The organism is Pseudomonas sp. PAMC 26793 (assembly GCF_000313235.1).
GTDB lineage: Bacteria > Pseudomonadota > Gammaproteobacteria > Pseudomonadales > Pseudomonadaceae > Aquipseudomonas > Aquipseudomonas yamanorum.
On sequence record NZ_AMXG01000054.1, the window covers coordinates 169,314 to 225,432 of the forward strand.

A 56,119-nucleotide genomic window follows, 5' to 3' on the forward strand; every position below is an offset into this window, starting at 1 on the left:
GCAGTAGGTGTAGTCCACATCATCGCGGGGCTGGCGATTGTGGTAACTCACCTCCATGCCGAAACCCAGGGCCGCGCGCTTGGCGATCTCCAGACCGACGGCCCCCAGGCCAAGAATGCCCAGCTGTTTGCCGGCCAGGGAAGGGCGCATGATCTTGGGCCATTCGCTGCGCCGTATTGCCGCGTCCGCTCGAGGAGTGTCCCGCACCAGGGACAGCAGCAGGGCCATGGCATGGTCCGCCACCGACGGTGCATTCACCCCGGCGCCATTGGTGACCACGATTCCACGGTTGCTGGCGGCTTGCAGGTCCACGTGTTCATACCCGGCGCCGATCACGCAGATGATCTCCAGCAGCGGCAGCGCGGCGATTTCCTCGGCGTACAGGCCCAGCGGGCCACGGGTCAGCACGGCCTGGATCTGCCCGCCATGGGTCTTGATGGCCTTGGTGCGTTCGGCCGGGGTCGGCGCAAGGATCACGTGAAAGCCATTGCCTTCGATGATCGGCAGGTAGTCGTTGATGGTTTCAACCAGGACCAGAACGGTAACGGGCATGCGAGGGCTCTTCCTGAAGGGTTTGATGGCTTCAGTATGCGACATTTTTTCCGAATGAATCCCGCGTCAGGCGAAGAAAAATCCGACGCCCGCCGGGCATTGGTACTCCGGCGGGCGTTCCAAGTGGGCGGTTAAAAGCCGATATCTTCCGCCTTCACGCGCCGCACAAATGCCCCGGCCAACGTCGTGTTGTGGTGCTCGATAATCGATGCGGCCGATAACGCCGGAGTGTCCATGCAAGTATGGGCATCCTCCGGCAGCAGCACCGAGAACCCCAGTTCGACGGCCACCCGGCAGGTTGTGTCGATGCAGTACTGGGTTTTCATCCCGACGATCACCAGCTCATTCACCTGCGCCGCCGCCAGTTGCTGCGCCAGCTCGGTGTCGAGAAAACAGCTGGGCCGGGTTTTATTGAAAACCGTATCCCGGGCTGGATCAACCTCCAACGCTGGCCATAGTTGCCAAAACGGGCTGCCCACCTCGATGGGCGAGCCCGCAGGGCCGGTGTGACGTGCAGCGAAGATCGGCACGCCAGCGTGCCTGGCGCGCTGAATCAACTGGTTGATGATGTCGAGTACGCGCTCGCGCTCGTAGGGTTTTTCCGGGCCGTCGTACAGACCGGTCTGCATGTCGATGACCAGCAGGGCGGGGCGCTTGATGTCAGGCATGGTACTGCTCCTTGTAGTTGCCGAATGGGCGGAGCAATAAAAAGGCCCCGTCCATTACTGGCGGGGCCTTGGGTAAAACCGGGTGGCTTAGTTTGCGCGCCACTCACCGCTACCACACGACCCGCCGGGAGCGGTCGTGGTGGTGGTGCGGGTGAGGGCCAGCTGAAAAATGTTCATGGGTCGATCATGCTGGCGGTGGCGTTTGGCTGTCAACGCGTCAGCCGAGGTTTTTTTCCGGGATCAGCAGATTTCTGGCAGCTTCCAGGAATTCATCAGACAGGCCGCTGCCTTTAGTCGCACGGGCCAGGGTGATGGCACCGACCATCATTGCGTACTGGGCCATGGCAGCCTGCCGGTCACCTTCGGGTGTTCCGGTGGCCTGGGTAGCGGCCAGGATCCCCATCGACGCTTCGAGACCACGGATGAAAGTGCGCTGCAACGCGCTGTCGGCAGCTTCGTGGCACATTTCCCCGGCGAAGGCCGCCACCGGGCAACTGTCTCCGGGGTTATCACGATTGGCTGCCGTGAGGTAGGGATCGATCAATGCCAGGCGCGCGGCCTCGGCATCAGGGCTTTGCTCGACCCTGGCCTGCCAGCGCAGGCTCGATTGTTCGAACGCCCGGTTGCAGGCTTCGGTGGCCAGCGCCTCGCGGGACTCGAAGTGCCCGTAGAAACCGCCATGGGTCAGCCCGGCAGCCGCCATCACGTCCGACACGCTGATGCCATGGATGCCCCGCTCACGAAACAGCCGCGTGGCGGCCTCGACGATGATTTCGCGATTGAGTTCGGCTTGTTTGCGGGACACGCGTGGCATCGAGGGCTCTCTGAATCAGGTGGTGGCAGGGGTGGTTGGCATCATAAAACGTTTAGGTGGCGTACTGCGCAATCCCGTTGCCGAACGACCAGTTTTCCTTCTTGACCTCAACCAGGCTGATAAACACGTCTTCCAGGCGCACCGCCAGTTCACGGTTCAAGCTCTCGGCGATGGTCTTGTACAACAGCTTTTTCTGCTCGGTGCTGCGGCCTTCGTTCAGGGTGATCTGGATAATCACCAGGTTGTCGCTGCGCTGGATGCCCAGGTACTCGGGGTCATAGATGAAGTGGTGTTCATCGTGCTCGGTGAGGATCTGGAAGTTGTCGTGTTCAGGCACGCCGATGGCCGTGTGCATGGCGTTGTAGATCAGTACGCCGACGCGCTTGGCGTAGGTGGCGTCGGGGTTTTTCCGAAGGTCGATGCGCACGATGGGCATGGCGGTGATTCCAGTGAGGGGCGTGGCATTGAAAATACATGACAGCCGGAATTTATAAAATAGATTTTTAACGAAATCTAAAAAACCTGCTCATCAAACCTCTCCAATCATCTGCTGCGCACAACCATTCCTCAGCTAAGTCTTTGCTTCTTCAGGCGAATCCCGGACAATCGCGCCCCTGTTTCGGTCGTGGCGCTGCCTGTCAGGTTTTTCTGACTCGTCCCGACTGAGTGAATGCGGAGATCCGAACGGATGAATGATCAGGCCAATAGCGTCGACGAACGCTACGCAACGACACCTGCAACCCTCACAAGCTGGAGCCGCCAGGACACCACCTGGATGCTCGGCCTGTTCGGTACGGCCATCGGCGCCGGCACCTTGTTCCTGCCGATCAATGCGGGCCTTGGCGGTTTCTGGCCGTTGGTGATTCTCGCGCTGCTGGCGTTTCCGATGACGTTTTTCGCTCACCGTGGCCTGACCCGCTTTGTACTCTCGGGCCGTGAAGGCTCGGACATCACCGACGTGGTCGAGGAACACTTCGGCCTCAAGGCCGGTGCCGCGATCACCTTGCTGTACTTCTTCGCGATCTTCCCGATCCTGCTGATCTACAGCGTGGCGCTGACCAACACCGTCGGCAGCTTCATGGAGCATCAACTGCACATCGCGCCGCCGCCGCGGGCGATCCTGTCGCTGGTGCTGATCCTCGGCCTGCTGGCCGTGGTGCGTTGCGGCGAGCAGGTGATCGTCAAGGCCATGAGCCTGATGGTGTATCCGTTTATCGTTGCCTTGCTGTTCCTCGCCGTGTACCTGGTGCCGCACTGGAACGGTGGCATCCTCAGCACCGCCAGTACCGTGCCGGCCCCGTCGGCGCTGCTGCACACCCTGTGGCTGGCGATTCCGGTGATGGTGTTCTCGTTCAACCACTCGCCGATCATCTCGGCCTTTGCGGTGGACCAGAAGCGCCAGTACGGTGAACACGCCGAGGAACGCAGCTCGCAGATCCTGTCGCGGGCGCACATCCTGATGGTGGTGATGGTGCTGTTCTTCGTGTTCAGCTGCGTCCTGACCCTGTCGCCGGCCCAACTGGCCGAAGCCAAGGCGCAGAACCTGTCGATCCTGTCGTACCTGGCCAACCACTTCAGCAACCCGACCATCGCGTTCGCCGCGCCGCTGATCGCGTTTGTGGCGATTGCCAAGTCGTTCCTGGGCCACTACATCGGCGCCAGCGAAGGCCTCAAGGGCCTGGTGCTCAAAAGTGGCCGTCGCCCGGCTGCCAAGACCCTGGACCGCATGACAGCCGCCTTCATGCTGGTGGTGTGCTGGATCGTCGCCACCCTCAACCCGAGCATCCTCGGCATGATCGAGACCCTGGGCGGGCCGATCATTGCGTCGATCCTGTTCCTGATGCCGATGTACGCGATCCGCAAGGTGCCGGCGATGGCCAAGTACCGTGGCCAGGCGTCCAACGTGTTTGTGACGGCGGTCGGCCTGGTGGCGATCACCGCGTTGATTTACTCGCTGATGGCCTGATACGCAGGTCGTTGTGAGCAAGGCCGACTCGCCCATCAGGCGAGTCGGCCTTTTTTGTGCCTGCAAACCCTCAGGGGCTGATAAGTATCAACGCCAGGTGGGCAATCACGGCTAAGCTTGTCGCGGGTGTCTGACAGGGCACGTCGAATTCTTACCTGGAGGTTGTTCATGGCTCGCGCCCGCCCGCAGTTGATCACCGGCAAGTGGAAAAACTGCACCCCACCCAATTGACGGTGGGCCTCGCCGAGGTCGCGACCAAGCGCGAGGCCTGGAAAAAGCTCAAGCGCAAGGAGCGCGCGGCTGCACTCGACCAGCACTGGTTTCCCTGTGTGCTGGGGCCGGACGAACGTTACTACATCACCGACCATCATCACTTCGGCCTGGCGTTGTTGCAGGAGGAAGTCAAGAGCGTGTCGTTGCTGGTGCTCAAGGACCTGTCGTTTGTCGAGCGCACTACGTTCTGGAACGTCATGACCTTCAACCAATGGGTGCATCCCTATGATGCGCGGGGTATTCGTCGCTCTTACGACGCGATTCCCCGACGGATTACCGAACTGCAGGACGATCCCTACCGCAGTCTCGCGGGCCTGCTGCGTACCGCCGGTGGCTATGCCAAGGACGCTGCGCCCTTCAGCGAGTTTCTCTGGGCCGACTTTTTCCGCAGCCGCATTGGCAGCGACCTGATCGGCGACCTGAGCCCCAAGTTGATGGGCAAGGCCATGACCCTGGCCCGCAGCCAGCAAGCCCGTTACTTGCCAGGATGGGTAGGCCCGATTGACAACTGAGACCCGACAGAACCGCATCCAGGACTTATTGGCCGGGCTGTCCATCGCCGGCTTGTTGCTGCCCGAAGCCGTGGCCTATTCCAGCATCGCCGCATTGCCGCCCCAGGCGGGGGTGATCGCCTTGTTTGCCGGCTTGTTGTGCTACGGCCTGTTTGGCACCAGCCGCTTCGCGATTGTCTCCGCCACGTCATCCTCGGCGGCGGTGCTGGCGGCGGCCACGGCGACGTTGGCCGGGAACGATCCGGCACTCAGGCTGAGCCTGGCAATGGGCCTGGTATTGGTGACCGGGGCGTTTTTCCTGTTGGCCGGGTTGCTCAAGCTGGGCGGGCTGACCTCGTTTATCGCCAAGCCCGTGTTGCGCGGCTTTGCCTTTGGCCTGGCGCTGACCATCATCCTCAAGCAGTTGGCCAGCGTGGTGGGCGTGCACCTGACCGATAACAACCTGATTCGCTTCCTGCCTCAACTCCTGGAGCAACTGCCGCGTTGGAACTGGGCCGCCGCTGCCGTAGCGGGTGTCGCGTTGCTGCTGCTCTGGCTGTGCGCGCGAGTCAAGCGCCTGCCGGGCGGGTTACTGGTGGTGATCCTCGGGATTGCCGCCGGCCAGTGGCTGGATCTGCAGGCCCATGGCGTGGCATTGATCGGTGTGATCGACCTGCGCCTGGAGTTCGCGCACCTTCCGGTGTTGCCGTTCGCCGACTGGTTGCGCCTGGGGGAATTGGCGTTTGCCATGGTGATGATTCTTTACGCCGAGTCCTACGGCTCCATCAGCTCGTTCGCCCTCAAGCATGGTGATCGCGTGTCATCCAACCGTGACTTGCTGGCGCTGGGGGCGGCCAACCTGTTGTCCGGGCTGTTCCAGGGCATGCCCACGGGCGCTGGTTATTCCGCGACGTCGGCCAATGAGGCGGCGGGAGCCAACTCCCGGCTGGCGGGCGCCGTGGCGGCATTGGTGGTGTTGGCGATCGTACTGACAGTGCTGCCCCTGGTTGCATTGACGCCGGAGCCGGTACTGGCCGCCATCGTCATTTATGCCTTGGGTCGTGGCTTGAGCCTGCAGCCCTTGGGCCGCTATTTCTCCTGGCGGCGCGACCGGTTGCTAGTGATTTGCGCGGTGGCGGCGGTGTTGGTGCTCGGCGTGCTGGACGGCCTGCTGGTGGCGGTCGGCATCAGCGTGGTGTTGATGCTGCGCCAGATGTCGTCGGCGGACGTGCGTGAGCTGGGGCGCATTGACGGTGGGCATGATTTTGTCGACTTGCTGCATCACCCGAGCGCCGAACGGATCCCCGGTGTGCTGATCGTACGGCCCAGTGAGGCGCTGTTCTTCGCGAATGCCGAGCGGGTGTTGGGGGCGGTGTTGAGCCTGATGCGGCACGCTACGTTACCGGTGCACACGGTGGTGCTCAGTCTGGAAGAATCCCCCGACCTGGACGGCACCAGCATCGAGGCATTGCAGGCGTTTTTCGTACAAGTGCAAGGGGAGGGCAAGTGCCTGGTGCTGGCCAGGGTGCGGCATGAGGCGCAGGAGGTGTTGCAGACGTTGCCTGAGGCGTGCGCGCCGCAGGTGCTGATCAGCGGGTTGAGTGTCGATGGCGCGGTGCAACTCGCATTGCAGCCCACCGTCTGAATGCAAAAAGCCCCGACGGGTCGGGGCTTTTTATTGACAGCGAGGCTTACCGGCGGCGGAACAACGGCAACGGTTCATCCGTCGCGGCCTGGTACGTCACCGAGAAATCCTTGAGGCTTTCCAGCGCTTCATAAGGGTCTTTGTCTGCGCGCAAGGCGAAGGCATCGAACCCGCAGCGGCGCAGGTAGAACAACTGGTCGCGCAGCACATCGCCAATCGCCCGCAGCTCGCCCTTGTAACCATAACGGTCACGCAGCAGGCGGGCGTTGGAGTAGTTGCGACCGTCGGTGAAGGCCGGGAAGTTCAGGGCGATGACCTGGAAGTGCTCCACGTCATCACCGATCTCTTCGGCTTCTTCATCGGCGTCCAGCCACACACCCAGGCCGCCGTCGCGGGCCTTGAGGGCGTGAGCGTGTTCGCGCCACAGGGCCAGCGGCACGATCAGGTCGTCGCAGTTGGAGATGCCATCGAAGCTCGCGTCCTTGGGCAGCAGGTGCCAGGTTTCGTCGACGACTTCGTTGTTCTTAATGATTCGCTGCATAGACGCGCTCCTTGAACAGGTCAATGCCGATGCGCTGGTAGGTGTCGATGAAACGCTCATCTTCGGTGCGCTGTTCAACGTACACGTCGATCAGCTTGCCGATCACGTCAGGCATGGCTTCCTGGGCGAAGGACGGGCCGAGGATCTTGCCCAGGCTCGCATCGCGGCTGGCGCTGCCACCCAGGGACACTTGGTAGAATTCTTCGCCTTTCTTGTCCACGCCCAGGATGCCGATGTGGCCGACGTGGTGGTGACCACAGGCGTTCATGCAACCGGAAATGTTCAGGTCCAGCTCGCCGATGTCGAACAGGTAGTCCAGGTCGTCGAAGCGGCGCTGGATCGATTCGGCAATCGGGATCGACTTGGCGTTGGCCAGGGAGCAGAAGTCGCCGCCCGGGCAGCAGATGATGTCGGTCAGCAGGCCAATGTTCGGCGTGGCAAAACCCTGCTCGCGCAGCTCGCCCCACAGGGTGAACAGTTGGGACTGCTCGACGTCGGCGAGGATGATGTTCTGCTCGTGGGAGGTGCGCAGTTGGCCGAAGCTGTAGCGCTCGGCCAGGTCGGCGACGCCGTCCAGTTGCTTGTCGGTGATGTCACCCGGTGCAACACCGGTAGGTTTCAGCGACAGGGTCACGGCCACATAGCCCGGCTTTTTGTGGGCCAGGGTGTTGCGGGTGCGCCAGCGGGCGAAACCCGGGTGCTGCTGGTCGAGCGCGGCCAACTCGGCGTCCTGATTGCTCAGGGCCTTGTAGTCCGGGTCGACGAAGTGTTTCGCAACGCGGTGCACTTCGGCTTCGGTCAGGGTGGTCTGGCCGCCGCGCAGGTGTTCCATCTCGGCGTCGACCTTCTGGGCAAACACCTCAGGGGTCAGCGCTTTTACCAGGATCTTGATCCGGGCCTTGTACTTGTTGTCACGACGGCCATAACGGTTGTAGACCCGCAGGATCGCGTCGAGGTAGCTCAACAGGTCCTGCCATGGCAGGAATTCGTTGATGAAGGCACCCACCACCGGCGTACGGCCGAGGCCGCCGCCGACGAGCACACGGAAGCCCAACTCGCCCGCGGCGTTATGCACCGGCTCCAGGCCGATATCGTGCACTTCGATGGCGGCGCGGTCCGAGGTCGAGCCATTGATGGCGATCTTGAACTTGCGCGGCAGGTAGGCGAATTCCGGGTGGAAGGTGGTCCATTGACGGACGATCTCACACCACGGGCGCGGGTCGATCAGCTCGTCAGCGGCAACGCCGGCGAATTGGTCGGTGGTCACGTTGCGCAGGCAGTTACCGCTGGTCTGAATGGCGTGCATCTGCACGGTGGCCAATTCAGCCAGGATGTCCGGCACGTCTTCCAGGGCCGGCCAGTTGAACTGCACGTTCTGGCGGGTACTGATGTGGGCGTAGCCCTTGTCGAAGTCGCGGGCAATCTTGGCCATCATGCGCGTCTGACGGGAAGTCAGTTGGCCATAAGGCACGGCAACCCGCAGCATCGGCGCAAAGCGCTGAACATAAAGGCCATTTTGCAGGCGCAGAGGGCGGAACTCTTCTTCGCTCAGTTCGCCTGCCAGATAGCGTCGGGTCTGATCACGGAACTGCTTGACGCGGTCCTCGATGATGCGCTGATCGTATTCGTCGTATACGTACATATAGGTCCTGTTCTCGGCAAATCTGCGCGCACGGCCGCGCACTCCCAACGGAGCCGGCGCACGATACCAGTTTGCGTTTATGCGCAAAAGTGATGTTTGAGTATATGCAAATAACCAAATCGCCTAATGAGAACGGTTATCGTGATACCCACATTTGTCATGCGGGCAATCATGATCTTTACTGTGCTCGTGTCTTTGTGCAATCACCTATAAAACCGACAAGAGGCGATGCTATGAGCAATCCGACCAAAGCCCGCAAAAGTGACAGCAGTGTCGATGCCTGGGCCATTCTGTTCTTGATTATCCTGGTGGTTTCCACTGCAGTGTTCTGGGTCAGCCATCAATAAAGGGTGTTACCCGAGCTGAATTGTCCGACAATCGGCAATTAACCGAGATTGACCGGCCCGATGTCATTATCATGGGCGGTCATTCCGAAGGGCTCAGGCAACGATGTTGAAGGTTCTCTGCAAGTGCTTGCTGGTGCTGAGCATGCCGTTCTGGGCGGTTGCCCAAGCGACGTCGGTGGTGTTTCTCAACCCTGGCAATTCGACCGAGACCTTCTGGGTCAGCTACGCGCAATTCATGCAGGCCGCCGCCAGGGACCTCGGCCTGGATTTGCGTGTGCGCTATTCCGAGCGCAATCCCGAGACCACGCTGTTGCAGGCCCGTGAAGCCCTGCAAGGCAGCGCGCGTCCGGACTACCTGGTGCTGGTCAACGAACAGTACATCGCCCCGCAGATCTTGCGCCTGTCCCAAGGCAGCGGGGTCAAGCTGCTGATCGTCAACAACGCGCTGACCGCGGACCAGACTCAACTGTTGGACGCGGGCAAATACCCCAACTGGATTGGCAGCCTGGTGGCCAATGACGAGGAGGCCGGCTATCTGATGCTCAAGGAACTGTTGCGCCTGCACGGGCCGGTTTCTCCGGGGCATACCCTTGACCTGCTGGCGTTCTCCGGCGTCAAGACCACCCCGGCGGCACAGCTGCGTGAACAGGGCTTGCGCCGCGCACTGAACGACTACCCGCAGGTGCGCCTGCGCCAGTTGGTGTATGGCGAGTGGAGCCGCCAGCGGGCGTTCGAACAGGCCACGCAGCTGTTCAAGCGCTACCCGCAGACGGCACTGGTGTGGTCAGCCAATGATGAGATGGCGCTGGGCGCGATGGACGCGCTGCAAGACGACGGGCGCACGCCGGGCAAGGACGTGCTGTTCAGCGCGGTCAACAGTTCGCCCGAAATCCTCCAGGCACGGCTCGATGGCCGCGTGAGTGCCTTGGTGGCCGGGCACTTTACCGTCGGCGGCTGGGCGATGGTGTTGCTGCATGACGATGCCCTGGGGCTGGACATCACCCGGTATGGCGGGCGAGAGCGCAGGGAAGTGCTGTTCCAGTTGATCGACCCGGCAGCGGCTGCCCGCCTGCTGCAGATCAACGCGAGCCAGGACTACCGCGTCGACTTTCGCGCCTTGTCGGCCGAGGGCAAGCCGGCTTCCTATCGCTACCCATTCAGCCTGCAACTGCTGATGCACTGAGCCGGTTCACACCCCGGCCAGGAGCAACACCAGCTTGACGATGCCAAACAGGGTCAAGGCAAAAAACACCGTGAACAGAATGCCCAGCGCCACAAAGTGGCTGGGCTTGCCGTGGGTGAAGTCCCGAGCGCGGTTTTTGCCGCTCTGCACGCCAAACGCCGCAGCCATGACGCTGTGGAGCATTTGCCAGAACGTTGGTGGTTTGTTGTTGGACTCGTCCATGGTGCCTCCGGTCAGGGGATCAGCCTTAAGGATAGTCAAGTTCGCGGGAAAGCCCCGTGGCATCTATGTAGCCCCCGTTGAAGCGCTGCGCACGTCGCATCAGGCGTTGGCCGGCACCCTACCTAAAAGGGCTCAACAGCATCACCGAGTTCGCCAGGCCGTTGCTGGTCCAGGCGTTGAGCCCAGGCCATGCGGGTGCGAGTGACGTGCGCAGACGGCTGGATCCTGTTGTTCGGCGACCTGGAAGTCAGTGTGTATGAGTTCAAGGCGCTCCAGGCGGTGGCACCGGAGCAGCAGGGTGCAGGCTTGTTTAAGCTGGCAACCGGCATGATCCGTCTCGAAGCAGTGGAGGGCGTGGCCAACACGGCGATTGCGCGTCGGCCGGATATCAACCCGCAGTACCTCAAGGAAATCGCCGCACTGGATACGCAAAACCGCAACGAGCAGCAGACCCTGGCCATTGCGCTATCCGCGCGCGAACGCACGCGGCTGGCTCAGTTGTCGTAACCCAGGTTCGGCGCCAGCCACCGCTCGGTCACGGCCAGGTCCTGGCCTTTGCGAGCGGTGTAGCGGGTGACCTGATCCTTGTCGACTTTACCCACCGCAAAGTACTGCGCCTGCGGGTGAGCGAAGTACCAGCCGCTGACGGCCGCGGCCGGGAACATCGCGTAGTGCTCTGTCAGGAACACACCGCTGCGGCCGGCGTGCATTTCGCGGGCTTCAGGGTCCAGCAGTTGGAACAACTGGGCCTTCTCGGTGTGATCCGGGCACGCCGGGTAGCCCGGGGCAGGGCGGATGCCGCTGTACTGCTCTTTGATCAGCGCTTCGTTGTCCAGTTGCTCGTCCTTGGCGTAGCCCCAGTGTTCTTTACGCACTTGCTGGTGCAGCCACTCGGCGCAGGCTTCGGCCAGGCGGTCGGCCAACGCTTTAACCATGATCGAGTTGTAGTCGTCGCCAGCGTCCTGGTAGGCCTTGGCGACTTCCTCGGCACCGATGCCGGCGGTGGTGATAAAGCCACCGATGTAGTCGGTCACGCCGCTGTCTTTGGGCGCGACGAAGTCGGCCAGGGAGAAGTTCGGCTTGCCGTCGGTCTTGATGATCTGCTGGCGCAAATGGTGCAGCTTGGCAATCGGCTGGCCATCGTCGCCGTAGACTTCCAGGTCATCGTCCTGCACCTGGTTGGTCGGCCAGAAACCGAATACCGCGCGGGCGCTGATGAGTTTTTCATCGATCAGCTTCTTGAGCATTTCCTGTGCGTCGGCGTACAGCGCCGTTGCCGCTTCACCCACCACTTCATCCGTGAGGATGCGCGGGAACTTGCCGGCCAGGTCCCAGGAGATGAAGAACGGTGTCCAGTCGATGTACTCGGCCAGGACGTTGAGGTCGATATTGTCCAGCACCTTCGAGCCGGTAAATGTCGGCTTGACCGGCGTGTAGCTGCTCCAGTCGAACTGCGGCTTCTTGGCGATGGCGGCCGGGTAGCTCAGGCGCTCGGTGCGGGCGCTGCGGTTGGAGGTGCGCTCGCGTACGTCGATGTATTCCAGGCGGGTTTTTTCAACGAACGCTGGCTTCAATTCCTTGGACAGCAATTGCGTCGCCACGCCCACGGCGCGGGAGGCGTCGGTGACGTAGATCACCGCGTCGTTGCTGTATTTAGGCTCTATCTTCACCGCCGTGTGGGCCTTGGAAGTGGTGGCGCCACCGATCATCAGCGGCAGGTGGAAATCCTGGCGCTGCATCTCGCGGGCGACGTGCACCATCTCGTCCAGGGACGGGGTGATCAGCCCCGACAGGCCGATGATGTCGCACTTCTGTTCCTTGGCCACTTGCAGGATTTTCTCGGCCGGGACCATCACGCCCAGGTCGACGATGTCATAGCCGTTGCAACCCAGCACCACGCCGACAATGTTCTTGCCAATGTCGTGCACGTCGCCCTTCACCGTGGCCATCAGGATCTTGCCCTTGGCTTCCGGCTTGTCGCCTTTTTCCAGCTCGATGAACGGGATCAAGTGGGCCACGGCCTGCTTCATCACCCGGGCGGATTTCACCACCTGGGGCAGGAACATTTTGCCGGCGCCGAACAGGTCGCCGACGATGTTCATGCCGGACATCAGCGGCCCTTCGATCACCTCGATCGGGCGCGCGAACGACTGTCGGGATTCCTCGGTGTCTTCGACGATGTGGGTGGTGATGCCCTTGACCAGCGCGTGTTCCAGGCGCTTGTTCACCGGCCAGCCGCGCCACTCTTCAGTCTCGGCTTCCTTGACGCTGCCGTCGCCCTTGTACTTGTCGGCAATGGCGAGGAGGGCGTCGGTGCCTTCCGGGGTTCGGTTGAGTACTACGTCTTCTACCGCGTCACGCAGCTCGGCTGGGATCTGGTCGTAGATCTCCAGCTGGCCGGCGTTGACGATACCCATCGTCAGGCCGTTGCGGATCGCGTAGAGCAGGAACACCGAGTGAATCGCTTCACGCACCGGGTTGTTGCCACGGAACGAGAACGACACGTTGGACACGCCACCCGAAGTCAGCGCATACGGCAGCTCGTCGCGGATATAGGCACAGGCGTTGATAAAGTCGACGGCGTAGTTGTTGTGCTCTTCGATACCGGTGGCGACCGCGAAGATGTTCGGGTCGAAGATGATGTCTTCCGGCGGGAAGCCGACTTCATTCACCAGGATGTCGTAGGAGCGTTTGCAGATTTCTTTCTTGCGCGCTTCGGTGTCGGCCTGGCCGGCTTCGTCGAACGCCATCACTACCACTGCCGCGCCGTAGCGCTTGCACAGCTTGGCGTGGTGAATGAACTGCTCCACGCCTTCCTTCATGCTGATGGAGTTGACGATGCCCTTGCCCTGGATGCATTTCAGGCCGGCCTCGATCACTTCCCACTTGGAGGAGTCGATCATGATCGGTACGCGGGAGATGTCCGGCTCGCCGGCAATCAGGTTGAGGAAGGTCACCATGGCCTTCTTCGAATCCAGCATGCCTTCGTCCATGTTGATGTCGATCACCTGGGCACCGGCTTCCACCTGCTGCAGGGCGACTTCCAGGGCTTCGGTGTAGTTGTCTTCACGGATCAAACGGGCGAAGCGCGCGGAACCGGTGATGTTGGTGCGCTCGCCGACGTTGACGAACAACGAGCTGCGATCAATGGTGAACGGTTCCAGGCCCGACAGGCGGCAGGCCTTCGGAATGTCCGGGATCGGGCGCGGTGCGTAGCCGGCCACGGCCTTGGCGATGGCTTCAATGTGGCCCGGCGTGGTGCCGCAGCAACCGCCGACGATGTTCAGGAAGCCGCTCTGGGCGAATTCTTCGATGACCTTCGCGGTTTGCGACGGCAGTTCATCGTACTCGCCGAATTCGTTGGGCAGGCCGGCGTTCGGGTGCGCCGACACGTGGGTGTTGGCCTTGTTCGACAGCTCTTCCAGGTACGGACGCAGCTCGCTCGCGCCCAGTGCGCAGTTCAGGCCCACAGACAGCGGCTTGGCGTGGCTGACCGAGTTCCAGAACGCTTCGGTGGTCTGGCCCGACAGGGTACGGCCGGAGGCGTCGGTGATGGTGCCGGAGATCATGATCGGCAGTTCGACGTTCAGTTCCTCGAACACGCCCTGTACGGCGAAGATCGCAGCCTTGGCGTTGAGGGTGTCGAAAATGGTTTCGATCAGGATCAGGTCGGCGCCGCCCTCGATCAGGCCCTTGGTGGCTTCGGTGTAGTTTTCCACCAGCTCATCGAAGGTCACGTTGCGGTAGCCGGGGTTGTTCACATCGGGCGACAGCGAGCAGGTACGGCTGGTCGGGCCCAGCACGCCGGCGACGAAGCGCGGCTTGGTCGGGTTTTCCAGGGTCTTGGCGTCGGCGATCTTGCGCGCCAGGCGCGCGCCTTCTACGTTTAATTCGTAGGCCAGGTCTTCCATGCCGTAATCGGCCATGGAAATGCGCGTGGCGTTGAAGGTATTGGTTTCCAGGATGTCGGCGCCGGCATCCAGGTAGGCTTTTTCGATGCCGCCGATCACGTCCGGACGGGTGATCACCAGCAGGTCGTTATTGCCCTTGACGTCGCTCGGCCAGTCGGCGAAGCGTTTGCCACGGTAGTCTTGCTCTTCCAGCTTGTAGCTCTGGATCATCGTGCCCATGCCGCCGTCGAGGATCAGGATGCGTTCCTTGAGGGCTTGGTGGAGGGCTTGCAGACGAGCGCTACGATCGGGCATGGGACTACTCTGGTCAGGTATTACGGAGGGCGAAGATCATAACAAACCTGTGCGCTTTTAGAGCATGTGCCGGGTTTACATGAATATCGCTCATGTTGGCGAGGGTGTTACATCGGTAGAATCGACTGCTTTTTCACTGCACGCATTGAATCGGGACCGGGAACATGTCACTTCGCCTCATCGTCAGCGCCGCGTTTGCGCTGTTCGCCCTCACCGCACAGGCAGAAGGTCCCGCCCCGGCGATCTCTTATACCCGTGACATCCAGCCGATCCTCACCGAGAAATGCGTGGCCTGCCACGCCTGCTATGACTCGGCCTGCCAGCTCAACCTCGGCAGTGCCGAAGGTGCCGCACGTGGCGCGACCAAAGTACCGGTGTATGACGGCGACCGCAGCCAGGCCAGCCAGCCCACCCGTTTGTTCTATGACGCCTTCGGCAAGGCCGCCTGGCAGCAAAAGGATTTCTACTCGGTACTCGACGCCCAGGGCAGCCAGGCTGCACTGATGGCGCGCATGCTGGAGCTGGGGCATAACGCGCCGCTCGCGCCCAACGCCAAACTGCCCGACGACATCGTGTTGGGCCTGAACCGCGAAAATACCTGCCCGATGCCGGGGGAATTCAACGCCTACGCAGGTAACCACCCGAAGGAAGGCATGCCGCTGGCCGTCACCGGCCTGACCGACCAGCAGTACCAGACCCTGCAACGCTGGCTGGCCTCCGGTGCACCGATCGACGAACAAGGCCTGGCCCCCAGTGCCCAGGAAGCCTTGCAAGTGCAGCAATGGGAAAACCTGTTCAACCAGCCCGGCGCCCGGGAAAGCCTGGTGGCGCGCTGGTTGTTCGAGCACCTGTTCCTCGCCCACATCTACTTTGAAGGCGGCGAGCCGGGGCATTTCTTCCAGTGGGTACGCTCGCGCACCCCGAGCGGGCAGCCGATCGACCTGATCAACACCCGCCGCCCCAACGACGACCCGGGCACCCAGGTGTACTACCGCTTGTGGCCGGTGCAGGGGGTGATCGTGCACAAGACCCACATCACCTATCCGTTCAGCGCCGAGAAAATGGCCCGGATCAAGTCGCTGTTCTACACCCATGACTGGCAGGTGAACGCCTTGCCGGGCTACGGGCCGGGCCGGCGGGCCAACCCGTTCGAGACCTTCGAGGCGATTCCGGCCAAGGCGCGCTATCAGTTCATGCTGGATAACGCCGAATACTTCGTGCGTACCTTTATTCGCGGGCCGGTATGCCGTGGGCAAATCGCCACGGACGTGATCCGCGACAACTTCTGGACCCTGTTCCAGGACCCCGACCACGACCTGTACATCACCGATGCCCGCTACCGCGGCCAGGCCACGCCGTTGCTGGCGATGCCGGGGCAGATTGATGATGTGGGCAGCGTGCTCAGCCTCTGGCTCAAATACCGCGACAAGCGCAACGAGTACGAAGCGTTGCGCCGGGACAGCTATGCCAACCTGCCGCCGCCGAGCTGGGCTTCCCTGTGGGCGGGCAACGATAACGCCTTGCTGAGCATCTTCCGCCACTTCGACAGCGCCTCGGTGACCAAGGGCTTGATTGGCGAAGTGCCGCAAACCCTGTGGTTGTTCGACTATCCGCTGCTGGAGCGCACCTACTACCAGTTGGCAGTGAATTTCGATGTGTTCGGCAACGTTTCCCATCAGGCCCAGACGCGCCTGTATTTCGACCTGATCCGCAACGGCGCCGAGCAGAACTTCCTGCGCTTGATGCCGGCGGACTCGCGGGATGATTTCCTCGACGATTGGTACCAGAACAGCGGCAAGGTCAAGCTGTGGATGGACTATGAAGCCATCGACGATGACAAACCCACGGGCCTGAAACTTGATGAAAAAGATCCCAAGCGCGACTTCGCCAACCAGTTGCTGGCCCGTTACGGCGACCTGAACGCGAGCCCGGACCCGATCAACCGTTGCATCAGCGCCTATTGCTCGCGCCCCGGCATCGACCCGGCGCTGCAGGACGCCGAACAGGCCCTGAGCCGCCTGACCAATCGCCCGGCGGCGGGGCTCAAGGTGATCGACCTGTTGCCGGAAGCGACCATGCTGCGCATCGAAACCCGCAGCGGCAAACGTGAGATGTACAGCCTGTTGCGCAACCGCGCCCATAGCAACGTGGCCTTCATGCTCGGTGAGGCTTATCGCTATCAGCCGGGCCTGGACACCGTGACCATCTACCCGGGGGTGCTGAGCAGCTACCCGAACTTCATGTTCAACATACCTGCGGAGCAAGTACCGGAGTTTGTCGCTGCCATGGAGAATGCCAAGGACGCCAATCGCTTCGAGAAAATTGTCGACCGCTGGGGCATCCGCCGCAGCCATCCGCAGTTCTGGCAGTACTTCCACGACCTGTCGCAGTACATCCGCGAAACCACGCCGCTGGAAGAGGGCGTGCTGGACATGAACCGCTACGAGAATCTTTGATCGACCTTTGACCGTCGACGACTGTCCCAAGCCATAGGCACCGGAATAACCGGTGTTGATGGTTGGGAGAGCGGGTCGACGATGTTGATTTCAGTACAGGCACTGCGCGCCCTGGCGGCCTGGACCGTGGTGGGTCATCACTTCATGCAGATTTTCTTTGGTTTCCAGGCTGATTCGGCGCTGGGCCATCTGTTTGTCGACAAGGGCGCGGCGGGCGTGGATGTGTTTTTCGTCATCAGTGGTCTGGTGATCTTCCTTTCCACCGAGAACAAACAGCTGCCGCCCTGGCGATTCCTGGTGTATCGCCTGCTGCGGATCGTCCCGGCTTACTGGTTCTACACGGTGTTGATGGCGCTGCTGGTGGTGTTTGCCCGGCCGGTGTTGCCGGACCAGAGCGTCGATGCGGCCCATGTGTTGATGTCCTTGCTGTTCATACCTTCCGAAAATCCCGGTGGTTATGGGGTGTACCCGACACTGAATGTCGGCTGGACCCTGAATTACGAAATGCTCTTCTACGTGCTGTTTGCCTGGGCGCTGCTGTTTCGCCGGCAGTGGCGGGTGCTGGTGGTGGGCGCGTTACTGTTCGCGGTGTGCCAGGCGTGGACGTCGTTTGGCTGGATCAGCGATTTCTATCGTTCGGACATCGTGTATGAGTTCTTGCTGGGGATTGGCATCGGCATGCTGTACCGCAAGGGCTGGATTCGCCCCGGCCTGTGGCTGCCGCTGGTGGGTATTGCCGGTGCGCTGCTGGCGATCTATCACTGGCCGGCATCGCCGCGGGCCCTGACCTGGGGCTTGCCGAGTGCGGTGCTGGTGGTGGCCTGTATCTCGATGGAACGCTATTTCGAGCGCAGCCGCCTGCTCAAGGTGATGGGGGACTGTTCCTATTCGGTCTATCTGATGCACGTGCTGGTGCTGTCAGCCGGCGGTTTTGTCGCCCAGCGTTATGGGGTGAATGCCTACGTGATGCTCGGCGTGTGCGTGGTGCTGATCGCCCTTGGGTCGCTGGCCAGCTATCACTGGCTGGAAAAGGGTAGCTATCGTCGGCTCAAAGGCTGGTTCGATGGCGACGAACGGTTTGTTCTTTCCCGACAAAAATACTAGGACTTTGTACCTCGGTAATAATTTGGCGTAAACTGCCGGCAAGCCTGCGAGGAGTTTCCATGACCGCTATTACCATTACCGACGCCGCCCACGATTACCTGGCTGATTTGCTGTCGAAGCAGAACACCCCGGGCATCGGGATCCGCGTCTTTATCACCCAGCCCGGCACCCAGTACGCGGAGACGTGCATTGCCTACTGCAAGCCGGGAGAAGAAAAACCTGAAGATACGGCGCTGGGGCTGAAAAGCTTCACGGCGTATATCGATGCGTTCAGCGAAGCGTTCCTTGACGATGCAGTGGTTGATTACGCCACTGATCGTATGGGGGGCCAACTGACCATCAAGGCGCCGAACGCCAAGGTGCCGAACGTTAATGCGGATAGCCCGATTAACGAGCGTATCAACTATTACCTGCAGACCGAGATCAATCCCGGGCTGGCCAGCCACGGTGGTCAGGTGAGCCTGATTGATGTGGTCGATGATGGTATTGCTGTGTTGAAGTTTGGTGGCGGTTGCCAGGGCTGTGGCCAGGCGGACGTGACCTTGCGTGAGGGGATTGAGCGTACGCTGCTTGAGCGGGTTCCGGAGCTCAAGGGTGTGCGGGATGTGACTGACCATACGCAGAAAGAAAACGCCTACTACTGAGGGTGTTCGTTGCGGATGTGGAGAAAACGGCGCCCCGTGAGCGCCGTTTTTTTATGGTTTGGGTTAGGTATGTTGTGTACATATCCGTTGCTGCGGTAACGGCTACTTAGGGTTCCGCTCTTACAGCGGGTCACTTTTGGCAAACGCCCCAAAAGTAACCAAAAGGTCTTTGCCCCACCACTCGGTGCCTCGCCTAGGCTCGGCATGCCCGCACTCCGGCCCGGTTCCGCGGGCCGCCGCGACGGGCCATCCATGGCCCGGCGCGGCTAAATCGGCATCCCTGCCGATTTACCCGCTCCACCGTGCCTACTTGCGGCCGTCGTGGTTAACGGGGCTTGCAGATCAAGATCAAAATCAAAAGCAAGAGCACAGCGGCCTCCCGGCCGGCTTGAGTGTTAAAAGCAGAGGCAAGATCCAGAGCGGAAGCAGAGCTGCTTTTCTGTGGGAGCGGGCTTGCTCGCGAAAAACCTGAGAGCGCCGCGTTCATCCAGAATGCCAGCGTCATCGTTAACGACCTTCGCGAGCAAGCCCGCTCCCACATTTGGACCGTGCCCGCTTTAGCTTTTGATTGTGCTGTTGCTCTAAAACACTCAAGCCGGCCGGGAGGCCGCTGTGCTCTTGATCTGCTTTTGATCTTGATCTTAGGCGCCCCATTAAACCACGCTGGCCGGAGTGGGCACACCGAGCCTAAGCGAGGTGCCGAGTGGTGGGGCAAGAGCGTTTTGCTTACTTTTGCGCTCTTCAAAAGTGAGCCGCTGTAAGAGCGGAACCCTAAGTGGCCGTTACAAAAACAATGGATATGTACCCCGCCCCAAGCCCCCCCCATCAACAGCCTTTAAAAACCCCAGGCCGCTTCTCGACCATCGCCCGTACACCTTCCTTGGCATCCTCACTGTTCAGCAGTTTCTCCACCAAAACGGGCAACCCGGCCGCCGCCGCGGTCTCCCCCTCGATCCGTGCCTGGCGCGCCGACATCAGCGTGGCCTGCACCCCCAGCGGTGCCTGCTGTGCAATGCGATTCGCCAGCACCACCGCCCGGGGCAACAAATCCTCGCTGGCCATCACCTCCTGCACCAACCCCAACCGCAGCGCTTCATGGGCATCAAACTCATCCCCCGTGAGCAACCAGCGCATGGCATTCCCCCACCCCGCGATCTGATGAAAACGCAACGTCGCGCCCCCAAAAGGAAAAATCCCACGCTGTACCTCCATCTGCGCAAAGCGGGTATTGCTGGCACACAGGTTGATATCCGCCGCCAACATCAACTCGATACCAATGGTCAGGCAGTACCCCTGAGCCGCAACAATCACCGGCTTGCTGACCCGGGGCCCCGCGAAAACTCCCCACGGATCACAGCCACCCAGAGGCGGTTGCCAACCTTGTGCCATCGTCGGCCCGACATTGGCCAAGTCCAACCCGGCGGTAAAATGATCGCCATGCCCGAAGACAATGGCCACCCGCGCCTCCTCGTTGCGATCAAATTCGCCATACGCCAGGCTCAGCTCATTGAGCAATTCCAGGTCGAACGCATTGCGCTTGGCCACGCGATCCAGACCCAACAACAGGATATGGCCCTGCTGTTCACGGCTGACGCGGCTGCTGCTGGCTTGGTTCATGGGGTGTGCCCTCGGGCGCAAAGGGAGGTTTCGGACCGAAGGGCCCGCTGTGAAAGGTGAAGCGTTTAAGCGTCATGACCAACAGGGCCGGGCCTTTGAAAAATAGACCCGCTTACCGCAATGCGCAAAGCCTTTGATGCAGAGCTGTTCACCTGTGTTTTCCGATAAAAAAAGCTCCCTTTTTCAGCGATTTCCGGTATAGTGCGCGCCGGCCTTTAACCGGGCCGCGTTTAGGTAGCGCAATTCCCCGAAGTCAGCTTCGGCTGCACGTCCGCACAGCGGACTCTTCCTTGACGAATCTTTTTCATTCATTCGTTTTCGCAAATCCCCGCCGACAAAGCAGCCAGGGCGACTCTTGAGTCTCAACACGGCATGCGCAGCTTTGGAGCATGGGTCTTTGCGGATGCACTTAGAGGCAGACCCATGACCCAGGAAACCGGCGGCTTCGCCGCTTTTAATCTTAACCCGAATATTCTTGCTGCCGTCATCGCGACTGGCTACGAAGAACCTTCGGCTATTCAGCAGCAATCGATCCCGATCATCATGGCCGGCCAAGACATGATTGGCCAAGCGCAAACCGGTACCGGTAAAACCGCCGCGTTCGCCCTGCCAATCCTGCACTGCATCGATCCTGCCAAGCGCGAGCCGCAAGCCCTGATCCTGGCGCCAACCCGTGAGTTGGCGCTGCAAGTAGCAACCGCTTTCGAAACCTACGCCAAGCAAATGCCGGGCGTTACCGTTGTGGCCGTTTACGGCGGCGCGCCTATGGGCCCACAACTGAAAGCAATCCGTAACGGCGCACAGATCGTTGTCGCCACTCCGGGCCGTCTGTGCGACCACCTGCGTCGCGACGAAAAAGTACTGTCGACCGTGAACCACCTGGTTCTGGACGAAGCTGACGAAATGCTCAAGCTGGGCTTCATGGACGACTTGGAAGTTATCTTCAAGGCGCTGCCAGCAACCCGTCAGACCGTACTGTTCTCGGCTACCCTGCCACAGTCGATCCGTGCCATTGCCGAACGCCACCTGCGCGATCCGCAACACGTGAAGATCCAGACCAAGACTCAGACCGTTACCGCGATCGAACAGGCTCACCTGTTGGTTCACGCTGACCAGAAGACCTCGGCTGTATTGAGCCTGCTGGAAGTCGAAGACTTCGACGCCCTGATCATGTTCGTGCGCACCAAGCAAGCGACCCTGGACCTGGCCAGCGCCCTGGAAGCCAAAGGCTACAAAGCCGCTGCGCTGAACGGTGACATTGCCCAGAACCAGCGTGAGCGCGTGATCGACTCCCTCAAGGATGGCCGTCTGGACATCGTTGTGGCGACCGACGTTGCCGCTCGTGGCCTCGACGTTCCACGTATCACTCACGTGTTCAACGTTGACATGCCTTACGATCCAGAGTCCTACGTTCACCGTATCGGCCGTACCGGCCGTGCCGGTCGCGAAGGTCGTGCATTGTTGCTGGTGACTCCACGTGAGCGCCGCATGCTGCAAGTGATCGAGCGTGTAACCGGTCAGAAAGTTGCCGAAGTCCGCCTGCCGGATGCCCAGGCTGTTCTCGATGCCCGCATCAAGAAACTGACCAACAGCCTGTCGCCGCTGGTGGCTGACGCTGAATCGACCCACGGCGACCTGCTGGACCGCCTGACTGCCGATATCGGTTGCACCCCGCGTGCCCTGGCTGCCGCCCTGCTGCGCAAGGCTACCAACGGTCAGGCCCTGACCCTGGCAGCCATCGAGAAAGAACGTCCACTGGTGCCGAACAACGCTCCGCGCGGTGATCGTCCAGAACGTACTGGCGACCGTCCAGACCGTGGTGATCGTGAGCGTCGTGCTCCGGTTCCATTGGCTGAAGGTCGTGCTCGCTGCCGTACCGCGCTGGGCGCGCGTGATGGTATTGCCGCCAAGAACCTGCTGGGCGCTATCCTCAACGAGGGTGGCCTGGCACGTGAAGCAATCGGTCGCATCCAGGTGCGTGACAGCTTCTCCCTGGTGGAGCTGCCGGAAGATGGTCTGGAGAAACTCCTGACCAAGCTGAAGGACACTCGCGTTGCCGGTAAGCAGTTGAAGCTGCGTCGCTACCGCGAAGATTGATCCGCCCTTGGGCTGATTGATCGAACATAAAAAATCCCCGACTGGTTCGGGGATTTTTTTTGCCTGCGATCAGGCGAAACGGTAGATGTCCATGCCCAGCGCGCCCATGGTGAAGCCTTGGTGGGCTGCGCTGAATTCACCGCCGGCACCCCGGGCGAAATACAGCGGCAGCAAATGCTCATCGCTGGGGTGGCTGCGCACGGCATGGGGGGCCTGGCGACGATAGTCGTGCAGGGCGGCTTCATCGTTGGCCGCCAGCTTGCTGACCATCCAATCGCGAAAATCCCGGGCCCAGGGCTCGATGCTCTCGGGCCCGGCATGCCAGTCCAGCTCGCCGAGGTTGTGGGTAATGCTGCCGGAGCCGATCAGCAGCACGCCTTGTTCCCGCAGGCTCGCCAGTGCGTGGCCGACACGGGTTTGCAGGGCAGGGCCCATACGGCTTGGCAGTGATACCTGCACCACCGGAATATCGGCGGCCGGGTACATCAGCGACAGCGGGACCCAGGTGCCGTGGTCGAAGGGGCGCTGGTCATCAATCCGCGCCTCCAGGCCGTCAGCCTTGAGCAATTGGACTATCTCGGCGGCCAATGCCGGGTCACCGGGCGCCGGGTACTGTACGGCGAACAGTTCTCGCGGGAAGCCGCCGAAGTCGTGCCAGGTCTCGGGCGCGGCGCTGCCGGTCACGAGCAAACCCTGGCTTTCCCAGTGTGCCGAGACCACCACAATGGCCTTGGGCCGTGGCAACTCGGCTGCCAGGCGCTTGAGTGCCGGGCCGCTGGCACCGGGTTCCAGGGCAAGCATCGGTGAACCGTGGGAGATAAACAGGCTGGGGAGCATGATCGGGTCCTGAGGGTTAAGATGGGACCATCTTCAATCGGATCATTGATCTAAATCTAATATAAGTTTTAGCGCTATTTGATCAAGTTTTAGGGTGAATCATGGAGCCTGGATTTTGGCATGAGCGTTGGGCGCGCAATCAGACGGGCTTCCATCTGCCCGAGGTGAATCCTTACCTGTTGCGCCATTGGCCCGGCCTGGGCGTGGCGAACGGGGCGCAGGTGCTGGTGCCGTTGTGCGGCAAGAGCCTGGACCTGGTGTGGCTGGCGAGTGTCGGGCATCGGGTGATGGGGGTTGAACTGTCGGAAAAGGCCGTTGAAGAGTTTTTCAGCGAGCAGGAGCTGACGCCACAGATTAGTCAGCGGGGTGCCTTCAAGGTCTTTCAGGCGGGCTCCATCGAACTCTGGTGCGGGGATTTCTTCGCGCTGGATGCTGGCGCAGTGGCTGATTGCCGGGCGCTTTACGACAGGGCGGCGTTGATTGCCCTGCCGCCGTTGATGCGGGAGCAGTATGCCGGGCACTTGAACGGGCTCCTGGCGGGAGGCAGTCGTGGCCTGTTGATCACCCTCGACTATGAACAGTCGCAGAAGGCAGGCCCGCCGTTTGCGGTCAGTGGTGAGGAGGCGAGGCTGCTGCTTGGTGCGCAATGGGGCCTGGATGTACTCGAGGAGCAGGACATTCTGGGTGACAGCTGGAAGTTTGTTCAGGACGGCGTCACGCGCCTGGAAGAGCGGGTGTATCGGTTGACCAAGGGCTGAATCGCACCCACAAAAAAAGGGGCGATCAAATCGCCCCTTCTTCTTGTCGCTGTCAGCCGCGACGACGCAGTGCGTCAATCCGCTCTTCCAGCGGTGGGTGGCTCATGAACAGGCGAGCCATGCCTTGCTTGATGCCACCGTTGATGCCAAAGGCCGTCAGGGTGTTCGGCATATGCACCGGCAAGCCCTGTTCAGAGCGCAGGTGCTGCAGGGCGCTGATCATGGCGCCGGTACCGGCCAGGCGAGCACCGGCTTCGTCTGCGCGGAATTCCCGTTTACGCGAGAACCACATCACGATCGAGCTGGCGAGGAAGCCCAGCACCAGTTCGGCGAAGATCGTCGCCACGTAGTAGGCCATGCCCTGGCCTTGTTCGTTCTTGAAGATCACCTTGTCGACGAAGTTGCCGATGATCCGCGCAAAGAACATCACGAAGGTGTTCACCACGCCCTGGACCAGCGCCAGGGTAACCATGTCACCGTTGGCTACGTGGCCGATTTCGTGGGCCAGAACCGCCTTGATTTCATCGGGCGAGAACCGCTCCAGCAAACCCTGGCTGACGGCCACAAGGGCGTCGTTCTTGTTCCAGCCGGTGGCAAAGGCGTTGGCTTCATAGGCCGGGAAGATCCCGACTTCAGGCATCTTGATCCCGGCTTCGCGGGACAATTGCTCGACGGTTTGCAGCAGCCATTGCTCATGACGGGTACGTGGCTGGGTGATGATCTGGGTGCTGGTGCTCATCTTCGCCATCCACTTGGAGATGAACAGCGAGAAAATCGAACCGGCAAAACCAAAGACCGCACAGAAGATCAGCAGCTGATTGAGGTTCAGATCAACCCCGTTGGCCGCCATGATCCCATTGAAGCCGAAAAGGCTCAGCGTGATGCTGGCAATCAGCACGACCGCCAGGTTAGTGGCCAAGAACAGCAGAATGCGCATCATGGTTGTAGAATTCTCCTCATGCTAAATATGTCGCGTACTGCGGGGTATATAAGGTGCAGCATGGGGCTATTCAACCGAGGGACTATTTCAAACTGTGTCCTACAGCCTGAATGTAGAGCCTTGAAGGGAATTTCCGAGGCCTGAAGCGGCTCGGCTGTCTCGCTCCATTACCTTGCGGCCCTGTAATTATAGGGTGATGCCCGAACAAGGGTGGACCCGTTGAGTGTAAAAGGCGAAGGGGCCCGCGCAGGGCAGAGAAGTGTTGCCAGATAATCGCTGTACGACCTCAGTTGGGCCGTACAGCGCGATGTCCATTACTGGCGATAAGACTTCAGGAAGTTGCCGATGCGACCGATGGCCATCTCCAGGTCATCCACCCGCGGCAAGGTGACCACCCGGAAGTGATCCGGCCACGGCCAGTTGAACGCCGTGCCCTGGACCACCAGCAGCTTTTCCGACAGCAGCAGGTCGAGCACGAACTTCTCGTCATTGAGGATCGGGCACACTTTCGGGTCGATCCGCGGGAAGGCATACAGCGCGCCCATGGGCTTGACGCAGCTGACGCCCGGAATTGCGTTCAGCAGTTCCCATGTGCGGTTGCGCTGCTCCAGCAGGCGGCCTTGTGGCAGCACCAGGTCGTTGATGCTCTGGTAGCCGCCCAATGCGGTCTGGATGGCGTGCTGGCTCGGCACGTTGGCACACAGGCGCATGTTGGCCAGCATGTCGATGCCCTCGATGTAGCTCTGGGCATTGTGCTTGGGGCCGGAAATCGCGATCCAGCCGGAACGGAAACCCGCCACCCGGTAGGACTTCGACAGGCCGTTGAAGGTCAGGCACAGCAGGTCCGGCGCCAGGGAGGCGGTGCAGATGTGCACGGCGTCGTCGTACAGAATCTTGTCGTAGATCTCGTCGGAGAACACCACCAGGTTGTGCTGGCGCGCCAGTTCGAGCATGCCCAGCAGCACTTCCTTGGAGTAGACGGCGCCGGTGGGGTTGTTCGGGTTGATGATCACCAGGGCCTTGGTGTTCGGCGTGATCTTGGCCTTGATGTCGGCCAGGTCCGGGAACCAGTCCGCGCCCTCGTCACACAGGTAATGCACCGGATTGCCACCGGCCAGGGTTACGGCGGCAGTCCACAGCGGGTAGTCGGGGGCGGGCACCAGCACTTCGTCGCCGTTGTTGAGCAGGGCCTGCATGGACATGACGATCAGCTCGGACACGCCGTTGCCCAGGTAGATGTCTTCGATGCCGACACCTTCAACCTGCTTCTGCTGGTAGTACTGCATGACGGCCTTGCGCGCGCTGAACAGGCCTTTGGAGTCGCTGTAGCCCTGGGCGGTCGGCAGGTTGCGGATCACGTCCTGGAGGATTTCGTCCGGCGCTTCGAAACCAAAGGGTGCCGGGTTGCCAATGTTCAGCTTGAGGATGCGATGGCCTTCCTCTTCCAGGCGTTTGGCGTGCTTGAGCACCGGGCCGCGAATGTCGTAGCAGACGTTGGCGAGCTTGTTCGATTTGCTGACCTGCATGGCGATGTGATCCTGAAAATGAACGATCCAGACGGTCTGAGGACTACCGTGCTGAGAATCCTGCGTTGGCCTGACCCATAAATACGTTTGAATGCCGGTAACGCGGGTGCCAGACTGGCGCTTTGAAGAGGCGCAATCATACGTGCCGCCTGATCCATGGAAAAGACACAGATCAGGCTTTTTCAGTTGCCGAGGTGTACCGATGGAAAAGTTGCAGAAAACCGTTGATGAATGGAAAGCCATGCTCGACCCGGAGCAGTACAACGTGTGCCGCCTCAAAGGCACCGAGCGACCGTTCAGCGGCAAGTACAACGGCACCAAGACCGACGGCGTTTACCACTGCATCTGCTGCAATGAGCCGCTGTTCGATTCCAAGGCCAAGTTTGACTCCGGGTGCGGCTGGCCCAGCTTCTACGAGCCGATTGCCGAGCAGGCAATGGTCGAGATTCGCGATATCAGCCACGGCATGATCCGTACTGAAGTCACCTGCGCCAAGTGCGATGCGCACCTGGGCCACGTGTTCCCGGATGGTCCGCCGCCGACCGGGTTGCGTTACTGCATCAATTCGGTGTGCCTGGACCTGGTGCCGCGCTGAACCGTCAAGCTCCTGCGGGCCTTTGCGTCCGCAGGGACCTTTATATCAAGGTATAAGTCCGGGCAATTAAATTGCACACAATTGAATTGCCTACTATCGTTCAGGTCTTCTTATTTCTTTCGAGGCACTGCCATGAGCGACAACCTGCTGAGCATCCCATGCACCACCATCAAGGGTGAGCAAAAGACCTTGGCCGATTTCGCCGGCAAGGCGATTCTTGTGGTCAACACTGCCAGCAAGTGCGGCTTCACCCCGCAATACAAAGGGCTTGAGGAACTCTGGCAGCATTACAAGGACCAGGGGCTGGTGGTGCTGGGCTTTCCCTGCAACCAGTTCGGCAAGCAGGAGCCCGGCAACGAGGGCGCCATTTCGGAGTTTTGCGAGCTGAACTTCGGTGTCAGTTTCCCTCTGTTCAAGAAGATCGACGTCAATGGCAGCGATGCTCACCCATTGTTCGTACAGCTTAAAAAGCAGGCCCCGGGTTTGCTGGGTTCCAAGGGCATCAAGTGGAACTTCACCAAGTTCCTGATCGGCCGCGACGGCCAGGTGGTCAAGCGTTTTGCCCCGACCACCAAGCCTCAGGACCTGACCCAAGAGATTGAAGCCCTGCTCAAATGACCGACCTGTCTTTGGCGCTTGACGACCAACTGTGCTTCAAGCTCTACGCCGCCTCCCGTGCGGTTACCCGGGCCTACAAGCCGATGCTCGATCAGTTGGGGCTGACCTACCCGCAATACCTGGTGATGCTGGTGCTGTGGGAATGGCAGGCTGCAGCGGTGTCGCAGCCTACGGTCAAGGCCTTGGGCGAGCGCTTGATGCTGGATTCCGGCACGCTGACGCCGCTGCTCAAGCGCTTGGAGCAGCTGGCTCTGGTGCGGCGTCAGCGCAGTGCGCAGGATGAGCGTGAAGTGCACCTGAGCCTGACCGATGAAGGTCGACACTTGCGTGACCAAGTGCAGCCGCTGAAGGCCCGTCTGTTGTGTGACAGCGGGGTTGACCTGAACCAGGCCGATGCCTTGCGTGACGGCCTGGATCAGCTGTTGCGACAGATCAAAGACTTGTCGTAGTCGGCACCCACAGGTCGAGCAAGGCCTTGAGTTCTTCCCGGCGAAACGGCTTGGCCAGGTAGTCATTCATGCCTGCCGCCCGGCAGCGCTCGCGCTCCTCGGACATGGCGTTGGCCGTCAGCGCGACAATCGGCAGGTCCGGCCAGCGCCCGCTGCGACGGATTTGCCGGCTGGCCTCATAGCCATCCATCACCGGCATATTGCAGTCCATCAACACCATGTCGAAGCTTTGCTCTTCCAGCAGCTTAAGGGCTTCGCCACCGTGGGCGGCGACGATCACCTCGCAGCCGAGCTTGCCGAGCATGCCCTTGGCCACCAGTTGATTGACCGGGTTGTCTTCCACCAGCAGGACGCGTGCCCGGTGAGCGAGGGGGCCGGTTTCCAGCTGGATCAGGTCAAGCACCACGTCCGTATCGATGCGCAGGTTGCGTTGCAGAATCTGATACAGCGCCGTGCGGCTCAGGGGCCGGGCTTGTTGTTGCAACGGCGCCAGGGCCGCGACTTCTCCGCTTGGCATGAAGTTGCCGTAGGCGGTCACCACCAGGATCGGCGCGGTGATCGACGGGCGCAGGCGAAACAGGCATTCGGGACAGTCGGTGATCAACAGGTCAGGATGCTGCCCGCTCAAGTCATCGTCGATGGAGTAGCGGCGCGGCGTCAGGCCCCAGCTCGGCAGCAGGCTGTTGAGGAGTTCCGCCAGGCCGCTACTGCTGCTGGTGATCGCGATCACGTCCCCTGCCAGCGGCGCCAGGCGTACAGCCGGTAAATGCGTCGGCAGTGGCAGGTCGGCGCAGAACTGGCTGCCAAAGCCGGCCTCGGAGCTGATGCTCAGGCGGCCCTTCATGGCCTCGCACAGGTTGTGGGTCAGTGCCAAGCCCAGGCCGGTCCCGCCAAACTGGCGGGTGATGCCCGCACCGGCTTGGGTGAACGGCTGGAAGATCTTGACCTGAGCATCCTGCGCAATCCCGATACCGGTGTCGCACACCTCGATTCTGACCCGGTCGGCCTGGGCGCTGAGGCGCACGTCCACCCGGCCAAAGCGCGTGAACTTCAGGGCGTTGGACAGCAAATTGCTGACGATCTGCCGTACCCGCGTCGGGTCGCCCAGCACTTGGGCGGGAAACTGTGGGTCGATCAGGCACGTCAGTTCAACGCTGGGTGCGGCGTTTTGCGAGAGCAGGTTGGCGGTGTCTTCCACCAGTGAGCCGAGGTCGAACGGGATGCTTTCCAGTTCCAGTTGGCCGGCGTCGAACTTGGACAGGTCGAGGATATCGTTGAGCAACTCCACCAGCACTTTGCCCGAGTCATGGGCGATCGACAGCTGCTGACGTTGCTCGGCATTCAGCGGGCTGTCGAGGGAGAGGGCGATCATCCCCAGCAGACCGTTGAGCGGCGTACGGATTTCATGGCTCATGTTGGCGAGGAATGCCGCCCGTGCCTGGGCCATGGACAGGGCCGTCATCTTCGCCGCTTCCAGTTCGTCGTTCGACAGCGTCAGTCGATGATTGATGGCCTTGAGTTCGGTGGTGCGCGCAGAAACGATGTCTTCCAGTTGCCCGAGGTATTCAGTCAGGCGGTTTTCGGCGTGTCGGCGTTGCTGGATCTCAGTCTCCATGTTTTCAAACTGCTGGTTGGCAACGTTGACCAGTACGCCGATCTCGTCGTGCTCGTGCCCCGGCGGGCAGTCCAGGCGCTCGTGCTTGCGTGAGCTCAGCTCGCGGATGATGCGCACCAGCGGCTTGGTCAGCATCACGCAGAACAGCGCCAACAGAATGCCGGTGAGGATCAGACTGCGGGCAAAGCCGTTGAGCAGGGTAATCTCGGCGCGGCGCAGGAAGCGGCTGCCGAACGCGTAGGTGTCGACGTCCAGGCGCAATACGCCAAGGGCGTCATTGGGCATATGAGTGAGGTACAGCCGGTCTTCGAATTGGCGGTTGGCGCCAAACAGGAAGTCGCTGATGGGGCGGTAGCTGCTTTCCTTGCGCGCGCGCTGGACATCGGCCAGGACCAAACCGTTGTTGTCGATCAGTTGGGCGCGGGTGATGGCAGGGGAGTACAACAGGCCCAGGGTCAGTTCCTGGGCCAGTTCGGCGTCGATGTTATAGGCGATGCGTGAAGCCGGGTTATGGCTGATTTCAATCAGCGCACGTATTTCCCGGTTGATGGAAGCGTCTTCGCTGGCATAATCAATCCCAATCTGTATCAGGCTGAGCAAGGTTCCCAAGACGAATCCGACCAGCACTGTCAGTCTGGCTTGTTTATAAGACAAGCGGTGGGCGAACTTGATATCCATCGGGTGCTGTACCACTTTACGTTTCCTTTCGCCCGGCAAGCATAGCTGAACATCCACAGGCTCAAACTTGCCCGGCATGAATCGATTTTATTCGGTGCAGCCCTGCACGGTCTGCCCCAGGGTTGCCAATACGCCATCTTTTACAAGAACTTGCCAGAGGAATAGTCGTGGATTCTCGATTGAATGCCTTTCTTGAGCGTGCCGACGCGGTACTGGCTCGCCTGGAGCCCTTGTTACCCGCGCCACGTGAGGCCGTTGACTGGAACCATTGCCTGGCTGCCCGCTGGCAGCGCGAAGGGCGCAGCGGCTTTTTATTGCCGCTGGAAGTCAGCCTGGACATGCGCCTGTCCGACTTGATCGGCGTGGATAAACAGCGCGAACAATTGGCCCGCAACACCCAGCAGTTTCTCGACGGCCTGCCGGCCAACCATGCGTTGCTCTGGGGTTCGCGCGGCACCGGTAAATCGTCCATGGTGCGCGCCTTGCTGGCCCAGCATGCCAAGGCCGGTTTGCGCCTGATCGAGATCGAGCGCGATCACCTGGCGGACCTGCCGCGCGTGGTCGAGCAACTGATCAAATTGCCACAGCGCTTTGTGTTGTTCTGCGATGACCTGTCCTTCGAAGCCGGCGAGAGCGATTACCGTGTGCTCAAGAGTGTACTCGACGGTTCCCTGGAGCAGGCGCCGGAAAACGTCCTGTTGTATGCCACCTCCAACCGCCGTCACCTGGTGCCCGAGAACCAGAGCGACAACGAAAACTGGAAAACGATAGACGGCGAACTGCATCCCAACGAAGCGGTGGAGGACAAGATTGCCCTGTCTGACCGGTTTGGTTTGTGGCTGTCGTTCTACCCGTTCAATCAGGAGCACTTCCTGGATGTGGTCGAGCACTGGATCGGTGAGTTGGCGAGCAAGGCCGGTTTGCAGTGGCAGCGCGATGAAGAGCTGGACATCCTCGCGGTGCGCTGGGCGACCGGGCGTGGCAATCGCAACGGCCGTTGTGCCTATCAGTTCGCCCGCTATTGGGTGGGCCTCAAGTTGTTGGAGCGTCAACCATGATCGATTTGCAACCGTCCGGAGCCGGCCTTGATGGCTACGCCATGCTGCATGCACAGCTGGAATCGCTGTTGGCGGATGAGCGGGATTTCATCGCCAATGCGGCGCAGTTTTCGGCGTTTCTGTTCAACCAGCTGGATGATTTGAACTGGGCGGGCTTCTACCTCAACCGCAATGAAGAGTTGGTACTCGGGCCTTTCCAGGGGCAGATCGCCTGTGTGCGCATTCCATTTGGTCGCGGTGTGTGCGGCGCGGCAGCGGCCTCGCGGCAAACCCAGCGGGTGGAAGACGTGCATGCATTCCCGGGGCATATCGCCTGCGACAGCGCGTCGAACAGCGAGCTGGTGGTTCCGCTGGTCAAGGACGGGCGCTTGATTGGTGTGCTGGACCTGGACAGCCCGTCGCTGTCGCGGTTTACCCCGCAGGATCAGGCCGGCATCGAGGAGTTGGCGGCGATTTTCCTGCGGTTGACCGATTGCTGATGGACTGAGTCTTTTTGTAGGAGCGAGCAAGCTCGCTCCTACCGATTACCGGCGTTCGAGCACGTCCAGTTGCATCTGCAGCATTCTTTCCAGCTCAAGCATGGATTTCTCCATCGCCTTGATACCCACCTCGATAACGTGCTGATTCTCGCCTTGGCCACAGGCCTGCTCCAGCGCCTCGCATTGTCCGGCCAGGATGTCCGCCTGGATGATCCGTGCGGCACCCTTGATCTTGTGAGCCTGCTCGATCAGGTCCTGGGGGGCAGCTTGTTGCGCCAGCAGGGCCATCAGCTCGGCTCGATCATGGCGGCTGCTGCTGAGTAACTCTTCAAGCAGACGCTGGCTCAACTGAGGGTCGCCGCCTGTCATCGCGTCCAGGCTTTGAAGGGTGAACACGCTGCGCATCGGCAGCGGGCAGACTTGTGCCAGTTGCTGTTCCAGCGCGGTGAGGCTGATGGGTTTGAACAGGCAGTCATTCATGCCCGCGTTGAAGCAACGTTGTTTCTCCTCGGGTTGGGCGTTGGCGGTAAAACCGAGTATCACACAGGGCGTTTTTTGCTCACGCTGCTCATACTCGCGGATGGAATGACTCAACTCGTAGCCGTTCATGATCGGCATATTGCAATCGGCAATGACCAGGTCGAAGTGTTCCTCGCGCCAGGCCTGGAACCCCGCAGCGCCATGATGGGCCGCGGTGAACTGATGCCTCAGGAAGCCCAGTTGCTGGCACATGAGCAAGCGGTTGGCAGGATGGTCATCCACCACCAGCACATTGAGTACCGGTGCCGGCGTGGTCGCGGCAGGCTCCAGCTTGTCTACCGCCTTGACCGGCTGCAGGCTGGTCATCTTCAGGCTGACGTGCACCTGGGTGCCCACCATGGGCACGCTGCTGAGGCTCAATTGCCCGCCCATCATGGCGCACAGGCTGCGACAGATCACCAGGCCCAGGCCGGCGCCGCTCCTGGCCAGGTGCCCGGAGTTGTCGGCTTGGGCAAAAGGTTCGAACAGGCGTAACTGGTCTTCGCGATTGATCCCGATGCCTGTGTCCTCCACCACCAGTTTCATCTCGATCTGTTGAGGTTGCCCGGTCGCCTTCAGTTGCACCTTGATCTTCACCTGCCCGCGTTCAGTGAATTTGATCGCATTGCTCACCAGGTTCGACAGCACCTGCTTGAACCGCAACGGATCGATCAGTACGTCGGTGTCGCCGGCATCGGGGGCGAATTCCAGCACCAGGCTCAGGGTTTTCTGACGCGCCAGGCCGTCGAACACACGGACCACCGACTCGATCACCTCGCGCAGGTTGACCCGCTCCGGCGCCAGGCTCAGGCGGCCGGATTCGATGCGTGCGATGTCCAGAATGTCGCCGATGAGCTCCAGCAGGTCCTTGGCCGAGTTGTAGGCGACCTCGATGGCGGGGCGATCGAGGTGCCCCTGGTCGGCACGCTTGAGTGTCAACTCGAGCATGCCGATGACGGCGTTCCTCGGTGTGCGGATTTCGTGGCTCATGGTGGCCAGGAACGTGCTTTTCGCGCGGTTGGCTTCGTCGGCACGCTCCTTGGCGGCGCGAAGTTCATCGAACAACTGGCGCCGTTCGCTGATATCGATCCAGCCGCCAATGATGCCCTGGACCTCGCCCATGGAGTCGCGGTACGGGAGAATCCAGTGGTAGATCGTGAGTTTTTTCCCATGGACATGCAGGGTGCGATCAAGGATCAGCGGTTTACCCTCGGCCACTACCCGCTGATAGTCGGCATGGTATTGGGCCGACTCCGTCTCTAGCGCCATGCTCATCTGGGTGATGCTCTTGCCGATGACCTCTTCACGCTTGACGTCGAACGTCTGCAGGTAGCTGTCATTGCAGGTTTGCAGAAAGCCGTTGTGGTCGCGAACGTAGATCGGGTGAGGCGTTTCATTGACCAGCGCCCGCATGAACTCAAACTGGTCGTTCAGGGCGCGCTCGGCCAGTTTTCGATGCTTGATCTGGCGCTGCAGGTAGCCGTTCCAGGCCAGGGAAATCAGCAGCAGCAGTCCGGTGCCGATGATGATCTGGGCGATCAGGCGGTGGTAATTACGCCAGTAGCCATCGGACGCCGCGTTGTAGCCGCGCCAGCGGCTGTTGATCGCCGCCATCTCATCCGGGGCGATACTCAGCAGCGCCTTGTCCAGAATCGAACTCAGCTCCGTGGCGTCACGGGACGTCGCCAGGGCAAAGGATGCGGGCAACGTGCCGATGCTGGAGCTGATCTGTAATTTGTCCTTGAATGCCGGAGAAGAAAGCAAATAGTTGGCGATCACCAAGGGGTTCACCGCGCCGTCCACTTGCCCTTGTGCCAACAATTCCGATGCTTTGAAGGTATCCCCGGTTTCCACCAGGTTTATCTGCGCAAACGCCTGCTGCAGGAATTTTTCCAGCTGATTGCCCTGGGTGATCGCCAGGCGCTTGCCGGCCATTTGTTCAAGGCTTGTGGGGGTGCCGGCTTCTTTGCGGGTCAGCAATACATAGGAGTTTTCCAGGTAGGGGCGGCTGAAATTCAACCGGGACTCGCGGCCGGTGCTGGGGGTAATTGCGCCGATGATGTCAGCTGCGCCGGTTTGCACCAGTTCGATCATGTTGGCGACGTTACGCTCGTGTTGAATCTTGAAGCGCAGGCCGGTTCGTAGGCGGATCAGCTCCAGCAGATCGGCTGTGACACCCCGGAAGTTGCCGTCGATGTCAAAGAATGTCAGGGGCGCAAGGGTTTCATTGACCACCACCTTCACCACCGGGTGGTCCTTGAGCCAGCGCTCTTCACGCAGGGTCAGTTGCAGCTTGCGGTCGGTCAGGAGAATGTCGCTGCCCGCACTCCAGCGCTTGGCGATGCTCTCGCGTTCATAGGTTGATATGCCATCGAGCACTGAATCGATGATGCTCAGGAGAATGGGTTGATCCTTGCGCAAGGCGAAACTGAATCCGTGGGCTTCGTGCTTGCCGAAGTTGGCCATGCGGATATTTTTCAGGTAGCCCTTGTTGATCATGTAATGAGTGGAAATGGTATCGCCCAGGAATACATCAGCCTGGTCGAATGCCACCGCATTCAAGGCATTTTGATAGGACGAGTAGGCGTGGATGGTCGCCTTTGGATACAGCGCCTGCACTTCATCCATGGGCAGATAGTGGTAGACAAGGCTCAGGCGCAAGCCCGCCAAGCCGTCGCCAAGGTTACGGTTTTCACCTTCACGGGTGACCAGTACCGGCTGATCCACCGCGTAGGGCAATGACAGGACGATGTCGGGATTCGCCGCTTCAAAGCCGTTGGCGGACCCCAGAAAGTCGATATCACCGTTTTCCAGCGCCTGGATCGCGGCCTCCCGGGTGGAGTAGCGCAATACCTTCAGCGGTATTGCCAGCGTCCTGGCCACCAGGCCGGCGTAATCGGCGGTCAGCCCTTCATAATCCTGTCCGCTGGAGGTGATGTCGAAGGGCGGGTAGTCTGGCGCAGACGTGCCCAGTATCAGTTCCCGTTTGTTCTGCAGCCACTGGCGTTGTGTCTTGTTCAGTGAAGTGTCCAGTTGAACGGCACCGGCGCGTCCCAGCAGCGCGTATTGCTCGGGAGCCGTTTGTTCGGCAGGCACGGCAGTGCTGAGGCACACCCCGATACTCAATATGATTAGATAGTCCTTTAAACGCCTGGGCATCCGATTTCTCACACTAGCGCGTTACGTTTTGCCATCTCGATAAGTTCTACCAAGGATTTGGCTTTTAGTTTTTGCATGAGCCTTTTTTTGTAGGTGCTGACAGTCTTGTTGCTGAGGAACATGCCCTTGGCTATTTCCTTGTTTGTCCGGCCTTGTGCGAAAAGTTGCAATACCATGAGTTCGCGATCATTGACGACTTTAAAAAGTTCAAGCTCTTCATTGCAATCTGTTTCATTAGTGCTGCCATTAAGGGCCTGGCTCGGAAAGTAGTTGTAACCTGACAAGACTGCCCTGATGGCGCTCAGTAGCTCACTTAAGTCACCTTCCTTGCAGACATATCCGTCGGCGCCGGAGCGCATGCACCGTGTGGCGAACAGCTTCGGGGTCTGGGCGGTGAGGATCAACGTCTTGGTGGGCGTGCTCATTGAGTTGAATCGGCACAATACTTCCAGGCCGTCGAGTTTAGGAATCCCGATATCAAGGATGATCAGGTCCGGCTGGCACTCCTTGACCATTTGTATTGCGTCACAACCGTTGTCGGCTTCTCCAACTACTTTATAACCTTCATGTTCCAACAACATTCGAATGGCAAGTCGTATAACGGGGTGGTCGTCGATAATAAAAACTGAGTTCATGGTCGTATTCCATACAAGCGCAAATAAAGTCGGCACATTAGCTCACATGGCAATGCAGGAGGATGAGCGTGATGTGGAACAAACGTAAAACAAGAATATTCCTACATCAAAAAAAGCAAGGGATTACGCTCTGTCGGGTATTTGTTGTTCGGGTGTAAGAATTTTGCGTGAGCGGAGTTTGAAAATAAGTGCCCGTGAGAGAGCAGCGTTATAACGAAGAATGTTCGAAGTGAGCGGGCGTTTAACTTCCTACTTTCCTGTTGAGCGGGGAGGGGCGCGATTGGCGTATGAGTTCGCTTAGCTCAAGGTGGTTCAGCGGCTTCGACAAGGAGCCAAGTAACGGAAAGTTGCGCTCCTGTGCCTGGGCCTCGAGGTTTTGCAGTTCGTTCAGGGGCAGGCCGCTGAGCAATATCGCGGATTTTATAAAGCCTCTGCGGTTGGCGATTTCAATCAGCTCCAGCCCGGGCAGGTCCGGCAAACATTGATCACACAGCAGAATATCGAATGGCCTGTCGGTTTCTGTCATCAGGCGCATGGCCTGCTCGGCGTTCTCAGCCAGGGTCAGGTCGTGGTAGCCGTAGTTTCGCAACAGGCACTGGGTGGCCAGCAATTGAAAGGGGTGATCCTCCACCAACAGGATACGAAGTTGTTCGAGCATGGGTTTTTCCATGAAATGGCCAAGTGCCCTGAAGACGCTCCGCCAGGGCGTGTAGTTAGAAGGTAATGGGCCCGCCAGCGATGGGGCGCAGAAATGTGTCGAAAGACTGCGGTCTGGGCGCGCGATTATTCATCGCGGCGCAGAAAAACTTCGATCAGGCCGCTCTGTTCCGTGCGTAGGGCGATTCTTTGAAAAGTGGCCCTGGCCGTAAGCCAGGGCGCTGCTTCATTGCGGGCTGGAGCGCCCGGTCATTTCTCGGGCCATCTCACTGGCGTAGCTGTCGGTCATGCCGGCGATGAAGTCGATCATGCGCAGGAAGGAGGCGTGCAATGACCACGACGGGTCCGGGGCGCTATTGCCCAGCAGGTCGAGGATGCGCCGGTTCTTGAACGACGGGGTGCGACCGCCATGTTGTTCCAGTGCCGCCCCGCAGAAGGCATTCAAGAGGATTTCCAGGGTGGTGTAGGCGCCGATTTCATGCAGGGTCTTGCGCTTGTCCTGGAAGATCTTCTTGCGCGCCATGTCCTTGGCATCCAGTACGCAACGCTTGGCGGGGCCGTGCATATGCTCCACCAGGTCCCCCGGCAGGGTGCCGGCCAGCAGCGCTTCCTGTTGCTCGACGAACGCTCTGGCAGCGGCGTTGGTCAGGTGCTCGATGGCCTTGCCCCGCAAAATCGCCAGCTTGCGTCGCCGGGAATCCTGCGGGCCGAGTTGGCGATAGGTTTGCGGTAAATCGTCGCCCACCAGGTCCAGCAGCAATGACTCGACCTCGGCGTATTCCAGCAGCTCCATTTCCAGTCCGTCTTCGAGGTCGATCAACGCGTAGCAGATATCGTCGGCCGCCTCCATCAGGTACACCAACGGATGCCGGGCCCAGCGCTGTTCTTCCAGTTGCGGCAAGCCGAGCTTCTGGGCGATCTGCTCAAGAATCGGCAGCTCGCTCTGGTAGCAGCCGAACTTGTGTTTCTTGTAGCCCAGCGAGTCGGCGTGGCGCGCGGTCCAGGGGTATTTCAGGTAGGTGCCCAAGGTGGCGTAGGTCAGCCGGGTGCCGCCGTCGAACTGGTGGTATTCCAACTGCGTCAGTACCCGGAAGCCCTGGGCATTGCCTTCGAAATTCAGGAAGTCATTGCGTTCGGCGCTGGTCATGTCATCCAGCCAGCCACGCCCCGACGCCTGCTGGAACCAGTGCCGGATCGCGTCTTCACCAGAATGACCAAAGGGCGGATTGCCGATGTCGTGGGCCAGGCAGGCCGACTGCACCACCATGCCCAGGTCGCTCGGGTCACACCAGTCGGGCAGGGCGCTGCGGAGGGTCTCGCCCACGCGCATGCCCAGGGACCGTCCCACGCAGCTGACTTCCAGGGAGTGGGTCAGCCGCGTATGGATGTGATCGTTGCTGGTCACCGGATGCACTTGGGTCTTGCGGCCCAGGCGGCGAAATGCGCCGGAGAAGATGATGCGGTCATGGTCTTTGTGAAACGGGCTGCGGCCCAGCTCTTCGGGACTGTGCAGCGGTTTTCCAAGGCGTTCGCGGGTAAGCAGGGTGGGCCAATCCAAGGCGGGTACTCTCCGTGCGGTGAATGACGCCTCCCAGCTTCCCGGTTCAGCCGGGCCTTCGCAAGCGAAAAACTACAAGCCGACGGCGTCGATATCGATTAACAGCAGGCGCCGACCGTTATCAAAGAATTGTCCTGCAGTCAGGCAGTATTGGTTGGTCGTGGCATCGCGATAGGTCGAGGACAGGGTCAGTCGTCGCTCCTCCCAACCTTCGGCCAGCAGGTGATAAAAATACGGGCGCCAAGACCAGTTGTGCCCCAGGTAGCGGCCGTCGGCTTGCCACGCGCCCTGGTGCCATTCGAAGTTGGGTGTCAGTTGCGTGCCATGCCGGTCGCACTGGTAAAAACGCAGCAGCCAGGGAAATGCCGGCAATTGCGGCAGTTGGCTCAGCGGTGCATGGGTGTGGGCCCAGGTTTGCAGGATCTGCATCAGTTCCGCCAGTTGCTGGCGCAGTTGCATGATCCGGCCACGCTCCGCCAGCTTCTGTTGGACATACGCGGTGCGCAGTTGGGCGAAGCGCGGCACGAATGCATCGGTGGGGAACCAGTCCAGCTGGGCCTGGGCGAACAGGTAGCCCTGGACATAGCGCGAACCGCATTCCAGGGCGAAATTCAGCTGGGCCTCGGTCTCGACGCCTTCGGCAATGATCCAGCAGCCGGTTTTTTCCGCCATTTGTGCCAGTGCCCGCACCACGTCCCCGCTGGGCCCTCCCCGGGCAGCTGCCTGGAACAGGCGCATGTCCAGCTTGAGGATGTCGGGCTGCAAGGCCAACACGCGGTCCAACTGCGAATACCCGGCGCCGAAGTCATCAATGGCAATCCGCGCTCCGGCCTCGCGGTAGCGTTCTACGACTTCGGCCAGGCGCAGGATATCGCCACCCAGCTCAGTGATCTCGAACACGATGCGGCGCGGGTCGACGTTATGCACCTGCAACTGCTTCAGGCTCGGCAAGGCCTGCCCCGGGCGCAGCCGGCTGATCCAGCGTGGCGAGATGTTCAGGCTGAGGAACCACTCTTGCGGGGCCTCATGCAGACGGCTCAGGGCATTGTCGCGGATCTGCCGGTCCAGGCGGCGCAAGGCCACGGAGGGCGTGCGCGGATCGGCAAACAGCGGACCCACCGAGCGCAGTTGGCCATTCGCCTGGCGTAGTCGGCCCAAGGCTTCTACGCCGGCGATGCGGCCGGTGGCGGTGTCGATGAATGGCTGGAAGCAGGCGAGCGGTTGCCCGTCGATCACAGGGCCTCCTTAAAAGACCGGAATAAAAAGGCCCGACCCTCAACGGTGAGGGCCGGGCCTGATCTGTCTGCAAGAATGCAGCCAGCGCGGCTCAACGTTTGCGCGAAGCACCTTGCATGGCCAGTTTGATCAACGGGATCAGACCGGCGCCAAGCCGTACCAGACGAGTCATGGTGCTGATCCCGCCGCTCTTGGCGCCTTTGCCGGTAAGAAAGCCCAGCAGCGTCACCACGCCTACGCCCCACAGCGGCGCGTGCTTGATGCCAAAACCGTCCTGCCAGCTCTGGCCCATGTTGCGGACCTTTTGCAACGGCAGCATCAGTTGCTGGGACTCGTGACGAATTTCCTGGCGGTGCATTTCCATGCGCAGGCGGATCAACGCCTTGCGCATCTCCCGCCGGGAAGTGTTTTGCGGCAATTCAGTCATGCTCATGGCAGCAGGCGCTCCCGGTCGTTGGCCAGCTCTTCGAGGGTGGCGTGGAACGGCGTGGACTCATCGAACACCGCCGCCTTCAGGCGCAACCCGCAGAACGCTGCGGCCAGTATGTAGAACACACACAGGCTGATGATCCCGGTCAGGCGGTAGGTATCCCACACTAGAATCATCACCAGCGCCGACAAACCCACCAACAGCAGCAAGGCAAACACCAGCGCCAGGCCGGCGAACAGCAACAGGCTGACGGTGCGGGCCTTCTGCTCCTGCAACTCGATGCCAAACAGCTCGACGTGGCTGTGCAGCAAACCCAGGACAGCCGCGCCCAGGCGCCGTGAGGTAGAACTTGGGCCCGTGGACGAGCCGGATTCGCCGATAGACATAGTTAGCGCCTTGTAGCCAGCAGGCCGATCAAAAAGCCCACGCCCGCCGCAATACCAACGGACTGCCAAGGGTTGGCCTGGACATAGTCTTCAGTGGCCGTGACGGCCGCCTGGCCGCGCTCGCGCAGGGAGTCTTCGGTCAGTTGCAGGGTTTCACGGGCCTTGAGCAGGCTGTCGTGAATCTTGCTGCGGAGCTCGTCTGCCTGGTCACCGGCGAGGATCGCCGTGTCGTCCAGCAGCTTCTCGGTATCGCTGACCAGGGTTTGAAAATCCGCCATCAGTATTTCTTGAGCAGTCTTTGCCGTTTTTCTGGCCATGGTTATCTCCGTGAGTAGCGGGTCTGTTTACTTTTGGTTTCGAGTCACCGGCATCGGTGAAGGTTCACTGCAATTGTCTGGTACAGCTTTTGCTTTGCCTTGGTGCGCAGGCCTGGGGCCTTGCGCTGAATCCGGGCGGTTGGGGCGAAAACCCCGAAAAACCTTACCCTAAATAACTAAAACTCGCGGAAAAACCCTGTCGGATTCTGCCTTTCTCAATGATCGTTGCGCTAAAGCGGTTCACGGCCTCAACAGAGGGTCGGACCGCCGGTACCAATTTAGTGCGCATCATGAAGGTCATGAACTGCTTTGGTGCTTTTTCCTGCATGTGCAGGCCTGCCATCCTCCATGGAAAATTTGCAAAGCGCGGTGGATACCCTCGTCCACAGTTCCAACACGCTGTTTATTCTGATTGGTGCGGTCATGGTCCTGGCCATGCACGCCGGCTTTGCGTTTCTGGAAGTCGGCACCGTGCGCCAGAAGAATCAGGTCAATGCCCTGTCGAAAATCCTCAGTGACTTCGCCATCTCCACACTGGCCTATTTCTTTATAGGCTATTGGATCTCCTACGGGGTGACCTTCATGCAACCGGCGGCGGTGATCAGCGCCGACCACGGTTACGGGCTGGTGAAATTCTTCTTCCTGCTTACTTTCGCCGCAGCGATCCCGGCGATCATTTCCGGGGGGATTGCCGAGCGTGCACGTTTTGCGCCGCAACTGTGCGCCACCGCGTTGATCGTAGCCTTCATCTACCCGTTTTTCGAAGGCATGGTGTGGAACGGCAATTACGGGCTGCAAGCCTGGTTGCTGGCCAGCTTCGGCGCGAGCTTCCATGACTTTGCCGGCAGCGTCGTGGTGCACGCCATGGGCGGTTGGCTGGCGCTGGCGGCGGTGTTGCTGCTGGGCCCGCGCCAAGGGCGTTATCGGGAAGGGCGCCTGGTGGCGTTCGCGCCGTCGAGCATTCCATTCCTGGCGTTGGGCTCGTGGATCTTGATCGTCGGCTGGTTCGGCTTCAACGTCATGAGTGCGCAAACCCTGTCCGGGGTCAGCGGGCTGGTGGCGGTCAACTCGTTGATGGCGATGGTCGGCGGCACCGTGGCGGCACTGGTGATCGGGCGGAACGACCCAGGCTTCTTGCACAATGGTCCGTTGGCCGGGCTGGTCGCGATCTGTGCCGGCTCCGACCTGATGCACCCCGTGGGCGGCCTGGTGACTGGCGTAGTGGCGGGCGGCTTGTTCGTCTGGTTCTTCATCGCGGCCCAGGACCGCTGGAAGATCGACGATGTGCTGGGTGTGTGGCCGCTGCACGGGCTGTGTGGCGTGTGGGGCGGGATCGCCTGCGGGATCTTCGGCCAGACCGCCCTGGGCGGCCTGGGTGGCGTGAGCCTGATCAGCCAGTTGATCGGCACCGCGCTGGGGGTAGTGGTAGCCCTGGCCGGCGGCTTCCTGGTGTATGGGGTGATCAAGCGCGTTTACGGCCTGCGCTTGAGCCAGGAAGAGGAGTATTACGGCGCGGACTTGTCGATCCACAAGATTGGCGCGGTCAGTCAGGATTGAGGGGCGAGTCAGCGTCGTTAGGGTTGCAGCCATGCAGTAGCCGATACCGGCTGCGGCGTACCTCATCCACGCGCCCTTTAACCTGCTGGTCCGACAACCCCAGCAGGATCAGCGCATGGGAGGCGAGCATCAGGCTCGACTCCAGCAACTCGGGCACCACCTCCGTGGCGCCGGCGGCTTTCAGTTCGGCCAGTTGACTGTCGTCGCGGGTGCGCACCAGGATTGGCACATGCGGGTTGATTCGCCGCGCTTCGTTGAGCACGGTGAGGGCGACGTCACTGTTGTCCACCGCAATCACCACCAGGCGCGCACGCTCCAGGCCGACGGCGCTGAGCAGGGCGCCACGGCGGCAGTCGCCGTAATGCACGGCGCTGTCTTCGGTGGAGGCTTCCTGGACCCGCTCCGGATCGTCATCCAGGGCGATGAAGGCTTGTTGTTCACGGTGCAGGAAGCGCCCGATGGACTGGCCGACCCGACCGTAACCGCAGATCACCGCATGGCCTCGCAGCTCGGCATTGAGGGCGGTTATCTCTTCAAGCTGCACTTGCTGGTTGGGCTTGCGGTGCAGGCGCAGGACAATGGCGGGTGCCGCCCTGAGCAACAGCGGAGTCAATAGCATCGAGCAGAAGGTGGCCGCCAGCAGCAGGCTGCCGATGTCGGCGGGCATCAGGCGGCTTTGCTGCATTTGCGCCATCAAGGCGAAACAGAACTCACCGCCCTGGGCCAGCGCCAGGCCGCTGCGCCAGGCGGTTTCACCGTCGCTGCCACGCAACTGCACCAGCACCGCGACCACACAGCCTTTGATCAGCATCAGGGTGAGGGTCAGGCCGAGAATCAACAGGCTGTGGCTGATGAACAATTGCAGGTCGATCAGCATGCCGATGCTGACGAAAAACAGCCCCAGCAGGATGTCGCGAAACGGCCGGATATCGGCTTCGATCTGATGGCGATAATGGCTTTCCCCCAGCAACATGCCAGCGAGAAAAGCGCCGAGTGCCGGGGACAGGCCCAGCAGGTGTGTGAGCCAGGCGGTGAGCAGCACAATCACCAACGCCAGCAGCACGAACAGCTCGGCCGAATGAGACGCCGCCACTTCACGGAACAGGCGTGGCAGCAACCAGCGGCTGGCCAGCAGCAGGCCGAGGAACAGCACCACGGTTTTGCCCAAGGTCAGTGGCAATGCCCAATACCAGGCTCGCTCGCTGTTACCGGCGAACACTGGCACGAGGGTCAGCAGCAACACGGCCACTACGTCCTGGAACAGCAACACCCCAATCGCATTCTGGCCATGGCTGCTGAAGATTTCGCCAAGGCTGGTCAGCTCCTTGCTGACGATGGCGGTGGACGACAACGCCAGTCCAGCACCGAGCAACAGCGCGGTCGTCGGCGACAGGCCGAACAGTGCCAGCAAACCTGCCAGCAGCAACCCGCAACACAACACTTGCAAGCTGCCCAGGCCAAACACCACACGGCGCAGGCTGAGCATTTTGCTCAGGGAAAACTCCAGGCCCAGGGAAAACAGCAGGAACACCACCCCCAGTTCGGCGAGGTCCGGCAGCTCTTCGCTGTCATTGACCCAGTCGAGGGCAGTGGGGCCTACGGCCAGGCCAACACACAGATAGCCCAGCACCGGCGGCAGTTGCAGGCGACGAAACAGCGCAATCACCACCAGGGAGGAGGCCAGGATAATCAGCAGGTTGGCAAACACGCGCAGCTCCATTGCAGGTATTACGGGAAAAAAGTCGCGAGACTCGCCGAATCAGTTATACGCCATGCTGATCTGGGTCAGGCTTTTGCCGTGTCCCGACGCTGTTAGAATGGGCACCTGATTCTTCTCGGACCCTTTGCCATGCTTCCTGAATGTCAGTTGTTCGGCACCTTGGGCTGCCATCTTTGCGAGTTTGCCGAAGCGGAAATCATGCCGTTGGTCGAACACGGCCTGCTGGTGGAGTTGGTGGATATCGCCGATTCCGAGGCCTTGTTCGAAGCCTACGGCCTGCGGATTCCGGTGCTGCGCCGGGTGGACACGGGCGCTGAGCTGGACTGGCCGTTCGATGAAGCGCAGGTGGTGAGCTTTCTCCTCTAGTACTCGGCGATGGCGAGTTCCCGATTATTCAGTTACTGTATGTTTGTACAGCGATTGAATGAGAGGGAACGCCCGTGGTGAATGTTGAACAACTGAAAAGCAGCGTCAATCGCATGTCCGCCGACGTGGTGCGCGATGCGGTGAACGAGCTGCGCCTCGATGGCCTGGTCACGGAAGGCAAGACGCCGTTTAACAAAGTGCATTTCAATACCTGCTTTGCCGAGATCGAGGCGCTGTTTCAGCGTGCCGGTTATCACAAGCAGTTGGATGTGGTGGGCTATCAGGGCTTGCTGTATGCGCTTTACGATCCGGGCCGCTGGGAAGCGGTGGATGTGCTGCGCTGGCTCAAGGAATTCACCGAAGCAGCCAGTGCGTCGCCAGTGCTGCGTGGGGAATTGGCCAAGGCCTGAATCTGTGCTGGGCCTGATCCGGCCGCATGCGGGATAATGCCCGCCTGTATGTCACGTTTTGAGCCTGCCCATGTCCGTTTTTTCCGCTGCCCAGCATCAAGCCAGCACCTTGTACCTGCCGCCGGGCGCCTGGGCGACCGTGCTGGATTGCCTGTGCGAGCACTTCCCGGCCATCAGCCGCGAACAATGGCTGGACCGCATCGCCCGGGGGCGGGTGCTGGACATCAACGGTGCACCTATCACTCAGGACCTGGCCTACCGCGAAGGCCTGTGCATCTACTACTTCCGCGAAGTGCCGAACGAGAAAGTGATCCCGGTGCAGGAGACGATCCTCTACGCCGATGAACACCTGGTGGTGGCCGACAAGCCGCACTTCCTGCCGGTCACGCCTGCCGGCGAGTACGTCGAGCAGACCCTGTTGCGGCGTTTGATCCGTCGCCTGGACAACCCGTCTCTGGTGCCGCTGCATCGCATCGATCGGCATACCGCGGGGCTGGTGCTGTTTTCGGCTAACCCGCAGACGCGCTCGGCGTATCAACAGCTGTTTCCCACGCGCAAGATCGACAAGTTCTACGAAGCCATTGCTCCGGCATTGCCTGGGCGGACTTTTCCGCTGGTGCATAAAAGCCGGTTGGTGGACGGCGAGCCGTTCTTTCGCATGCAGGAAGGCGAGGGCGCGAGCAATACCGAGACGGCGGTCGAGGTGCGGGAAAAAAATGGCGACCTGTGGCGCTATGGCCTGTTTCCGGTGACCGGCAAGAAACATCAGTTACGGGTGCACATGACGGCGTTGGGCGCGAGTATCTGCAACGATCCGTTCTACCCCGACGTCATCAAGGATGCCGAGGACGATTACGCCAACCCACTCAAGCTGCTGGCCCAAGGCGTGCGCTTCATCGACCCGGTCACCGGTCTGGAGCGAAACTTTCGCAGCGAGATCAGCCTGGACTGGTAAACCCCAGGAACGAAAAAGCCCGCATTACGCGGGCTTTTCGTATCTGGCGTTAAGACTTACAGGTCTTTAACGGTGCGAACCTGATCCTTGTTGATCTGGGTGCGCTTGCCATCCAGCTGTTCGAATTCGTAGAAGCCGGTGGACTTATCGAATTTAGGAGTGTCGACGGCCTGGATTTCGCGACCGTCATTCAGGGTGATCACTGTAGGCGAGGCGCAACCGGCAAGGGTAGCGAGGCCCAGTGCAAGCATGAGAGCGGCGATGGTCCGTTGGGTCATGAGTTTGTCTCCGAGAGAATGCTTTGTTGAGTACTGACCTTGTGACGTGTGCAACGTCGGCAAAGTTCCTTGTTCGACGTTCATTCTGACACGCTGGGCGGGCGGTGCAACAACTCAGGTGTATTGAGGTTGGCCAGGCGTGGGTCGTCGGCGGGGCAATCCAGGGCTTTGGCCCCCAGTGCCTGCATGATTCGGCGCGGGCTGCGCTCGCCGGCTGCCCAGGCGTCATCGAACCGCTCGCGCAGCAGCGTCGGTATGACGCAGAGCAGAGGCTCCCAGAAATCGCCGTGGCGCACCATCACCGGCAGCAATGGATTCTGCTGCGCCGTGCTGCGCAGGTCGGCGAGCAATCGCGCGTCGATCTGCGGCACGTCGCACGGCAATACCAGCAAATGCCCATGCTGCGCCACCGCCAGCCCTGCGCGAATGCCGGCCAGTGGTCCCGGGAAGTCCGGGCTGTCATCGCCGACCAATTGATCGGCGTAGGCCGCGTACTGCGGCTGGTTGCGGTTGCAGGAGATGATCAGGTCGTCGGTCAAAGGCCGCACCAGGCGATGCAGGTGCGCAATCAGCGGCTGTCCGTGCCAGTCCAGCAGGCCCTTGTCGAGGCCGCCCATGCGCTGGCCACGGCCGCCGGCCAGCAACAGGACGGAGCAGGACAGAGGGGAAGAATGGCTTGGCATGGCAGCTCCTGCGGGCAGTGAAATGGGGGGCTGTGATATAACATCGGGCTGTTCCTTCGACAACCGGACCGAGCCATGAAAGCCAAGGCTGATGCGCCCTTTGTACCCCTGAATATCGCTGTATTGACGGTCAGTGACACCCGCACCCTGGAAACCGACACCTCGGGCCAGGTCTTCGTCGACCGCCTGACCGCCGCCGGCCACCTGCTGGCCGAGCGCGTGTTGCTTAAAGATGATCTGTACAAAATCCGTGCGCAAGTGGCGCACTGGATTGCCGAAGACGTGGTGCAAGTGGTGTTGATCACCGGCGGCACCGGCTTCACCGGCCGCGACAGCACCCCGGAAGCGGTGAGCTGCCTGCTGGATAAACAGGTGGATGGTTTCGGCGAACTGTTCCGGCAAATCTCTGTGGCCGATATCGGCACCTCCACCGTGCAGTCCCGCGCCCTGGCCGGCCTGGCCAATGGCACCCTGGTGTGCTGCCTGCCGGGCTCCACCAACGCGGTGCGCACCGGTTGGGACGGGATTCTCGCCGAGCAACTGGATAACCGTCACCGCCCGTGCAACTTCGTTCCGCATTTGAAGCAGGCCGAGCCCTGTGAATCCCGTGGGTAAGCCGGGCAAGACCGGCGCGTTGATGCCGGTGGAAGATGCCCTCGAACAACTGCTGGCGATGGCTGAGGCAGCGCCGATTCGTGAGCAGGAAACGTTGCCGCTGGCCGAGTGTGATGGGCGGGTGTTGGCCCAGGCGCTGATCTCTACCCTGGACTTGCCGCCCTGGCCCAACAGCGCCATGGACGGTTACGCCCTGCGCCTGGCGGACTGGACCGGCGAGCCATTGGTGGTCAGCCAGCGCATTTTCGCAGGCACGGCACCGGAGCCTTTGGCAGCCGGCACCTGTGCGCGGATCTTCACCGGTGCCCCGGTGCCGGAAGGTGCGGACTGCGTTGAGATGCAGGAAAACGCACTGGTCCACCCCGATCAGCGGGTGAGCTTCACCGAAGCCTTGCAGGTGGATCAAAACATCCGTCCCCAAGGCCAGGAAACCACGGTGGGCGAGTTGGTATTGCCAGCAGGTACACGCCTGGGCCCGATCGAGTTGGGCCTGGCGGCTTCATTGGGTCGTGATCGCCTGGAGGTGGTGCGCCGTGCCCGTGTGGCCGTGCTGTCCACCGGAGACGAACTGATCGAGCCGGGCCTGCCGCTGGGTCCCGGGCAGATCTACAACAGTAATCGCCGGGTGCTGTGCAGCTGGCTGGAGCGCCTGGGTTGCGAAGTGGTAGATGCCGGGATCCTGCCGGATGATCTGGAAAAAACCCGCGAGCGCCTGGGTGCATTGGGCTCGGTTGACCTGATTCTGTCCACTGGCGGTGTGTCGGTGGGGGAGGCGGATTTCCTGGGGATTGCGCTGCGGGAAGAGGGCGAGCTGGCGCTGTGGAAGCTGGCGATCAAGCCGGGCAAGCCGCTGACGTTCGGGCATTTCCGTGGCGTACCGGTGATCGGCTTGCCGGGTAATCCGGCGTCGACCCTGGTGACCTTTGCCTTGCTGGCGCGGCCTTACCTGTTGCGCCGCCAGGGCGTGGAAGACGTGCAGCCGTTGCGCATTGAAGTGCCGGTGGGGTTTGTCTGGGCCAAGCCGGGGAATCGCCGTGAGTATTTGCGCGGGCGACTTGAGCAGGGCAAGGCGATCATCTACCGCAACCAGAGCTCGGGTGTGCTGCGCAGTGCGGCGTGGGCCGAAGGTTTGGTCGAGGTACGGGAAGGCACGACGCTGGAGATCGGTGATCGGGTCAACTTCATTCCGTTGAGTGAAGTCTTGAACTGAGCCCGGTCTATCAAACAATGAAAATCAAAATGTGGGAGCGGGCTTGCTCGCGAAAGCGGTGGATCAGTCACCCGATGTATTGACTGACCCTCTGCATTCGCGAGCAAGCCCGCTCCCACATTTGATTTGTGTTCATCCTGCAATCAAGGCAAATCACGACTCGCGTAAAACGCACTCAACACCTTCACCAGGTGCGCGAGGTCGTGGCTGCCGCACAGCTCGCGAATCGAGTGCATGGCAAACGTCGGCAGGCCGATATCCACGGTGCGCACGCCCAGGTGGCTGGCGGTGATCGGGCCGATGGTCGAGCCGCAACCCATGTCGCTGCGAACCACAAAGCTCTGCACCGGCACTTCTTCGGCCATGCACAGATGGCGGAAGAACCCGGCGGTTTCGCTGTTGGTGGCGTAGCGCTGGTTGCTGTTGACCTTGATCACCGGGCCGGCATTGAGTTTCGGGCCGTGGTTGGCGTCGTGTTTCTCGGCGTAGTTGGGGTGCACGCCGTGGGCGTTGTCGGCAGACACCAGCAGCGACTTCTGGATAGTGCGTACGAACTCATCACCTTCCGGCAGCAGGCGGCGCAATGTCTGCTCCAGCATCGGGCCGTCGGCACCGCAGGCGGAGCATGAGCCAACTTCTTCGTGGTCGTTGCACACCAGCACGCAGGTTTCGTCGGTTTCGGCGGTGAGCAAGGCTTGCAGGCCGGCGTAGCACGACAGCAGGTTGTCGAGGCGGGCACCGGCGATAAAGTCGCCATTGAGACCAATCACCGCAGCGCTCTGGGTGTCGTAGAAGCTCAGCTCATAGTCGAGCACCACGTCGGCGTTCAAGCCGTGTTCACGGGCCAGTTGTTCGGTAAGCACCGCGCGGAAGTCCACACGCTCGTCGCCGGCGAACTGCGCGAGGATCGGTGGCAGCTCGGTCTGGGCATTGATCGCCCAACCCTGGTTGGCTTCACGGTTCAGGTGAATCGCCAGGTTGGGGATAATCGCGATGGGCAGCTTGAAGTCGATCAGTTGGCTTTCGACCTTGCCGTCGCGGCGGAAGGTCACGCGGCCGGCCAGGGACAGATCGCGGTCGAACCACGGCGCCAGCAACGCGCCGCCGTACACTTCCACACCCAGTTGCCAGAAGCCCTGGCGTTGCAGTTCAGGCTGTGGCTTGACCCGCAGGCACGGGCTGTCGGTGTGGGCGCCGACCAGGCGAATACCGCCTTGCAGGGGCGAGTGGCGGCCGAGCTTGAAGGCGATGATCGAGGAATCGTTACGGGTCACGTAGTAGCGACCGTTGGCCTCGGTGGTCCAAGTCTCGCGCTCGTCAAGACGCTGGAAACCGGCGGCTTCCAGGCGCTGTGCAAGGGCGGCGGTGGCATGGAATGGGGTAGGGGAGGCCTTGAGGAAGTCGATCAGGCCTTGGTTCAACTCTTCGCGCATAAGTAGCTCCAGACAGCAATGGCGCGAGTTTACCGTCCGACGGGATAAGTGCACAGAACAAATGTGGGAGCGGGCTTGCTCGCGAATGCGGTGGACCAGTTAGCTCATTCAGCGACTGACACACCGCATTCGCGAGCAAGCCCGCTCCCACATTTTAATTGCGTTTACAGCTTAAAACGGCGCGGGGCACTCGAAGCGCAGGCGCTCGCCGCTCTGGGGATGGGTGAAGCTCAACATGCTGGCATGCAGGCACAGGCGCGGCCAGGCAGCCAAGGCCTGTTCATGGGCGTACAGGCCATCGCCCAACAACGGATGCCCGATGGAGAGCATATGCACACGCAGTTGATGTGAACGGCCGGTGATCGGCGTCAGCTCAACCCGGCACCAGTCGCCGCAACGCTCCAGGACTTTCCAGAAGGTCAGCGCATTCTTGCCGAACTCATGGTCCACCACGTGCCGTGGCTTGGTCGGCGGGTCATAGCGCAATGGCAAGTCGATGCTGCCGCTGTCCAGTTCCGGTTGGCCCCAGCAGAGTGCGGTGTAGGCCTTTTCGGTTTCCCGGTCATGGAACTGACGCGACAGTTCACGGTGGCTGTCGGCGTCACGGGCCAGCAGGATGATCCCCGACGTTTCCCAGTCCAGGCGATGGACGATGCGGGCTTCGGGGTAGCCGTTTTCCTGCAGGCGGGTGATCAGGCAGTCCTTGTTGTCTTCGGCGCGACCGGGCACCGAGAGCAGCAGGGTAGGCTTGTTCACCACCAGGACAGCGGCGTCCTGATGAAGGATGTGGACATTGGACAACGGCATTAAAACAGCCTCGTAACAAACGCCAACGGCGGCTGGGTTGCCGAAGTTCCTGTAGGCGCGAGCTTGCTCGCGAAAAACTCAAGAACAACACGCTCATTCAGGATGAGCGCGTTATCGTTAACGTCCTTCGCGAGCAAGCTCGCTCCTACAGAAGTCCAGTAACCCAGCCGCCGTGGCGACCGCCTTTTCGATCAACGATCAGGCAGGGTGATATTGAGTTCCAGAATCGAGCAGCTGCCGTCATTTTCCAGGGCGACATGCACGTCATCGTTACCGATATTGACGTACTTGCGGATCACCTCCACCAGTTCCTTCTGCAAGGCTGGCAGGTAATCCGGGGTGCTGCGTTGGCCGCGTTCGTGCGCCACGATGATCTGTAGACGCTCTTTCGCTACCGACGCGGTACTTGGCTTTTTGTTGGCGCGAAAGAAGTCGAGAAATTTCATTGTTTAGTTGCCTCCAAAGATACGCTCGAAGAATCCCTTCTTCTTAACATCGAGGAAGCGATGTTCCACGGTCTTGCCCAGCAAGCGATCTACCGCATCGCTGTACGCCTGGCCGGCGTCGCTCTGGTCGTCAAGAATCACCGGCACGCCTTGGTTGGATGCCTTCAGGACGGCCTGGGATTCCGGGATCACACCCAGCAGGGTCACGGCGAGGATTTCCTTGACGTCTTCAACGCCGAGCATTTCACCGTTGCTGACGCGCTCAGGGTTGTAGCGGGTGAGCAGCAGGTGTTCCTTGATCGGGTCTTCACCTTTCTCGGCGCGCTGGGACTTGCTGGCCAGCAGGCCGAGCATGCGGTCCGAGTCACGTACCGACGACACTTCAGGGTTGGTCACGACGATGGCTTCGTCGGCGAAGTACATCGCCAGGTGAGCGCCGGTTTCGATACCCGCCGGGGAGTCGCACACTACGTATTCGAAGGTTTCCTTCAGTTCAGCGAGGACTTTGCCTACGCCTTCCTTGGTCAACGCATCTTTGTCGCGGGTCTGGCTGGCGGCCAGCACGTACAGGTTCTCAAGGCGCTTGTCCTTGATCAGGGCCTGTTGCAGGTTGGCTTCGCCGTTGACCACGTTGACGAAGTCGTACACCACGCGGCGTTCGCAGCCCATGATCAGGTCGAGGTTACGCAAGCCGACGTCGAAGTCGACGATGACTGTCTTGTGGCCGCGCAGAGCGAGGCCGGTACCGATAGCGGCGCTGGTGGTGGTCTTACCCACACCACCCTTGCCGGATGTAACCACGAGAATCTTGGCCAAGGTGTTTCACCCCTAAGGAAAAAGGACATTCAGTCCCTGAAAAACATCTCTTGAAACTCGCTGCAGGCGGACAGCCTTTGTAGGAAAAAGATGTGGTTTCCGTAGGAGAAACGCCAACTTTCAATTATTCCTACACAAGTATTGCCGGTTTCGCTGTGCTATCAGAGTCTAGAGATGCTTGGAAAATGCGGCAGTATCCGTTAAAGACGGATGATGTTCAACACATCGCCCGACAGGCTGACTTGCACCCCGGCCCCCCACAGCGGATCACGGCGCAAATCTTCCGAAACCTTGTACTGGCCTGCGATGGACACTAGCTCAGCGGTCAATTGCTGGCAAAAAATACGGGCCTTGGTGTCACCCTTTATACCGGCCAGTGCACGACCGCGCATGGGGCCGTATACATGGATGTTTCCGTCGGCAAGAAGTTCCGCCCCCGGGCTTACCGGGGCGATGACGACAAGGTCGCCACCCTGGGCGTAAATCTGCTGCCCGCCCCGTACGGGAGAGGTGATGATCTTTGTAGGCTTGACCGTCGGCTCTGGCGGTTTCTCCGGTTTTTTCTTCTCTTCGCCGACCAACGGGTCGAGCGGACGCTCGCGGGCACCGGACGGCGGCAGTACTGGCAGTTCAATAGCGATTGCGGCGGCAATGTCTTCGATACGGCTGGCACGAATCGCCAGGGTACGCAGGCCATGCTGGCGGCACACGCGCATCAACCCGGGCAGGTCGACAGCGCCCTGGCCGGCGGGGAGTTTGTCCAGGGCCAGCACCAGCGGCGCATTGTTGAAGAAGTTCGGCGCGAGGGCGACCTTGGCGGCGAGCTGGCGGTCCAGGGCGTCAAGGTCATTGCGGGCCAGTTCCAGCACGGTAATGGCGAGCATGCTGCCTTTCAACTGGAACACGGGATCTTGGTCTAGCGGTTCGGTTTGGCTCATGGTCGGCAAAGCGGCTTGTCACGAAAAGTGTCGAGACTTATAACGAGAACATCCGCTAGCCGCAAGCCGGGTCGAACCGTTGTAGAATGCGCGGCCGTTGTCTTTACCGGAATCTTTAATGGATCGCCCGCGTTTTCGAGCAGTATTTTTTCACCCGCGCTTCTGGCTGCTATGGCTGGGACTCGGTTTGCTGTGGCTGATTGTGCAGTTGCCGTACCGGGCTTTGCTGGGGATTGGCCGTGCCTTGGGAGCGGGAATGTACCGGGTAGCCGGTGAACGTCGGCGCATTGCCGCGCGAAACCTGGAACTGTGCTTCCCGGAAAAGTCCGCCAAAGAGCGTAAACATTTGCTCAAGGAAAACTTCGCGTCCACCGGCATCGCCTTCTTCGAAATGGCCATGAGCTGGTGGTGGTCCAAGCCGCGCCTGGCGCGCCTGGCCCATGTCGAAGGGCTGGAGCACCTCAAGCAGGCGCATCTGGAAGGCAAGGGCGTGATCCTCATGGCCCTGCACTTCACCACCCTGGAAATCGGTGCCGCCTTGCTCGGGCAGAAGCACACCATCGATGGCATGTACCGCGAGCACGGCAACCCATTGTTCGATTTCGTCCAGCGCCGTGGCCGCGAGCGGCACAACCTTGATTCCCTGGCCGTAGAGCGTGAAGACGTGCGCGGCATGCTCAAGCTGCTGCGGGCCGGCCGTGCGATCTGGTACGCACCGGACCAGGACTACGGCGCCAAGCAAAGTATCTTCGTGCCGTTGTTCGGCATTCAGGCCGCCACCGTTACGGCCACCAGCAAATTTGCGCGTCTGGGCAAGGCGCTGGTGGTGCCGTTCACCCAGGAGCGCCTGGCTGACGGCAGCGGTTATCGGCTGGTGATCCATCCTCCGCTGACCGACTTCCCCGGTGAAACCGACGAGATCGATTGCCTGCGCATCAACCAGTGGGTCGAAGCTTCCGTGCGCGGATGCCCGGAGCAATACCTGTGGACCCACCGCCGCTTCAAGAGCCGGCCGCCAGGTGAGCCTAAGCTGTATGAAAAACGCCGTCGTTGATCTGAAGTCCCCAAGCACCATGGAGTGATGCAATGCGCCCAGCTGAACCGGTCACAGGCTTGATTCTTTCCGGCGGCGGGGCGCGGGCCGCCTATCAGGTGGGGGTATTGGCGGCGATTGCCGAGCTGTTGCCGCCGGGGGCCGCCAATCCGTTTCCGGTGATTGTCGGCACCTCGGCGGGGGCGATCAATGCGGTCAGCCTGGCCAGCGGCGCCATGGACTTTACCGCCGCCATCCAACGCCTGACCGCCTTCTGGCAAGGCTTTCGCAGCCACCTGGTGCTGCGCAGCGACTGGCCCGGGGTGATCAGCCAGGCCAGTCGATTCCTTATCCACAGCCTGCTGGGGCTTGGCGCACAGGTGCCGGTGGCGCTGCTCAACAGTTCGCCGCTGCGGGACTTGTTGCGCGACAAGCTGCACCTGGAAGGCATCGAGCAGTCGATCCGCGAGAAACACCTTCACGCCGTGGCTGTGACCGCCTTCGGGTACGAGTCCGGGCAAGCCGTGACCTTCTATCAGGGCGGTGGCACCATCGATGCCTGGCTACGCCATCGGCGTATCGGCATTCCCACCCAACTGACCGTTGAGCACCTGCTGGCCAGCTCGGCGATTCCGTTGCTGTTTGCCCCGGTCAAACTCGATCAGGAATATTTTGGTGACGGCGCGGTACGGCAATCGGCACCGATCAGCCCCGCGCTGCACCTGGGAGCCAGCCGTGTGCTGGTGGTGGGCGTCAGTGGCAACCCGCGCGGCAACGACCCTTCGAACCCGGCACGTACCTTCACCGGCCAGGAGCCGACCTTGGCGCAGATCGGTGGGCACATGCTCAACAGCACGTTCATCGACAGCCTGGAAAGCGATATCGAATTGCTTGAGCGCCTGAACCAGTTCAGTCATGTGTTGCCGAGCAACGCGGCGATACAAGGTTTGGCGCCGGTGGACGTGCTGGTGATTGCACCGAGCCAACCGATCGACGAAATCGCGGCACGTCACCGCCAGGAATTGCCGGCGGCATTGCGCCTGTTTCTGCGTGGGCCGGGGGCGACTAAAACCAGTGGTGCGGGCGTGCTCAGCTACCTGCTGTTCGAGGCGGGGTATTGCAGCGAGTTGATCGAACTGGGAAGGCGGGATGCGCTGGCCAAGCGCGAAGAGTTGCAGCGCTTTCTAGGCCTTACACCGGACTGAATGTGGGAGCGGGCTTGTGTGGTCGCGGGCTTGCTCGCGAATGCGCAGTGTCAGTCAGCAAAGTAAGTCACTGACCCACCGTATTCGCGAGCAAGCCCGCTCCCACATAAACCTACTCCCACAGGGGATAGGCGGTGTGGTTAGAAGTGGTACTTCACCAACAAACTCGCCGTGTCCTGATTGGTCTCGAACGCGCCGCTGTCCTGGATCCCGTACTTGTTCTTCCAGTAGTCGTATTCGATACCGACATACAACTGCTTCTCGCCCCAATGCAGCGCCTTGCCCAGGTCATATTTGATCTGCGGGTTGAAGTGCAGATTGGCGTGGTAAGTGCCACGGGCGTTCTTGTCGTTATCCACGACCCAGTCCATAAAGCCGTCGATCAGCACATTGGAGTTGCCCACCGGGATCGTGTACGACCACACCGGCGTGATCTGCCACACACCATCACCCGGGCGATTGCCTTCGGTCTGGCGCTGGTAGAAGTTCAACTGGAAGTAGTCGAAACCAGGGATTGCCAAGTCGAAGCCCGGACCGAGCAAGTACGACTCGTTGTCGCCTTCGCCGAACTCGTAAGTGAACGCCAGCAACACGTCCTTGATCGGACCGAACGACAAGTCTTTGTCGAAGATCTTGCCGAACGACAAGCGTGGGCTGAACTCACCGTAGTAAGTACTTGGGCCGACATTGCCGTCTTCCTTGCCGTTGTAAAAGATGCGGTCGACGAAGA

General features: G+C 60.7%; 53 protein-coding genes (2 of these 53 only partly in view). 23 read left to right on the forward strand and 30 right to left on the reverse strand.

Annotated features, from left to right (window positions below; genetic code table 11):
• From D109_RS0128610 to D109_RS0128625, 4 genes are all read right to left on the reverse strand, one after another.
• Positions 1-552 carry the 5' portion of a 2-hydroxyacid dehydrogenase gene (locus tag D109_RS0128610; protein ID WP_017479936.1) on the reverse strand. It extends 399 nt beyond the left edge of the window, so only the first 552 of its 951 coding nucleotides appear in the window; the start codon lies at positions 550-552; its stop codon lies off the left edge, out of view.
• A 131-nt stretch (positions 553-683) separates the two neighbouring features.
• The gene (locus D109_RS0128615) at positions 684-1,220 is read right to left on the reverse strand and encodes a cysteine hydrolase family protein (RefSeq protein ID WP_017479937.1); all 537 of its coding nucleotides are present in this window, start codon (positions 1,218-1,220) and stop codon (positions 684-686) included.
• A 217-nt stretch (positions 1,221-1,437) separates the two neighbouring features.
• Positions 1,438-2,034 carry a TetR/AcrR family transcriptional regulator gene (locus D109_RS0128620; protein WP_017479938.1) on the reverse strand — a complete coding sequence of 199 codons (597 nt, stop codon included), beginning with the start codon at positions 2,032-2,034 and terminating at the stop codon, positions 1,438-1,440.
• A 52-nt stretch (positions 2,035-2,086) separates the two neighbouring features.
• Positions 2,087-2,470 carry a tautomerase family protein gene (locus tag D109_RS0128625; protein ID WP_017479939.1) on the reverse strand — a complete coding sequence of 128 codons (384 nt, stop codon included), beginning with the start codon at positions 2,468-2,470 and terminating at the stop codon, positions 2,087-2,089.
• A 252-nt stretch (positions 2,471-2,722) separates the two neighbouring features.
• On the opposite strand from D109_RS0128625, the gene D109_RS0128630 reads away from it, so the two are divergent.
• The 3 genes from D109_RS0128630 (at position 2,723) to D109_RS0128640 (ending at position 6,409) form a co-directional block, all read left to right on the forward strand.
• The gene (locus D109_RS0128630) at positions 2,723-4,000 is read left to right on the forward strand and encodes a serine/threonine transporter (RefSeq protein ID WP_017479940.1); all 1,278 of its coding nucleotides are present in this window, start codon (positions 2,723-2,725) and stop codon (positions 3,998-4,000) included.
• Positions 4,001-4,203: 203 nt separating this feature from the next.
• Positions 4,204-4,785, forward strand: a complete 582-nt coding sequence (locus D109_RS01000000132220; protein WP_017479941.1) for a ParB-like protein — start codon at positions 4,204-4,206, stop codon at positions 4,783-4,785.
• Positions 4,775-6,409: a SulP family inorganic anion transporter gene (locus D109_RS0128640; protein WP_026078281.1), complete on the forward strand. Its 1,635-nt coding sequence runs from the start codon at positions 4,775-4,777 to the stop codon at positions 6,407-6,409. The genes D109_RS01000000132220 and D109_RS0128640 overlap by 11 nt, the downstream gene beginning before the upstream one ends.
• Positions 6,410-6,455: 46 nt before the next feature.
• Here D109_RS0128640 and D109_RS0128645 read toward each other — a convergent pair whose 3' ends face one another.
• Both D109_RS0128645 and D109_RS0128650 read right to left on the reverse strand, forming a co-directional pair.
• The gene (locus tag D109_RS0128645; protein ID WP_017479943.1) at positions 6,456-6,950 is read right to left on the reverse strand and encodes a DUF934 domain-containing protein; all 495 of its coding nucleotides are present in this window, start codon (positions 6,948-6,950) and stop codon (positions 6,456-6,458) included.
• Positions 6,934-8,592 (reverse strand): nitrite/sulfite reductase, encoded by a 1,659-nt coding sequence (locus tag D109_RS0128650; RefSeq protein WP_017479944.1) that lies wholly within the window; start codon positions 8,590-8,592, stop codon positions 6,934-6,936. The genes D109_RS0128645 and D109_RS0128650 overlap by 17 nt, the downstream gene beginning before the upstream one ends.
• A 450-nt stretch (positions 8,593-9,042) precedes the next feature.
• On the opposite strand from D109_RS0128650, the gene D109_RS0128660 reads away from it, so the two are divergent.
• Positions 9,043-10,122: an ABC transporter substrate-binding protein gene (locus D109_RS0128660; RefSeq protein WP_017479945.1), complete on the forward strand. Its 1,080-nt coding sequence runs from the start codon at positions 9,043-9,045 to the stop codon at positions 10,120-10,122.
• 6 nt (positions 10,123-10,128) lie between these two features.
• Here D109_RS0128660 and D109_RS0128665 read toward each other — a convergent pair whose 3' ends face one another.
• On the reverse strand, positions 10,129-10,344 hold the full coding sequence (locus tag D109_RS0128665; RefSeq protein WP_017479946.1) for a DUF2970 domain-containing protein: 216 nt from the start codon (positions 10,342-10,344) through the stop codon (positions 10,129-10,131).
• Between the two features lie 189 nt (positions 10,345-10,533).
• Here D109_RS0128665 and D109_RS0128670 point away from each other — a divergent pair, with 189 nt between their 5' ends.
• Positions 10,534-10,851 (forward strand): NEL-type E3 ubiquitin ligase domain-containing protein, encoded by a 318-nt coding sequence (locus D109_RS0128670; RefSeq protein WP_017479947.1) that lies wholly within the window; start codon positions 10,534-10,536, stop codon positions 10,849-10,851.
• Here the strand turns inward: D109_RS0128670 and metH are convergent.
• Positions 10,839-14,549, reverse strand: coding sequence for a methionine synthase (gene metH, locus D109_RS0128675; RefSeq protein ID WP_017479948.1), 3,711 nt, complete (start codon positions 14,547-14,549; stop codon positions 10,839-10,841). The two genes, D109_RS0128670 and metH, sit on opposite strands and share 13 nt — an antisense overlap.
• A gap of 164 nt (positions 14,550-14,713) precedes the next feature.
• On the opposite strand from metH, the gene D109_RS0128680 reads away from it, so the two are divergent.
• The 3 genes from D109_RS0128680 to nfuA all read left to right on the forward strand — a co-directional run bounded on the left by D109_RS0128680 (position 14,714) and on the right by nfuA (position 18,753).
• Positions 14,714-17,005: a fatty acid cis/trans isomerase gene (locus D109_RS0128680; RefSeq protein WP_017479949.1), complete on the forward strand. Its 2,292-nt coding sequence runs from the start codon at positions 14,714-14,716 to the stop codon at positions 17,003-17,005.
• A gap of 81 nt (positions 17,006-17,086) precedes the next feature.
• Positions 17,087-18,109 carry an acyltransferase gene (locus D109_RS0128685; protein ID WP_017479950.1) on the forward strand — a complete coding sequence of 341 codons (1,023 nt, stop codon included), beginning with the start codon at positions 17,087-17,089 and terminating at the stop codon, positions 18,107-18,109.
• 59 nt (positions 18,110-18,168) lie between these two features.
• Positions 18,169-18,753 (forward strand): Fe-S biogenesis protein NfuA, encoded by a 585-nt coding sequence (nfuA, locus tag D109_RS0128690; RefSeq protein ID WP_003210817.1) that lies wholly within the window; start codon positions 18,169-18,171, stop codon positions 18,751-18,753.
• Between the two features lie 825 nt (positions 18,754-19,578).
• Here nfuA and D109_RS0128695 read toward each other — a convergent pair.
• The gene (locus D109_RS0128695) at positions 19,579-20,370 is read right to left on the reverse strand and encodes a crotonase/enoyl-CoA hydratase family protein (RefSeq protein ID WP_017479951.1); all 792 of its coding nucleotides are present in this window, start codon (positions 20,368-20,370) and stop codon (positions 19,579-19,581) included.
• A 423-nt stretch (positions 20,371-20,793) separates the two neighbouring features.
• Between D109_RS0128695 and D109_RS0128700 the strand changes: the two genes are divergently transcribed.
• Positions 20,794-22,467: a DEAD/DEAH box helicase gene (locus tag D109_RS0128700; protein WP_003209050.1), complete on the forward strand. Its 1,674-nt coding sequence runs from the start codon at positions 20,794-20,796 to the stop codon at positions 22,465-22,467.
• Positions 22,468-22,536: 69 nt separating this feature from the next.
• Here the strand turns inward: D109_RS0128700 and D109_RS0128705 are convergent, their stop codons facing one another.
• Positions 22,537-23,304, reverse strand: coding sequence for a class III extradiol ring-cleavage dioxygenase (locus D109_RS0128705; RefSeq protein ID WP_017479952.1), 768 nt, complete (start codon positions 23,302-23,304; stop codon positions 22,537-22,539).
• Positions 23,305-23,405: 101 nt separating this feature from the next.
• Between D109_RS0128705 and D109_RS0128710 the strand changes: the two genes are divergently transcribed.
• Positions 23,406-24,062, forward strand: a complete 657-nt coding sequence (locus D109_RS0128710) for a thiopurine S-methyltransferase (protein ID WP_017479953.1) — start codon at positions 23,406-23,408, stop codon at positions 24,060-24,062.
• Positions 24,063-24,114: 52 nt separating this feature from the next.
• Here the strand turns inward: D109_RS0128710 and htpX are convergent, their stop codons facing one another.
• Together htpX and D109_RS0128720 are read right to left on the reverse strand one after the other, a co-directional pair.
• The gene (htpX, locus tag D109_RS0128715; RefSeq protein ID WP_003209055.1) at positions 24,115-25,002 is read right to left on the reverse strand and encodes a protease HtpX; all 888 of its coding nucleotides are present in this window, start codon (positions 25,000-25,002) and stop codon (positions 24,115-24,117) included.
• A 314-nt stretch (positions 25,003-25,316) separates the two neighbouring features.
• The gene (locus tag D109_RS0128720; RefSeq protein ID WP_017479954.1) at positions 25,317-26,528 is read right to left on the reverse strand and encodes a pyridoxal phosphate-dependent aminotransferase; all 1,212 of its coding nucleotides are present in this window, start codon (positions 26,526-26,528) and stop codon (positions 25,317-25,319) included.
• Between the two features lie 202 nt (positions 26,529-26,730).
• Between D109_RS0128720 and msrB the strand changes: the two genes are divergently transcribed.
• The 3 genes from msrB to D109_RS0128735 all read left to right on the forward strand — a co-directional run bounded on the left by msrB (position 26,731) and on the right by D109_RS0128735 (position 28,190).
• Positions 26,731-27,123 carry a peptide-methionine (R)-S-oxide reductase MsrB gene (msrB, locus tag D109_RS0128725; RefSeq protein WP_017479955.1) on the forward strand — a complete coding sequence of 131 codons (393 nt, stop codon included), beginning with the start codon at positions 26,731-26,733 and terminating at the stop codon, positions 27,121-27,123.
• 132 nt (positions 27,124-27,255) lie between these two features.
• Positions 27,256-27,741, forward strand: a complete 486-nt coding sequence (locus tag D109_RS0128730) for a glutathione peroxidase (protein ID WP_003209061.1) — start codon at positions 27,256-27,258, stop codon at positions 27,739-27,741.
• Positions 27,738-28,190 (forward strand): MarR family winged helix-turn-helix transcriptional regulator, encoded by a 453-nt coding sequence (locus D109_RS0128735; protein ID WP_017479956.1) that lies wholly within the window; start codon positions 27,738-27,740, stop codon positions 28,188-28,190. The genes D109_RS0128730 and D109_RS0128735 overlap by 4 nt, the downstream gene beginning before the upstream one ends.
• Here D109_RS0128735 and D109_RS0128740 read toward each other — a convergent pair.
• Complete coding sequence (locus D109_RS0128740; protein ID WP_017479957.1) at positions 28,174-30,483, reverse strand: response regulator; 2,310 nt, start codon at positions 30,481-30,483, stop codon at positions 28,174-28,176. The two genes, D109_RS0128735 and D109_RS0128740, sit on opposite strands and share 17 nt — an antisense overlap.
• 167 nt (positions 30,484-30,650) lie before the next feature.
• On the opposite strand from D109_RS0128740, the gene D109_RS0128745 reads away from it, so the two are divergent.
• Entirely contained in the window at positions 30,651-31,541 is an 891-nt protein-coding gene (locus D109_RS0128745) for an ATP-binding protein (RefSeq protein WP_003209065.1), read from the forward strand.
• Complete coding sequence (locus tag D109_RS0128750) at positions 31,538-32,020, forward strand: GAF domain-containing protein (RefSeq protein WP_017479959.1); 483 nt, start codon at positions 31,538-31,540, stop codon at positions 32,018-32,020. Before D109_RS0128745 ends, D109_RS0128750 begins: the two co-directional genes overlap by 4 nt.
• 45 nt (positions 32,021-32,065) lie before the next feature.
• On the opposite strand, the gene D109_RS0128755 is transcribed toward D109_RS0128750, so the two are convergent.
• From D109_RS0128755 to D109_RS0128790, 8 genes are all read right to left on the reverse strand, one after another.
• On the reverse strand, positions 32,066-35,698 hold the full coding sequence (locus D109_RS0128755) for a transporter substrate-binding domain-containing protein (protein WP_026078282.1): 3,633 nt from the start codon (positions 35,696-35,698) through the stop codon (positions 32,066-32,068).
• An 8-nt stretch (positions 35,699-35,706) separates the two neighbouring features.
• Positions 35,707-36,333: a response regulator transcription factor gene (locus tag D109_RS0128760; protein WP_017479961.1), complete on the reverse strand. Its 627-nt coding sequence runs from the start codon at positions 36,331-36,333 to the stop codon at positions 35,707-35,709.
• Between the two features lie 241 nt (positions 36,334-36,574).
• Positions 36,575-36,991, reverse strand: coding sequence for a response regulator (locus tag D109_RS0128765; protein WP_017479962.1), 417 nt, complete (start codon positions 36,989-36,991; stop codon positions 36,575-36,577).
• A 225-nt stretch (positions 36,992-37,216) separates the two neighbouring features.
• Entirely contained in the window at positions 37,217-38,548 is a 1,332-nt protein-coding gene (locus D109_RS0128770; RefSeq protein ID WP_017479963.1) for a deoxyguanosinetriphosphate triphosphohydrolase, read from the reverse strand.
• Positions 38,549-38,620: 72 nt separating this feature from the next.
• A complete protein-coding gene (locus D109_RS0128775) occupies positions 38,621-39,784 on the reverse strand; it encodes an EAL domain-containing protein (protein WP_017479964.1) in 1,164 nt (387 codons plus the stop codon).
• A 91-nt stretch (positions 39,785-39,875) separates the two neighbouring features.
• A complete protein-coding gene (locus tag D109_RS0128780) occupies positions 39,876-40,217 on the reverse strand; it encodes a hypothetical protein (protein WP_017479965.1) in 342 nt (113 codons plus the stop codon).
• The gene (locus D109_RS0128785) at positions 40,214-40,600 is read right to left on the reverse strand and encodes a phage holin family protein (protein ID WP_003209078.1); all 387 of its coding nucleotides are present in this window, start codon (positions 40,598-40,600) and stop codon (positions 40,214-40,216) included. The genes D109_RS0128780 and D109_RS0128785 overlap by 4 nt, the downstream gene beginning before the upstream one ends.
• Before the next feature lie 2 nt (positions 40,601-40,602).
• Complete coding sequence (locus D109_RS0128790) at positions 40,603-40,917, reverse strand: YqjD family protein (protein WP_026078283.1); 315 nt, start codon at positions 40,915-40,917, stop codon at positions 40,603-40,605.
• Positions 40,918-41,265: 348 nt separating this feature from the next.
• On the opposite strand from D109_RS0128790, the gene D109_RS0128800 reads away from it, so the two are divergent.
• Positions 41,266-42,474: an ammonium transporter gene (locus D109_RS0128800; RefSeq protein WP_017479968.1), complete on the forward strand. Its 1,209-nt coding sequence runs from the start codon at positions 41,266-41,268 to the stop codon at positions 42,472-42,474.
• Here D109_RS0128800 and D109_RS0128805 read toward each other — a convergent pair.
• Positions 42,461-44,182 (reverse strand): monovalent cation:proton antiporter-2 (CPA2) family protein, encoded by a 1,722-nt coding sequence (locus D109_RS0128805; RefSeq protein ID WP_017479969.1) that lies wholly within the window; start codon positions 44,180-44,182, stop codon positions 42,461-42,463. The two genes, D109_RS0128800 and D109_RS0128805, sit on opposite strands and share 14 nt — an antisense overlap.
• Positions 44,183-44,323: 141 nt before the next feature.
• Here D109_RS0128805 and D109_RS0128810 point away from each other — a divergent pair, with 141 nt between their 5' ends.
• The 3 genes from D109_RS0128810 to D109_RS0128820 all read left to right on the forward strand — a co-directional run bounded on the left by D109_RS0128810 (position 44,324) and on the right by D109_RS0128820 (position 45,925).
• Complete coding sequence (locus D109_RS0128810) at positions 44,324-44,560, forward strand: glutaredoxin family protein (protein WP_026078284.1); 237 nt, start codon at positions 44,324-44,326, stop codon at positions 44,558-44,560.
• Between the two features lie 74 nt (positions 44,561-44,634).
• Positions 44,635-44,970 carry a hypothetical protein gene (locus D109_RS0128815; protein WP_017479971.1) on the forward strand — a complete coding sequence of 112 codons (336 nt, stop codon included), beginning with the start codon at positions 44,635-44,637 and terminating at the stop codon, positions 44,968-44,970.
• Positions 44,971-45,034: 64 nt separating this feature from the next.
• Entirely contained in the window at positions 45,035-45,925 is an 891-nt protein-coding gene (locus tag D109_RS0128820; RefSeq protein WP_085988745.1) for a pseudouridine synthase, read from the forward strand.
• A gap of 56 nt (positions 45,926-45,981) precedes the next feature.
• Here the strand turns inward: D109_RS0128820 and D109_RS0128825 are convergent, their stop codons facing one another.
• On the reverse strand, positions 45,982-46,203 hold the full coding sequence (locus D109_RS0128825) for a YgdI/YgdR family lipoprotein (RefSeq protein WP_003209090.1): 222 nt from the start codon (positions 46,201-46,203) through the stop codon (positions 45,982-45,984).
• Between the two features lie 80 nt (positions 46,204-46,283).
• Positions 46,284-46,886, reverse strand: a complete 603-nt coding sequence (gene mobA, locus D109_RS0128830) for a molybdenum cofactor guanylyltransferase MobA (protein ID WP_017479973.1) — start codon at positions 46,884-46,886, stop codon at positions 46,284-46,286.
• Positions 46,887-46,961: 75 nt separating this feature from the next.
• Between mobA and moaB the strand changes: the two genes are divergently transcribed.
• A complete protein-coding gene (gene moaB / locus D109_RS0128835) occupies positions 46,962-47,501 on the forward strand; it encodes a molybdenum cofactor biosynthesis protein B (protein WP_003209092.1) in 540 nt (179 codons plus the stop codon).
• Positions 47,485-48,711, forward strand: a complete 1,227-nt coding sequence (gene glp / locus D109_RS0128840) for a gephyrin-like molybdotransferase Glp (RefSeq protein WP_026078285.1) — start codon at positions 47,485-47,487, stop codon at positions 48,709-48,711. The genes moaB and glp overlap by 17 nt, the downstream gene beginning before the upstream one ends.
• A gap of 143 nt (positions 48,712-48,854) precedes the next feature.
• Here glp and D109_RS0128845 read toward each other — a convergent pair whose 3' ends face one another.
• From D109_RS0128845 to minC, 5 genes are all read right to left on the reverse strand, one after another.
• Positions 48,855-50,144 (reverse strand): M18 family aminopeptidase, encoded by a 1,290-nt coding sequence (locus D109_RS0128845; RefSeq protein WP_003209095.1) that lies wholly within the window; start codon positions 50,142-50,144, stop codon positions 48,855-48,857.
• Between the two features lie 171 nt (positions 50,145-50,315).
• On the reverse strand, positions 50,316-50,951 hold the full coding sequence (locus D109_RS0128850; protein WP_017479975.1) for an RluA family pseudouridine synthase: 636 nt from the start codon (positions 50,949-50,951) through the stop codon (positions 50,316-50,318).
• A gap of 191 nt (positions 50,952-51,142) precedes the next feature.
• Positions 51,143-51,397, reverse strand: a complete 255-nt coding sequence (gene minE, locus D109_RS0128860; protein ID WP_003175252.1) for a cell division topological specificity factor MinE — start codon at positions 51,395-51,397, stop codon at positions 51,143-51,145.
• 3 nt (positions 51,398-51,400) lie between these two features.
• On the reverse strand, positions 51,401-52,213 hold the full coding sequence (minD, locus tag D109_RS0128865) for a septum site-determining protein MinD (RefSeq protein ID WP_003209098.1): 813 nt from the start codon (positions 52,211-52,213) through the stop codon (positions 51,401-51,403).
• A 200-nt stretch (positions 52,214-52,413) separates the two neighbouring features.
• Positions 52,414-53,151: a septum site-determining protein MinC gene (minC, locus tag D109_RS0128870; protein ID WP_017479977.1), complete on the reverse strand. Its 738-nt coding sequence runs from the start codon at positions 53,149-53,151 to the stop codon at positions 52,414-52,416.
• 118 nt (positions 53,152-53,269) lie between these two features.
• On the opposite strand from minC, the gene D109_RS0128875 reads away from it, so the two are divergent.
• A complete protein-coding gene (locus D109_RS0128875) occupies positions 53,270-54,205 on the forward strand; it encodes a lipid A biosynthesis lauroyl acyltransferase (protein ID WP_017479978.1) in 936 nt (311 codons plus the stop codon).
• A 32-nt stretch (positions 54,206-54,237) separates the two neighbouring features.
• Complete coding sequence (locus D109_RS0128880; RefSeq protein WP_017479979.1) at positions 54,238-55,389, forward strand: patatin-like phospholipase family protein; 1,152 nt, start codon at positions 54,238-54,240, stop codon at positions 55,387-55,389.
• A gap of 140 nt (positions 55,390-55,529) precedes the next feature.
• Here D109_RS0128880 and D109_RS0128885 read toward each other — a convergent pair whose 3' ends face one another.
• On the reverse strand, positions 55,530-56,119 hold the 3' portion of the coding sequence (locus tag D109_RS0128885) for an outer membrane protein OmpK (protein WP_017479980.1). It continues 196 nt past the right edge of the window; only the last 590 of its 786 coding nucleotides appear in the window; its start codon lies beyond the right edge, outside the window — the gene reads right to left on this strand; it ends in the stop codon at positions 55,530-55,532.

What these genes read in the sequence shown, in the direction of transcription:
- D109_RS0128615 (WP_017479937.1), bottom strand. Translation starts at nt 1,220, where the DNA reads ATGCCTGACATCAAGCGCCCCGCCCTGCTGGTCATCGACATGCAGACC.
- D109_RS0128620 (WP_017479938.1), bottom strand. Translation starts at nt 2,034, where the DNA reads ATGCCACGCGTGTCCCGCAAACAAGCCGAACTCAATCGCGAAATCATC.
- D109_RS0128625 (WP_017479939.1), bottom strand. Translation starts at nt 2,470, where the DNA reads ATGCCCATCGTGCGCATCGACCTTCGGAAAAACCCCGACGCCACCTAC.
- D109_RS0128630 (WP_017479940.1), top strand. Translation starts at nt 2,723, where the DNA reads ATGAATGATCAGGCCAATAGCGTCGACGAACGCTACGCAACGACACCT.
- D109_RS0128645 (WP_017479943.1), bottom strand. Translation starts at nt 6,950, where the DNA reads ATGCAGCGAATCATTAAGAACAACGAAGTCGTCGACGAAACCTGGCAC.
- D109_RS0128650 (WP_017479944.1), bottom strand. Translation starts at nt 8,592, where the DNA reads ATGTACGTATACGACGAATACGATCAGCGCATCATCGAGGACCGCGTC.
- D109_RS0128660 (WP_017479945.1), top strand. Translation starts at nt 9,043, where the DNA reads ATGTTGAAGGTTCTCTGCAAGTGCTTGCTGGTGCTGAGCATGCCGTTC.
- D109_RS0128665 (WP_017479946.1), bottom strand. Translation starts at nt 10,344, where the DNA reads ATGGACGAGTCCAACAACAAACCACCAACGTTCTGGCAAATGCTCCAC.
- D109_RS0128670 (WP_017479947.1), top strand. Translation starts at nt 10,534, where the DNA reads ATGCGGGTGCGAGTGACGTGCGCAGACGGCTGGATCCTGTTGTTCGGC.
- metH (WP_017479948.1), bottom strand. Translation starts at nt 14,549, where the DNA reads ATGCCCGATCGTAGCGCTCGTCTGCAAGCCCTCCACCAAGCCCTCAAG.
- D109_RS0128680 (WP_017479949.1), top strand. Translation starts at nt 14,714, where the DNA reads ATGTCACTTCGCCTCATCGTCAGCGCCGCGTTTGCGCTGTTCGCCCTC.
- D109_RS0128685 (WP_017479950.1), top strand. Translation starts at nt 17,087, where the DNA reads ATGTTGATTTCAGTACAGGCACTGCGCGCCCTGGCGGCCTGGACCGTG.
- nfuA (WP_003210817.1), top strand. Translation starts at nt 18,169, where the DNA reads ATGACCGCTATTACCATTACCGACGCCGCCCACGATTACCTGGCTGAT.
- D109_RS0128695 (WP_017479951.1), bottom strand. Translation starts at nt 20,370, where the DNA reads ATGAACCAAGCCAGCAGCAGCCGCGTCAGCCGTGAACAGCAGGGCCAT.
- D109_RS0128700 (WP_003209050.1), top strand. Translation starts at nt 20,794, where the DNA reads ATGACCCAGGAAACCGGCGGCTTCGCCGCTTTTAATCTTAACCCGAAT.
- D109_RS0128705 (WP_017479952.1), bottom strand. Translation starts at nt 23,304, where the DNA reads ATGCTCCCCAGCCTGTTTATCTCCCACGGTTCACCGATGCTTGCCCTG.
- D109_RS0128710 (WP_017479953.1), top strand. Translation starts at nt 23,406, where the DNA reads ATGGAGCCTGGATTTTGGCATGAGCGTTGGGCGCGCAATCAGACGGGC.
- htpX (WP_003209055.1), bottom strand. Translation starts at nt 25,002, where the DNA reads ATGATGCGCATTCTGCTGTTCTTGGCCACTAACCTGGCGGTCGTGCTG.
- D109_RS0128720 (WP_017479954.1), bottom strand. Translation starts at nt 26,528, where the DNA reads ATGCAGGTCAGCAAATCGAACAAGCTCGCCAACGTCTGCTACGACATT.
- msrB (WP_017479955.1), top strand. Translation starts at nt 26,731, where the DNA reads ATGGAAAAGTTGCAGAAAACCGTTGATGAATGGAAAGCCATGCTCGAC.
- D109_RS0128730 (WP_003209061.1), top strand. Translation starts at nt 27,256, where the DNA reads ATGAGCGACAACCTGCTGAGCATCCCATGCACCACCATCAAGGGTGAG.
- D109_RS0128735 (WP_017479956.1), top strand. Translation starts at nt 27,738, where the DNA reads ATGACCGACCTGTCTTTGGCGCTTGACGACCAACTGTGCTTCAAGCTC.
- D109_RS0128740 (WP_017479957.1), bottom strand. Translation starts at nt 30,483, where the DNA reads ATGGATATCAAGTTCGCCCACCGCTTGTCTTATAAACAAGCCAGACTG.
- D109_RS0128750 (WP_017479959.1), top strand. Translation starts at nt 31,538, where the DNA reads ATGATCGATTTGCAACCGTCCGGAGCCGGCCTTGATGGCTACGCCATG.
- D109_RS0128755 (WP_026078282.1), bottom strand. Translation starts at nt 35,698, where the DNA reads ATGCCCAGGCGTTTAAAGGACTATCTAATCATATTGAGTATCGGGGTG.
- D109_RS0128760 (WP_017479961.1), bottom strand. Translation starts at nt 36,333, where the DNA reads ATGAACTCAGTTTTTATTATCGACGACCACCCCGTTATACGACTTGCC.
- D109_RS0128765 (WP_017479962.1), bottom strand. Translation starts at nt 36,991, where the DNA reads ATGCTCGAACAACTTCGTATCCTGTTGGTGGAGGATCACCCCTTTCAA.
- D109_RS0128780 (WP_017479965.1), bottom strand. Translation starts at nt 40,217, where the DNA reads ATGAGCATGACTGAATTGCCGCAAAACACTTCCCGGCGGGAGATGCGC.
- D109_RS0128785 (WP_003209078.1), bottom strand. Translation starts at nt 40,600, where the DNA reads ATGTCTATCGGCGAATCCGGCTCGTCCACGGGCCCAAGTTCTACCTCA.
- D109_RS0128790 (WP_026078283.1), bottom strand. Translation starts at nt 40,917, where the DNA reads ATGGCCAGAAAAACGGCAAAGACTGCTCAAGAAATACTGATGGCGGAT.
- D109_RS0128800 (WP_017479968.1), top strand. Translation starts at nt 41,266, where the DNA reads ATGGAAAATTTGCAAAGCGCGGTGGATACCCTCGTCCACAGTTCCAAC.
- D109_RS0128810 (WP_026078284.1), top strand. Translation starts at nt 44,324, where the DNA reads ATGCTTCCTGAATGTCAGTTGTTCGGCACCTTGGGCTGCCATCTTTGC.
- D109_RS0128825 (WP_003209090.1), bottom strand. Translation starts at nt 46,203, where the DNA reads ATGACCCAACGGACCATCGCCGCTCTCATGCTTGCACTGGGCCTCGCT.
- mobA (WP_017479973.1), bottom strand. Translation starts at nt 46,886, where the DNA reads ATGCCAAGCCATTCTTCCCCTCTGTCCTGCTCCGTCCTGTTGCTGGCC.
- moaB (WP_003209092.1), top strand. Translation starts at nt 46,962, where the DNA reads ATGAAAGCCAAGGCTGATGCGCCCTTTGTACCCCTGAATATCGCTGTA.
- D109_RS0128845 (WP_003209095.1), bottom strand. Translation starts at nt 50,144, where the DNA reads ATGCGCGAAGAGTTGAACCAAGGCCTGATCGACTTCCTCAAGGCCTCC.
- D109_RS0128850 (WP_017479975.1), bottom strand. Translation starts at nt 50,951, where the DNA reads ATGCCGTTGTCCAATGTCCACATCCTTCATCAGGACGCCGCTGTCCTG.
- minE (WP_003175252.1), bottom strand. Translation starts at nt 51,397, where the DNA reads ATGAAATTTCTCGACTTCTTTCGCGCCAACAAAAAGCCAAGTACCGCG.
- minC (WP_017479977.1), bottom strand. Translation starts at nt 53,151, where the DNA reads ATGAGCCAAACCGAACCGCTAGACCAAGATCCCGTGTTCCAGTTGAAA.
- D109_RS0128875 (WP_017479978.1), top strand. Translation starts at nt 53,270, where the DNA reads ATGGATCGCCCGCGTTTTCGAGCAGTATTTTTTCACCCGCGCTTCTGG.
- D109_RS0128880 (WP_017479979.1), top strand. Translation starts at nt 54,238, where the DNA reads ATGCGCCCAGCTGAACCGGTCACAGGCTTGATTCTTTCCGGCGGCGGG.